At 66.9% G+C, this 55,709-nt stretch carries 58 protein-coding genes and 1 tRNA gene (2 of these 59 cut by a window edge); 16 read left to right on the forward strand and 43 right to left on the reverse strand.

All coding sequences use genetic code 11. The features are described 5' to 3' along the window. Together AC3A6P_RS12285 and AC3A6P_RS12290 are read right to left on the reverse strand one after the other, a co-directional pair. Nucleotides 1-617 carry the 5' end (the start) of a fatty acyl-AMP ligase gene (locus AC3A6P_RS12285; protein WP_487691768.1) on the reverse strand. Its footprint begins 1,018 nt before the window's first position, so 617 of the gene's 1,635 nt are visible here — the first part of the coding sequence; the start codon lies at nt 615-617; its stop codon lies off the left edge, out of view. A 240-nt stretch (nt 618-857) separates the two neighbouring features. Further along, nucleotides 858-1,814, reverse strand: coding sequence for a 4-(cytidine 5'-diphospho)-2-C-methyl-D-erythritol kinase (locus tag AC3A6P_RS12290; RefSeq protein ID WP_487691769.1), 957 nt, complete (start codon nt 1,812-1,814; stop codon nt 858-860). A 265-nt stretch (nt 1,815-2,079) separates the two neighbouring features. Here AC3A6P_RS12290 and AC3A6P_RS12295 point away from each other — a divergent pair, with 265 nt between their 5' ends. Together AC3A6P_RS12295 and AC3A6P_RS12300 are read left to right on the forward strand one after the other, a co-directional pair. After that, the gene (locus AC3A6P_RS12295) at nt 2,080-2,949 is read left to right on the forward strand and encodes a serine/threonine-protein kinase (protein ID WP_487691770.1); all 870 of its coding nucleotides are present in this window, start codon (nt 2,080-2,082) and stop codon (nt 2,947-2,949) included. A gap of 89 nt (nt 2,950-3,038) precedes the next feature. Further along, the gene (locus AC3A6P_RS12300; protein WP_487691771.1) at nt 3,039-4,526 is read left to right on the forward strand and encodes an amino acid permease; all 1,488 of its coding nucleotides are present in this window, start codon (nt 3,039-3,041) and stop codon (nt 4,524-4,526) included. 52 nt (nt 4,527-4,578) lie between these two features. On the opposite strand, the gene rsmA is transcribed toward AC3A6P_RS12300, so the two are convergent. From rsmA to AC3A6P_RS12315, 3 genes are all read right to left on the reverse strand, one after another. Continuing rightward, entirely contained in the window at nt 4,579-5,487 is a 909-nt protein-coding gene (gene rsmA / locus AC3A6P_RS12305) for a 16S rRNA (adenine(1518)-N(6)/adenine(1519)-N(6))-dimethyltransferase RsmA (protein WP_487691772.1), read from the reverse strand. After that, nucleotides 5,484-6,611 carry a resuscitation-promoting factor gene (locus tag AC3A6P_RS12310; protein ID WP_487691773.1) on the reverse strand — a complete coding sequence of 376 codons (1,128 nt, stop codon included), beginning with the start codon at nt 6,609-6,611 and terminating at the stop codon, nt 5,484-5,486. Before AC3A6P_RS12310 ends, rsmA begins: the two co-directional genes overlap by 4 nt. Nucleotides 6,612-6,737: 126 nt before the next feature. Next, nucleotides 6,738-7,571, reverse strand: coding sequence for a TatD family hydrolase (locus AC3A6P_RS12315; RefSeq protein WP_487691774.1), 834 nt, complete (start codon nt 7,569-7,571; stop codon nt 6,738-6,740). Between the two features lie 45 nt (nt 7,572-7,616). Between AC3A6P_RS12315 and metG the strand changes: the two genes are divergently transcribed. The 4 genes from metG (at nt 7,617) to AC3A6P_RS12335 (ending at nt 12,587) form a co-directional block, all read left to right on the forward strand. Beyond that, nucleotides 7,617-9,164 (forward strand): methionine--tRNA ligase, encoded by a 1,548-nt coding sequence (gene metG, locus AC3A6P_RS12320; protein ID WP_487691775.1) that lies wholly within the window; start codon nt 7,617-7,619, stop codon nt 9,162-9,164. 89 nt (nt 9,165-9,253) lie between these two features. After that, nucleotides 9,254-10,432 carry an NAD(P)/FAD-dependent oxidoreductase gene (locus AC3A6P_RS12325; RefSeq protein ID WP_487691777.1) on the forward strand — a complete coding sequence of 393 codons (1,179 nt, stop codon included), beginning with the start codon at nt 9,254-9,256 and terminating at the stop codon, nt 10,430-10,432. Next, the gene (locus AC3A6P_RS12330) at nt 10,432-11,316 is read left to right on the forward strand and encodes an RNA polymerase sigma-70 factor (protein ID WP_487691778.1); all 885 of its coding nucleotides are present in this window, start codon (nt 10,432-10,434) and stop codon (nt 11,314-11,316) included. The genes AC3A6P_RS12325 and AC3A6P_RS12330 overlap by 1 nt, the downstream gene beginning before the upstream one ends. Before the next feature lie 26 nt (nt 11,317-11,342). Continuing rightward, on the forward strand, nt 11,343-12,587 hold the full coding sequence (locus AC3A6P_RS12335) for an aminodeoxychorismate synthase component I (protein WP_487691779.1): 1,245 nt from the start codon (nt 11,343-11,345) through the stop codon (nt 12,585-12,587). On the opposite strand, the gene rsmI is transcribed toward AC3A6P_RS12335, so the two are convergent. After that, a complete protein-coding gene (rsmI, locus tag AC3A6P_RS12340; protein WP_487691780.1) occupies nt 12,557-13,387 on the reverse strand; it encodes a 16S rRNA (cytidine(1402)-2'-O)-methyltransferase in 831 nt (276 codons plus the stop codon). The genes AC3A6P_RS12335 and rsmI overlap by 31 nt on opposite strands. A gap of 35 nt (nt 13,388-13,422) precedes the next feature. Here rsmI and AC3A6P_RS12345 point away from each other — a divergent pair, with 35 nt between their 5' ends. Both AC3A6P_RS12345 and AC3A6P_RS12350 read left to right on the forward strand, forming a co-directional pair. After that, nucleotides 13,423-14,967 (forward strand): dolichyl-phosphate-mannose--protein mannosyltransferase, encoded by a 1,545-nt coding sequence (locus AC3A6P_RS12345; protein WP_487691781.1) that lies wholly within the window; start codon nt 13,423-13,425, stop codon nt 14,965-14,967. A 549-nt stretch (nt 14,968-15,516) separates the two neighbouring features. Beyond that, a complete protein-coding gene (locus tag AC3A6P_RS12350) occupies nt 15,517-16,347 on the forward strand; it encodes a type IV toxin-antitoxin system AbiEi family antitoxin (protein WP_487691782.1) in 831 nt (276 codons plus the stop codon). Between the two features lie 6 nt (nt 16,348-16,353). On the opposite strand, the gene arcA is transcribed toward AC3A6P_RS12350, so the two are convergent. Further along, nucleotides 16,354-17,562, reverse strand: a complete 1,209-nt coding sequence (gene arcA, locus AC3A6P_RS12355; protein WP_487691783.1) for an arginine deiminase — start codon at nt 17,560-17,562, stop codon at nt 16,354-16,356. Nucleotides 17,563-17,609: 47 nt separating this feature from the next. Here arcA and soxR point away from each other — a divergent pair, with 47 nt between their 5' ends. Both soxR and AC3A6P_RS12365 read left to right on the forward strand, forming a co-directional pair. Beyond that, nucleotides 17,610-18,041, forward strand: coding sequence for a redox-sensitive transcriptional activator SoxR (soxR, locus tag AC3A6P_RS12360; protein ID WP_487691784.1), 432 nt, complete (start codon nt 17,610-17,612; stop codon nt 18,039-18,041). 55 nt (nt 18,042-18,096) lie between these two features. Then, nucleotides 18,097-18,702 (forward strand): alpha-ketoglutarate-dependent dioxygenase AlkB, encoded by a 606-nt coding sequence (locus AC3A6P_RS12365; RefSeq protein WP_487691785.1) that lies wholly within the window; start codon nt 18,097-18,099, stop codon nt 18,700-18,702. 7 nt (nt 18,703-18,709) lie between these two features. Here AC3A6P_RS12365 and AC3A6P_RS12370 read toward each other — a convergent pair whose 3' ends face one another. The 3 genes from AC3A6P_RS12370 to AC3A6P_RS12380 are packed head-to-tail and all read right to left on the reverse strand — an operon-like array spanning nt 18,710 to nt 20,586. Next, a complete protein-coding gene (locus tag AC3A6P_RS12370; RefSeq protein ID WP_487691786.1) occupies nt 18,710-19,393 on the reverse strand; it encodes a DUF5642 family protein in 684 nt (227 codons plus the stop codon). An 11-nt stretch (nt 19,394-19,404) separates the two neighbouring features. Continuing rightward, on the reverse strand, nt 19,405-20,082 hold the full coding sequence (locus AC3A6P_RS12375; RefSeq protein WP_487691787.1) for a DUF5642 family protein: 678 nt from the start codon (nt 20,080-20,082) through the stop codon (nt 19,405-19,407). A gap of 27 nt (nt 20,083-20,109) precedes the next feature. After that, on the reverse strand, nt 20,110-20,586 hold the full coding sequence (locus AC3A6P_RS12380; protein ID WP_487691788.1) for a TspO/MBR family protein: 477 nt from the start codon (nt 20,584-20,586) through the stop codon (nt 20,110-20,112). Between the two features lie 93 nt (nt 20,587-20,679). Between AC3A6P_RS12380 and lpqN the strand changes: the two genes are divergently transcribed. Continuing rightward, complete coding sequence (gene lpqN / locus AC3A6P_RS12385; protein WP_487691790.1) at nt 20,680-21,387, forward strand: envelope biogenesis lipoprotein LpqN; 708 nt, start codon at nt 20,680-20,682, stop codon at nt 21,385-21,387. A 4-nt stretch (nt 21,388-21,391) separates the two neighbouring features. Here lpqN and AC3A6P_RS12390 read toward each other — a convergent pair whose 3' ends face one another. From AC3A6P_RS12390 to AC3A6P_RS12490, 21 genes are all read right to left on the reverse strand, one after another. Continuing rightward, nucleotides 21,392-22,213: a shikimate 5-dehydrogenase gene (locus AC3A6P_RS12390; RefSeq protein WP_487691791.1), complete on the reverse strand. Its 822-nt coding sequence runs from the start codon at nt 22,211-22,213 to the stop codon at nt 21,392-21,394. Between the two features lie 13 nt (nt 22,214-22,226). Then, nucleotides 22,227-23,207, reverse strand: a complete 981-nt coding sequence (pat, locus tag AC3A6P_RS12395; protein WP_487691792.1) for an acetyltransferase Pat — start codon at nt 23,205-23,207, stop codon at nt 22,227-22,229. Nucleotides 23,208-23,341: 134 nt separating this feature from the next. Continuing rightward, entirely contained in the window at nt 23,342-24,121 is a 780-nt protein-coding gene (locus AC3A6P_RS12400; protein WP_487691793.1) for an urease accessory protein UreD, read from the reverse strand. Next, on the reverse strand, nt 24,118-24,723 hold the full coding sequence (gene ureG / locus AC3A6P_RS12405) for an urease accessory protein UreG (RefSeq protein WP_487691794.1): 606 nt from the start codon (nt 24,721-24,723) through the stop codon (nt 24,118-24,120). The genes AC3A6P_RS12400 and ureG overlap by 4 nt, the downstream gene beginning before the upstream one ends. Continuing rightward, nucleotides 24,720-26,426: an urease subunit alpha gene (ureC, locus tag AC3A6P_RS12410; protein WP_487691795.1), complete on the reverse strand. Its 1,707-nt coding sequence runs from the start codon at nt 26,424-26,426 to the stop codon at nt 24,720-24,722. Before ureC ends, ureG begins: the two co-directional genes overlap by 4 nt. Beyond that, on the reverse strand, nt 26,423-27,055 hold the full coding sequence (ureB, locus tag AC3A6P_RS12415; RefSeq protein WP_487691796.1) for an urease subunit beta: 633 nt from the start codon (nt 27,053-27,055) through the stop codon (nt 26,423-26,425). The genes ureC and ureB overlap by 4 nt, the downstream gene beginning before the upstream one ends. 8 nt (nt 27,056-27,063) lie before the next feature. After that, complete coding sequence (locus AC3A6P_RS12420; protein WP_487691797.1) at nt 27,064-27,723, reverse strand: urease accessory protein UreF; 660 nt, start codon at nt 27,721-27,723, stop codon at nt 27,064-27,066. Further along, nucleotides 27,716-28,156 (reverse strand): urease accessory protein UreE, encoded by a 441-nt coding sequence (ureE, locus tag AC3A6P_RS12425; RefSeq protein ID WP_487691798.1) that lies wholly within the window; start codon nt 28,154-28,156, stop codon nt 27,716-27,718. Before ureE ends, AC3A6P_RS12420 begins: the two co-directional genes overlap by 8 nt. Next, on the reverse strand, nt 28,156-29,553 hold the full coding sequence (locus AC3A6P_RS12430) for an amidase (protein WP_487691799.1): 1,398 nt from the start codon (nt 29,551-29,553) through the stop codon (nt 28,156-28,158). Before AC3A6P_RS12430 ends, ureE begins: the two co-directional genes overlap by 1 nt. 14 nt (nt 29,554-29,567) lie before the next feature. Next, complete coding sequence (locus AC3A6P_RS12435; RefSeq protein ID WP_487691800.1) at nt 29,568-29,762, reverse strand: hypothetical protein; 195 nt, start codon at nt 29,760-29,762, stop codon at nt 29,568-29,570. Between the two features lie 11 nt (nt 29,763-29,773). Then, complete coding sequence (locus AC3A6P_RS12440) at nt 29,774-31,132, reverse strand: amidase (RefSeq protein ID WP_487691801.1); 1,359 nt, start codon at nt 31,130-31,132, stop codon at nt 29,774-29,776. Nucleotides 31,133-31,142: 10 nt separating this feature from the next. Further along, nucleotides 31,143-31,949, reverse strand: coding sequence for an ATP-binding cassette domain-containing protein (locus AC3A6P_RS12445; protein ID WP_487691802.1), 807 nt, complete (start codon nt 31,947-31,949; stop codon nt 31,143-31,145). Further along, a complete protein-coding gene (locus tag AC3A6P_RS12450; protein WP_487691803.1) occupies nt 31,939-32,817 on the reverse strand; it encodes an ABC transporter ATP-binding protein in 879 nt (292 codons plus the stop codon). Before AC3A6P_RS12450 ends, AC3A6P_RS12445 begins: the two co-directional genes overlap by 11 nt. After that, on the reverse strand, nt 32,817-33,752 hold the full coding sequence (locus AC3A6P_RS12455) for an ABC transporter permease (RefSeq protein ID WP_487691804.1): 936 nt from the start codon (nt 33,750-33,752) through the stop codon (nt 32,817-32,819). Before AC3A6P_RS12455 ends, AC3A6P_RS12450 begins: the two co-directional genes overlap by 1 nt. After that, the gene (locus tag AC3A6P_RS12460; RefSeq protein ID WP_487691805.1) at nt 33,749-34,708 is read right to left on the reverse strand and encodes an ABC transporter permease; all 960 of its coding nucleotides are present in this window, start codon (nt 34,706-34,708) and stop codon (nt 33,749-33,751) included. The genes AC3A6P_RS12455 and AC3A6P_RS12460 overlap by 4 nt, the downstream gene beginning before the upstream one ends. Beyond that, the gene (locus AC3A6P_RS12465; protein ID WP_487691806.1) at nt 34,705-36,309 is read right to left on the reverse strand and encodes an ABC transporter substrate-binding protein; all 1,605 of its coding nucleotides are present in this window, start codon (nt 36,307-36,309) and stop codon (nt 34,705-34,707) included. The genes AC3A6P_RS12460 and AC3A6P_RS12465 overlap by 4 nt, the downstream gene beginning before the upstream one ends. Before the next feature lie 201 nt (nt 36,310-36,510). After that, a complete protein-coding gene (locus AC3A6P_RS12470) occupies nt 36,511-37,209 on the reverse strand; it encodes a response regulator transcription factor (protein ID WP_487691807.1) in 699 nt (232 codons plus the stop codon). Between the two features lie 86 nt (nt 37,210-37,295). Continuing rightward, nucleotides 37,296-38,057: a Rieske (2Fe-2S) protein gene (locus AC3A6P_RS12475; protein WP_487691808.1), complete on the reverse strand. Its 762-nt coding sequence runs from the start codon at nt 38,055-38,057 to the stop codon at nt 37,296-37,298. Continuing rightward, on the reverse strand, nt 38,054-40,471 hold the full coding sequence (locus AC3A6P_RS12480) for a N,N-dimethylformamidase beta subunit family domain-containing protein (protein WP_487691809.1): 2,418 nt from the start codon (nt 40,469-40,471) through the stop codon (nt 38,054-38,056). The genes AC3A6P_RS12475 and AC3A6P_RS12480 overlap by 4 nt, the downstream gene beginning before the upstream one ends. Then, a complete protein-coding gene (locus AC3A6P_RS12485) occupies nt 40,468-40,908 on the reverse strand; it encodes a N,N-dimethylformamidase alpha subunit family protein (protein WP_487691810.1) in 441 nt (146 codons plus the stop codon). Before AC3A6P_RS12485 ends, AC3A6P_RS12480 begins: the two co-directional genes overlap by 4 nt. 160 nt (nt 40,909-41,068) lie before the next feature. Continuing rightward, the gene (locus tag AC3A6P_RS12490) at nt 41,069-42,280 is read right to left on the reverse strand and encodes a cytochrome P450 (RefSeq protein WP_487691811.1); all 1,212 of its coding nucleotides are present in this window, start codon (nt 42,278-42,280) and stop codon (nt 41,069-41,071) included. 192 nt (nt 42,281-42,472) lie between these two features. Here AC3A6P_RS12490 and AC3A6P_RS12495 point away from each other — a divergent pair, with 192 nt between their 5' ends. Then, on the forward strand, nt 42,473-43,114 hold the full coding sequence (locus tag AC3A6P_RS12495) for a TetR/AcrR family transcriptional regulator (protein WP_487691812.1): 642 nt from the start codon (nt 42,473-42,475) through the stop codon (nt 43,112-43,114). Between the two features lie 39 nt (nt 43,115-43,153). Here AC3A6P_RS12495 and AC3A6P_RS12500 read toward each other — a convergent pair. The 5 genes from AC3A6P_RS12500 to AC3A6P_RS12520 all read right to left on the reverse strand — a co-directional run bounded on the left by AC3A6P_RS12500 (nt 43,154) and on the right by AC3A6P_RS12520 (nt 47,390). Next, nucleotides 43,154-43,226, reverse strand: a tRNA-Ala gene (locus tag AC3A6P_RS12500). 45 nt (nt 43,227-43,271) lie between these two features. Continuing rightward, complete coding sequence (gene sepX / locus AC3A6P_RS12505; RefSeq protein ID WP_487691813.1) at nt 43,272-44,336, reverse strand: divisome protein SepX/GlpR; 1,065 nt, start codon at nt 44,334-44,336, stop codon at nt 43,272-43,274. A 155-nt stretch (nt 44,337-44,491) separates the two neighbouring features. Then, a complete protein-coding gene (locus AC3A6P_RS12510; RefSeq protein ID WP_487691814.1) occupies nt 44,492-45,145 on the reverse strand; it encodes a GNAT family N-acetyltransferase in 654 nt (217 codons plus the stop codon). Between the two features lie 5 nt (nt 45,146-45,150). Continuing rightward, on the reverse strand, nt 45,151-46,419 hold the full coding sequence (gene glp / locus AC3A6P_RS12515) for a molybdotransferase-like divisome protein Glp (protein WP_487691815.1): 1,269 nt from the start codon (nt 46,417-46,419) through the stop codon (nt 45,151-45,153). A 59-nt stretch (nt 46,420-46,478) separates the two neighbouring features. After that, the gene (locus AC3A6P_RS12520; protein WP_487691816.1) at nt 46,479-47,390 is read right to left on the reverse strand and encodes a UTP--glucose-1-phosphate uridylyltransferase; all 912 of its coding nucleotides are present in this window, start codon (nt 47,388-47,390) and stop codon (nt 46,479-46,481) included. Nucleotides 47,391-47,473: 83 nt separating this feature from the next. Between AC3A6P_RS12520 and AC3A6P_RS12525 the strand changes: the two genes are divergently transcribed. The 4 genes from AC3A6P_RS12525 to mscL all read left to right on the forward strand — a co-directional run bounded on the left by AC3A6P_RS12525 (nt 47,474) and on the right by mscL (nt 49,767). After that, a complete protein-coding gene (locus tag AC3A6P_RS12525) occupies nt 47,474-48,076 on the forward strand; it encodes a 5-formyltetrahydrofolate cyclo-ligase (RefSeq protein WP_487691818.1) in 603 nt (200 codons plus the stop codon). Between the two features lie 60 nt (nt 48,077-48,136). After that, entirely contained in the window at nt 48,137-48,460 is a 324-nt protein-coding gene (locus AC3A6P_RS12530; protein ID WP_487691819.1) for an FmdB family zinc ribbon protein, read from the forward strand. Between the two features lie 73 nt (nt 48,461-48,533). Beyond that, complete coding sequence (locus tag AC3A6P_RS12535; RefSeq protein WP_487691820.1) at nt 48,534-49,211, forward strand: SAF domain-containing protein; 678 nt, start codon at nt 48,534-48,536, stop codon at nt 49,209-49,211. A 91-nt stretch (nt 49,212-49,302) separates the two neighbouring features. Continuing rightward, the gene (gene mscL / locus AC3A6P_RS12540) at nt 49,303-49,767 is read left to right on the forward strand and encodes a large-conductance mechanosensitive channel protein MscL (protein ID WP_487691821.1); all 465 of its coding nucleotides are present in this window, start codon (nt 49,303-49,305) and stop codon (nt 49,765-49,767) included. An 85-nt stretch (nt 49,768-49,852) separates the two neighbouring features. On the opposite strand, the gene AC3A6P_RS12545 is transcribed toward mscL, so the two are convergent. The 7 genes from AC3A6P_RS12545 to AC3A6P_RS12575 all read right to left on the reverse strand — a co-directional run. Then, a complete protein-coding gene (locus AC3A6P_RS12545) occupies nt 49,853-50,224 on the reverse strand; it encodes a hypothetical protein (protein WP_487691822.1) in 372 nt (123 codons plus the stop codon). 372 nt (nt 50,225-50,596) lie between these two features. Further along, nucleotides 50,597-51,256 carry a porin MspA gene (gene mspA / locus AC3A6P_RS12550; protein ID WP_487691823.1) on the reverse strand — a complete coding sequence of 220 codons (660 nt, stop codon included), beginning with the start codon at nt 51,254-51,256 and terminating at the stop codon, nt 50,597-50,599. Nucleotides 51,257-51,632: 376 nt separating this feature from the next. Beyond that, entirely contained in the window at nt 51,633-51,788 is a 156-nt protein-coding gene (locus AC3A6P_RS12555) for a hypothetical protein (RefSeq protein WP_487691824.1), read from the reverse strand. A gap of 190 nt (nt 51,789-51,978) precedes the next feature. Continuing rightward, complete coding sequence (locus AC3A6P_RS12560; protein ID WP_487691825.1) at nt 51,979-52,515, reverse strand: MogA/MoaB family molybdenum cofactor biosynthesis protein; 537 nt, start codon at nt 52,513-52,515, stop codon at nt 51,979-51,981. 29 nt (nt 52,516-52,544) lie between these two features. Next, nucleotides 52,545-53,939, reverse strand: coding sequence for a S1C family serine protease (locus AC3A6P_RS12565; RefSeq protein ID WP_487691826.1), 1,395 nt, complete (start codon nt 53,937-53,939; stop codon nt 52,545-52,547). A 54-nt stretch (nt 53,940-53,993) separates the two neighbouring features. Continuing rightward, a complete protein-coding gene (locus AC3A6P_RS12570; protein ID WP_487691827.1) occupies nt 53,994-55,565 on the reverse strand; it encodes a HAMP domain-containing sensor histidine kinase in 1,572 nt (523 codons plus the stop codon). Between the two features lie 19 nt (nt 55,566-55,584). After that, nucleotides 55,585-55,709, reverse strand: the end of a protein-coding gene (locus tag AC3A6P_RS12575) for a response regulator transcription factor (protein WP_487691828.1). 562 nt of this gene lie beyond the right edge of the window; only the last 125 of its 687 coding nucleotides appear in the window; its start codon lies beyond the right edge, outside the window — the gene reads right to left on this strand; its stop codon occupies nt 55,585-55,587.

The raw sequence follows: 55,709 nt of genomic DNA on the forward strand, positions 1-55,709 counted from the left end.
TCATGGAAGCAGGGCAGCCAGCTGACCATCACGTCTTTGTCGACTTCGTACTCGGCGCCGATGAACATCGCCTCGGCATTGGAGTAGATGTTGCGGTGCGTGATCTGCACCGCCTTGGGCGAACCCGTCGAACCGGAGGTCAGCTGCATCAGCGCCAGATCGTCTTCGCCGGTCTCCACCGGATCGATCGGCTCCGCCTCGAGCAGGTCACCGATCTTGAGGACCTTGATGCCCTTCTCCTCCAGCACCGGGATGGCCACCAGGAAGGGCTCGGACACCACGACGGCCTTGGCCTCGATCATCTGGATCACCGTCAGGGTGTCCTCGGCCCACACGGCCAGATCGGTGCGCGGCGTCGGCTGGTGCAGCATCGTCAGGCTGGCGCCGCGCATCCACAGCGCCTGCGCCGTCGGCGCGATCTCGACCGGGAAGCCGGCCAGCACGCCGATCGCGTCACCGGGGCCCACGCCGCCGGCGGCCAGGCCACCGGCGATGCGGCGGGCCCGCTCGTGCACCTCACCCCATGTGTGCCGCACGGGCTCGTGCGGTTCACCGGTGACCATGCCCTTCGAGCTGGTCGCGGCGTTGTAATACATCTTCTCGGTGAACCTGCTCACGAGGACCTCCTCGGCTTCCGGAGCGACTCGAACGTAGGGGATGTCTGCTGCGGACCGTAGGAGGCGCGCGCACACAATAGAGCTGCGGTTAGGTCTCGAAATGGGTGAATTCCGCGCTGTGGCTGCTGCCCGTCAAAACGCCCGCCGACGGAGCCGGAGGGCGTTCTAGAGGCAACGCATGTCAAATCGGTACTCACCACCGGGAGCCATCTTAAACTCCTCTTAAGTAACTGCCAAACGTTACGGAGTCGAACGGGTTGGCACCACCCGCGCGCCCTGCACCGGCCCGCTTGCCACCCGCACCGTTCGGCACACGCCGGCGCCGGCCAATTCGGTGCCCACATCCACCGCCGCACCCGCCGACGCGCACAGGAAGGCGCAGGTGGGACCGGAGCCGGAGACGATCCCGGCCAGCGCCCCGGCCTCCATGCCCGCCCGCAACGTGCGTCGCAGTGCAGGGTCGAGGCTCAGCGCCGCGGCCTGCAGCTCGTTGCCCAGCAGCGGCGCCAGCTGCGCCGGGTCGCCGGTTGCCAGCGCGGCCAGCAGCGGCTCGGTGTCCCCCAGCCGCGGCGGCTCGCCCACTTCCCGTAACCGGTCGATCTCGGCGAAAACCTTGGGCGTCGACAGGCCGTTGCGGCCGAACGCCAGGACCCAGTGGAAGGTGTTGCGCGCCAGCACCGTCGCCAGTTCCTCACCGCGGCCGGTGCCCAGCGCAGTGCCGCCGTGCAGGGCGAAGGGGACGTCACTGCCCAGCTCGGCAGCCAGGGCGTGCAGATCTCGGCGGGGCACCCCCTGCTCCCACAGGTGGTTGACGGCCACCAGCACCGCGGCGGCGTCGGCGCTGCCGCCGGCCATCCCACCTGCGACGGGGATGGCCTTTTCGATGGTGATCGCGACGTCGGGTGTGCGGCCCACGTGCTCGGCCAGCAGTTCGGCGGCCTGCCAGGCCAGATTGCGTTCGTCGATCGGCAACGTCTCGGCGCCCTCCCCCACGATGTCGAGCGACATCACGTCGGCGGTGCGCACGGTGATCTCGTCGAACAGTGACACGGCGTGAAAGACGGTGGTCAGCTCGTGGTAGCCGTCGGCGCGGGTGTCACCGACGGCGAGGAACAAGTTGACCTTGCCCGGGACGCGGACCGTCACAGATCCAGTCGGCACCCATTCAGCGGCGGTGCTCCCGTCGGATGCGGACACCGCAAAAGGGTAGCCCGGTCGACGATGCGGGCGAGGAACGAGCCCGAGGAGGAAGGGCCGGGCTCCAGGATTCAGCCCGGTCGACGATGCGGGCGCGGGGGCACCCCCAGCGAAGCGAGGGGGCGAACGAGCCCGAGGAGGAAGGGCCGGGCTCAAAAATCCAGCCCGGTCGACGATGCGGGCGCGGGGGCACCCCCAGCGAAGCGAGGGGGCGAACGAGCCCGAGGAGGGCTGAAAAGATCCAGCCGGAAACTACGATTAAAGGGTGCCGCGTCCAGGTGAGGACTTCCACGGGTACGTCGTAGCCCAGGCGCTCGGCCACGGCGGCAGCGCCACCGTGTATCTGGCCCGTCAACCGTCAGCAGGCAACCGCGCGGTGGCCTTGAAGGTGCTCTCCCCCGGCCATCGGACCGAGAACCGGCTGGAACGGATGTCGCGCGAGTTCGACTTCGCCAAGCGGCTACCGCACCCCCACATCATCGAGGTCTACGACCGCGGGACCGACTGGCTGGCGATGCAGTACATCGACGGCGGCAACGCCACCACCTTGCACAGTCTGGACCTCCGGTTGCAGGCGCTGGCGCAGATCGCCGAGGCCCTGGACTTCGCCCACCGGCAGGGTATCGTGCATTGCGACGTCAAACCCGCGAACATACTGGTGCACAAGGACTTTGCGGCCGGCGGTGCAGTGCTCATCGATTTCGGGGTGGCACATTCACTGGCCGAGGACATGGCAATCCGGTTGTCTCGCGATGCCACCCAACGACTCTCCCTCGACCCGGCCAGACGCATCACCCATCAGCGCACCGAACACCCCGCCACGGTCCAGGCGTCACTGCCCTACGCTGCGCCCGAGCTGCTCGCCGGACGCTCGCCGTGCGCGGCCACCGACGAGTACGCCCTGGCGTGCACCGCTGTGGAATTGATCACCGGCACACCGCCTTTCGTCGCCCAGACGGCAGGCGCACTGATCGACGCACAGCTGCACCAGGTGCCACCGCGGATGTCACGCCAGGTCTCGTGGTTGCCGCACGCCTTCGATTCCATTCTGGCCAAGGCCATGGCAAAAGACCCGGACGCGCGTTATGAGACCTGCTCAGAAATGGTTTCGCTGATTACCCGCCTTTTACGCTGATCAAACGCTGTTTTTGCGACATAGTTCTGTAACCTATGTTTTACCGCCGCCGAGTTGCCGTGTCCGCGTTGCGAACTAGCGTCACAGTGATGGGAACCGCTATCGAATATGACAATTCCGCGCTCGCCCATGAGGAAGAGGGTTACCACAAGGGGTTGAAACCCCGGCAACTACAGATGATCGCCATCGGCGGCGCGATCGGCACCGGGCTGTTCATGGGCGCCGGTGGCCGCATGAACAGCGCCGGGCCGGGACTGTTCATCGTGTACGCGGTGTGCGGTGTCTTCGTCTTCTTCATCCTGCGCGCCCTGGGCGAGCTGGTGTTGCACCGGCCGTCGTCGGGTTCGTTCGTCTCCTACGCGCGCGAATTCCTGGGCGAGAAGGCCGCTTACGTCGCGGGCTGGATGTATTTCTTCAACTGGGCCTGCACCGCCATCGTCGACGTCACTGCCGTCGCCCTGTACATGCACTACTGGGGTGCGTTCGACGCCGTTCCGCAATGGACCATCGCGCTGATCGCACTGGTCATCGTCCTGACCGTCAACATGATCTCGGTCAAGATCTTCGGCGAGATGGAGTTCTGGGCCGCCCTGATCAAGGTGGTGGCGCTGGTGTCGTTCCTCGTCATCGGGATCGTCTTCCTGGCGGGCCGTTTCGAAGTCGAGGGACAGGCCACCGGATTCTCGGTGGTCACCGACAACGGGGGCCTGCTGCCGACCGGCGCGCTGTCGCTGGTGCTGGTCACTTCGGGCGTCATCTTCGCTTATGCCGCAGTGGAATTGGTGGGCACCGCGGCGGGCGAAACCGAGGACCCGCCGAAGGTGATGCCCAAGGCCATCAACTCAGTGGTGTTCCGTATCGCGGTCTTCTACGTCGGTTCGCTGGTGCTGTTGGCGTTGTTGTTGCCGTACACCACATATCAAGAGGGTGAGAGCCCGTTCGTCACCTTCTTCTCCAAGATCGGTGTGCCGGCGGCCGGGGACATCATGAACTTTGTGGTCCTCACCGCGGCGATGTCGAGTCTCAACGCGGGCCTGTATTCCACCGGCCGCATCCTGCGCTCGATGGCGATGAACGGCAGCGCCCCGCAGTTCACCGCGAAGATGAACAAACGCGGTGTGCCGTTCGCGGGTATCGCCCTGACGGCGGCATTCACCGTGCTGGGCGTGTTCCTGAACCTGATCGTTCCGTCGGAGGCGTTCAACATCGCGCTCGATCTGTCGGCGCTGGGCATCATCGCCTCCTGGGCCACGATCGTGATCTGCCAGATCCAGCTGTACCGCTGGTCCAAGAAGGGCATCGTGTCGCGCCCGTCGTTCCGGCTGTGGGGCACGCCGTACACCAGCTACGCCACCCTGGTGTTCCTCGGCGCGGTGCTGGTGTTGATGTGCTACGAGAACTACTGGAATCTGATCGCTCTCCTGGTGATCGTGCCCGCGCTGATCATCGGGTGGTACGCGGTGCGCGGCAAGGTCCTTGCCATGGCACAAGAGCGCGTCGGCTACACCGGTAACTATCCGATCGTCGCGCAGACACCGTTGCAGAACGAGTTCCTGAACAAAGACGCCGAGGACTGACACAACACAAAAGAGCCGGCCCGCGATGGGCCGGCTCTTTTGAAAACGAGGGTCAGAACTGCCGGGCGCTCTGCTGCTGCTCCTCAGCGGTGGGCTCCGCCACGGTGCCCGAGCGCTGCAGCAGCCGGACGAACTCGGCGACGGCCAGGGTCTCGCCGCGACGGGCCGGGTCGATGCTGGCGGCCAGCAGCCGGCTGGCGGACTCGTTGCCGGAACCGGCCCATTCCAGGAAGGCGTTGCGAGACGTCTTGCGCCGCTGCGCGAAGGCGATGTCGACGAGTTCGAACACCTTGTCGCGGAAGCCCTCTTCGGTGGGCCACGGCGATGTCTCATAGCGGTCGATCCGGACCAGACCCGAGTACACCCGGGGAATGGGCCAGAACACCGTCGGCGACACCATGCCGAAGCGCCGGACACGGCCGTAGAAGCGCACTTTCACGCTCGGCACGCCGTAGTCCTTGCTGCCCGGCTCGGCCGCCAGTCGCTCGGCCACCTCGGCCTGCACCATCACCATCACGGTGCGGATGGACGGGAACTCCGCGAGCAGGTGCAGCAGTGCCGGGACGGCGATGTTGTACGGCAGGTTGGCCACCAGTGCGGTCGGCTCTTTCTCCAGCTCCGACTTACGCAGCGTGAGGATGTCCTGGTTCAGGACGGTCAACCGGTGGATCTCGCTGTGCGAGTGCTCGGCGATGGTCTGCGGAAGGCGTTCTGCCAGAACAGGGTCGACCTCGACGGCCGTCACGGTGGCGCCGCGGTCGAGCAGGCCGAGTGTCAGCGACCCGAGTCCGGGTCCCACCTCGATCACCGTGTCGTGTCGATTGACACCGGAGGCGGACACGATCCGGCGCACTGTGTTGGCGTCGTGAACGAAGTTCTGTCCCAGCGACTTACGCGGACGAAAATCGAGCTCTTTCGCCAGGTTCCGGATCTCGGTCCGACCGAGAAGGCGAATCGTCATGAAACCCCTGTTCTACCGCTGCACGTTGGCCATGCGCCCCAGCCCTGGCGGGCTCGAGTGACTTCTGCGATTGCTATCTGTTCTTCACGAGTTGCCAGGTCTGCACGGGAAGCATAGCGCAGGCCACCCTGTCGCTCCCATGTGTTTTGGTCAAATTGGACACCACCGAAATAGCCGTTGCCTGTATTGATGGCCCAATTACCGCCCGATTCACAACGTGCGAGCGCGTCCCAAATCAGACCGTTTGTCACCTCTGGAACCTCGGTCCCGGGCTTTGCGCCGACCCGCAGCACCGACTGGCGAGCCGGCGTGACAACCATGTTCGCGACCGGCAGCCGGCCGGTCTCGGCGCCGTTGACAGTCGCCACGGCAAACGTCACGTCCTGGGTCCCGGGGGCCCCGGGATCCTCCAGCACCTGACGGCTCATGTTCATGGTCGGATCTTCGATTCGTTGTGCGATCGGTTTCAGCGGTAGCCGTTCGGTGACCTTCTCCATGCGGATACGTGTCACCTGGATCTGCATACCCGCGATGACCGGCGATGATGCTGCCGGAACCACCCGGTCGTTCTGTTCGAGCGGCACGCCGGCCTCGGCGAGCAGGCTCGCGACGTTGGGCGCGGCCAAGGTGACGGTGCGGATGGCGCCGGCGTCGTTGATCTGCACGGTCTTGGCGCTCACCACGGGAAGCGACATGCCTTCGAGAGGAACGCGGCTGCCGCGGGATGCCGCTGCCGGAGCGGTATCGGTCATCGCCAACTGGGCCAGCGCCTCGTCCACCGTCGACGCGGTGGTCCACACCTGCTTGGTGTCCTGGCCGTCGAAGGTGATCTCCAGCGGCTTGCTGCGGCGCAGCACGATGTTCTCGGCGTCCTGCACGCGCTGGTCGGCGGCGGGATAGAGATCGTCACGCTCCCCGACGTCGAAGCCGTTCTCGGTCACGACGTCGATGACGCGCGATTTCATGGTGGAAACGGTCATGGGCGCCCCGTCAACCGTCAAGGTCACGGTCTTGTGGGCGGTGACGGCGAAGCCGCCCGCCACGGCGAGGGTGACGAGCAGAGCCGCAACCAGAATCCGCAGTATCGGTGAGCGTGTCTGATGAAGTTCGGTTAGTGCGTTCAACGTGCGAATATCCCGGTTCCACAGTCCACGAGGACCCTGATGGGTCCTCGATTATCACGAGACGGTAACGAACCGAGTGGAGGGGCGGCAACCCAGCGACGACCGCCATGGCGTCTTACCCCCCTGTCAATTAGCGCTTGAATGCAAACCATACACCGTGCGGGCGTTTGCTGCGCTGCGGCTGGCAAGCATTGTTTCCGGTTTGCCGACGATCTCGGCGAGGGCCCGCACGGTGTACGGCAGGCAGTACGGCTCGTTGGGCGCTCCGCGGTAGGGATGCGGGGTCAGAAACGGTGCGTCGGTCTCGACCAGCAGCTGGTCCTCAGGGACAAGCCTGGCGGCTTCGTGCAACGCCTTGGCGTTGCGGAAGCTGACCGTGCCCGACAAACTCAGGTACCAGCCCGCGTCGACGCACGTACGCGCCATCTCGGCGTCAGACGAGAAGCAGTGGAAGATCACCGTCTCGGGGGCGCCCTCGCCGCGCAGCACATCCAGCACCGCGGCGTCGGCGTCGCGGTTGTGGATCATCAACGGCTTGCCGGTTCGCTTGGCCAGGTCGATATGCCAAGCGAAGCCTTCCCGCTGGGTGTCGGGATCCGCGCAGCCCTCCAGTCGGCCCGGCCAGTACAGGTCCATCCCCGTCTCACCGATGGCCACCACCCGCGGATCGGTGGCCAGCTGCTCCAGCTCGGCGCGCGCGGCGTCGTCCAGGGCGTTGGCCCGGGTCGGATGCAGGGCCACCGCGGCGTACACCCGCTGGTCCCAGTGCGCGGCCTGCACCGCCCAGCGAGCCGCGGCCAGATCGTCGGCGATGGTCACCACGGCCTCGACACCGACGGCGCCGGCCCGGTCCAGGATCTCCGTCACACCCGCGGCGTCGGTGGCCCCACAGGCGTCGAGGTGGGTGTGCGCATCGATCAGCGGCGCCAGGGGCGGCGGCGCCGGGGGTGCATCACGCATGGCTGAACGTTTCGAACTCACCGCCACACCATAAAGTGGGGCCTGATGAGCGAGCCTTTCTACGTGACCACCGCGATCGCCTACCCCAACGGCGCACCGCATGTCGGGCACGCCTACGAGTACATCGCCACCGACGCGATCGCCCGCTTCAAGCGGCTCGACGGTTTCGACGTGCGCTTCCTCACCGGCACCGACGAGCACGGCCTCAAGATGGCGCAGACCGCGGCTGCCGAGGGCATCTCGACCGCGGACCTGGCGCGGCGCAATTCCGACGTGTTCCAGCGGCTTCAGGAGAAGCTGGGCGTCACCTTCGACAGGTTCATCCGCACCACCGACGCCGACCACCTCGAGGCCTCCAAAGCCATCTGGAATCGGATGAACGAGGCCGGCGACATCTACCTGGACTCCTACGCCGGCTGGTACTCCGTGCGGGACGAACGCTTCTTCGCCGCCGACGAGACCGAGGAACTGCCCGACGGCACCCGGATCGCCACGGAGACCGGCACCCAGGTCACCTGGACCGAGGAGCAGACGTACTTCTTCCGACTCTCGGCGTACACGGACAAGTTGCTCGAGCTCTACCGGGCACACCCGGAGTTCATTGCTCCCGATGTCCGGCGCAACGAAATCGTGAGTTTCGTCTCGGGCGGCCTGACCGACCTGTCGATCTCGCGCACCACCTTCGACTGGGGCGTCCCGGTCCCCGATCACCCCGACCACGTGATGTACGTCTGGGTGGACGCGTTGACCAACTACCTCACCGGGGTGGGTTTCCCCGATACCGACTCCGCGTCCTACCGCCGGTTCTGGCCCGCTGACCTGCACATGATCGGCAAGGACATCATCCGGTTCCACACCGTCTACTGGCCGGCGTTCCTGATGTCGGCGGGCCTTACGCTGCCGAAACGAGTGTTCGCGCACGGGTTCCTGTTCAACCGCGGCGAGAAGATGAGCAAGTCCATCGGCAACACCGTCGACCCGTTGGCCCTGGTCGACGCCTTCGGCCTCGACGCCGTGCGCTTCTTCCTGCTGCGCGAGGTGCCGTTCGGCCAGGACGGCAGTTACAGCGAGGAAGCCATCATCTCGCGCATCAACACCGATCTGGCCAACGAGCTGGGCAATCTCGCGCAACGCTGCCTGTCGATGGTGGCCAAGAACCTCGACGGTGTGGTGCCCGACCCCGGGTCACTGAACGCCGACGACACCGCGTTGCTCGCCGACGCCGACGCCCTGCTCGGAAAATCCCGCGAGGCGTTCGACCAGCAGGCCATGCACCAGGCCCTGGAAGCCATCTGGCTGACCCTGGGTGCCACCAACCGGTACTTCTCCGCCCAGGAGCCGTGGGTGCTGCGCAAGTCGGAGTCTCCGGCCGACCAGCAGCGATTCCGGTCGGTGTTGTACGTGACGATGGAAGTGGTGCGTATCGCGGCGCTTCTGGTGCAGCCGGTGATGCCCACAGCGGCGGCCAAGCTGCTCGATCTGTTGGGTCAGCCGGCCGAGCAGCGGGATTTCACTGCCATCGCCACCCGCCTGGCCCCCGGCACGGAACTGCCGGCGCCGACGGGAGTCTTCCCCCGCTACCAGACCGAGTGATCTGCGCCACACCCTGTCACATCCGGATAACCGGCGGTGTCTTGAGGTCAGGCGGCTCACCGAGGAGCCCACTGACCGAAGGACGAGAAATGAATGCAGACAAGAGCACCCGTGCCATCGTGATCGGCGGCGGCTATGCCGGAGTGCTGGCAGCCAACCGGCTGACCCAGCAGTGCGCGGTCACGCTGATCAACCCCCGCCCGCAGTTCGTCGAACGGATCCGGCTGCACCAGCTGGTGGCCGGCAACGACGACGCCGTGGAAGGGTATGACAGCCTGCTGCACGGCGATGTCGAGATGGTGGTCGACGCGGCCGCCCGCATCGACGCGCCGGCCCGGCGCGTCATCCTGGCCTCCGGCGCCGAGCTCGGGTACGACTACCTGGTGTACGCGGTCGGCAGCACCGGCTCGGTTCCCGTAGGTGTGCCCGGGGCGGCCGAGTTCGCTTACCCGCTAAGCGAATTCGAGCAGGCCGCGCGGCTGCGTGACCGGCTCGCCGACGTTCCGCTGTCTGCGCCGGTCGTGATCGTGGGCGGTGGGCTGACCGGCGTCGAGGCCGCCTCGGAGTTCGCCGAAGCGGGTCGTCAGGTCACCCTGGTCACGTCGATCCTCGGCCCGTCACTGTCGGCAGCCGGCCGCAAGTCGGTGGCCAAGCGGTTGCGCAAGCTCGGTGTCACGGTGCTCGACGGCGCCGCAGTCACCGCGGTGTCCGCCGCCGAGGTGCAACTCGACGGTGGCCGTTCACTGCCCAGCGCTGTGACCGTGTGGACGGCCGGTTTCGGCGTGCCGGGCCTGGCGGCCGCCAGCGGACTCACCACCGACGCCCTCGGACGCCTGCTCGTCGATGAGACACTGACCAGCGTGGACGACTCGCACATCATCGCCGCCGGCGACGCCGCGTCGCCCTCGGATCTGCCACTGCGGATGAGCTGCCAGGCCGCCTTGCCGATGGGCGCCCAGGCCGCCAACACCGTGCTCGCACGCATCGCCGGCACGGATCCGGCCACCCTCTCACAGGCGATGACGGGTCAGTGCATCAGCCTGGGTCGCGCCGGCGGGACCATCCAGCTGGCACACACCGACGACACCGTGCGCAACCTCTACATCGGTGGTCGCACAGCGGCTTTCATCAAAGAGCAGGTCTGCAAGGGCACGCTGGGTTTCCTGCGCAAGGAAGCCCGCAAGCCGGGCTCGTACTTCTGGCTCAAGGGCGGCAAGCGGGACCGCCGGCTCGCGCACGCCCAGCAGCAACAACGGGTCACCGTCTGATGGACGAGCACGCCGAGCGGTTCACCCACCTGCGACCACTGCTGTTCACCATCGCCTACGAAATCCTGGGTACGGCAACAGAATCCGATGACGTGCTCCAGGAGAGCTATCTGCGGTGGGCGCAGGTGGACCTCGATACGGTGACCGACACCAAGGCCTACCTCGCCCAGCTGGTGACCCGCCAGTCGCTCAATGCTCTTCGGGCACAGTCGCGACGGCGCGAGGAGTACGTCGGGCCGTGGTTGCCGGAGCCACTGTTGGTGCAGACACACGATGCCAGCGCCGATGTGGTGCTGGCCGAGTCGGTGTCGATGGCCATGATGGTGGTGCTCGAGACGCTGACCCCCGACGAGCGCGCCGTCTTCGTCCTGCATGAGGTGTTCGGGTTCGGGCATGACGAAATCGCCTCGGCCATCGGCAAATCGGCGGCAGCGGTGCGTCAGATGGCGCACCGCGCCCGCGAGCACGTGCAGTCCCGCCGCAAGCGGTTCTCGCCCGTCGACCCGCAGGAGTCGGCCGAGCTGACCACCCGGTTCTTCGCCGCAGCGGCCACCGGTGATCTGGAGCAGTTGGTGTCGATGCTGTCGCCGGATGTGGTGTGGACCGCCGACAGCGACGGCAAGGTGAGCGCCGCCCGCCGCCCGGTGGCTGGTGCCGTCAACGTCGCCCGCCTGATCCTGGGCCTGATCCGGATCGCCGGCGACACCGGACGCGTCGAACCCGCGATGTACAACAACACTCCGGCGCTGACGCTGTACCTGGGCGAGCGCCTCGAAGGTGTCATCCTGTTCGACTACACCGACGGCAAGATCACCAATTTCTACGCCATGCGCAACCCGGAGAAGCTCGGCACCGTGCTGGTACCGCGGCAGATCAGCCGGTGAATTCCGGCGTCTGCCAAGCTTGAGGCATGCGCATCGACCGGCTGGGCAGTCTCGGCGGTTCACCCGTCGTGTTGCGCGCTGTCGCCGCTGCCACCACCCGGCTGGGATTGGCCCCACCGGCCGCGTTGTCCGGCGACTGGTTCGGGTCGTCAGCGGTGATCGCGCCGACACTGTGCGCCGAGCCGACGCCGCCGCAGCAGGCCTTCGATGTCGAACCGGGGACCGCCGGCGGTGGCGCGGTGGGCGGTGGCTGGCTCGGTTATCTGTCCTATCCCGACGCCGGCGCCGACGGCACCGCGCACCGCGTCCCGGAGGCGGCGGGCGGCTGGACCGATTGTGTCCTGCGCCGCGATGACGACGGGGTGTGGTGGTTCGAGGATCTGACGGGCGCGCCCATGCCGGACTGGTTGCGCGACGCCCTCGGTGTCGCGGTCGCGGCCAGACCGTGGCGCATCGACTGGTCCGCCCCGGATCGGGCCACCCATGAGGCCGGGGTGCTGGCCTGCCTGGACGCGATCGGCGCCGGCGAGGTGTACCAGGCCTGCGTGTGCACCCAGTTCACCGGCGAGCTGCGCGGCGAGCCGCTGGAATTCTTCGCCGACGCGGTGGGGCGCACCTCCCCGGCCCGCGCGGCGTTCGTCGCCGGGCGGTGGGGCGCGGTGGCGTCGCTGTCACCTGAGCTGTTCCTGCGCCGCCGCGGCCAGACCGTGTGGTCGAGCCCGATCAAGGGCACGTTGCCGTTGCACGCGGATCCGGCCCTGCTGCGCGAGTCGGTCAAGGACGTCGCCGAGAACGTCATGATCGTCGACCTGGTCCGCAACGACCTGGGCCGCGTTGCGGCCACGGGGACGGTGCGGGTGCCGGAACTGCTGGCGGTCCGGCCCGCCCCCGGGGTGTGGCATCTGGTGTCGACCGTCGCCGCCGAGGTGCCCACGACCGTCACCAACCGGGAACTGCTGGAGGTCACCTTCCCGCCGGCGTCCGTCACGGGCACCCCTAAACAGCGTGCGCGCGAACTGCTTTCGGGGTGGGAACCACGTCGTCGCGGTGTCTATTGCGGCACCGTCGGGCTGGCGTCACCGGTGGCGGGCACCGAACTGAACGTCGCCATCCGGACCGTGGAGTTCGACGCGCACTCCCGGGCGGTGCTGGGGGTCGGCGGCGGGATCACCGCCGATTCGGACCCGGCCGCCGAGTGGGCGGAATGCCTGCACAAGGCGGCGCCGACGATCGGCCTGCCTCAGTCGCGCGACTTGAGCACGGCGTCGTAAAGCGCGCGCCGCGATGGCGCGCCGGGGTGTGCGGCCACCACCTGCTGGCACGCGTCCTTGACCCGCACGCCTTGTTCCGTCAGTTCGACGACCTCGGCCACCAAGGTGTCGAGATCCACCTGCGGAACCGCTCCGGCGAGCACAACCGTGATCTCGCCCAGTACGCCGTCGGCAGCCCACTCGGCGAGTTCGGCCAGGGTGCCGCGGACGATGTCCTCGTGGGTTTTGGTCAGCTCGCGACACACCACGGCCCGGCGGTCGCCGCCCAGCACGTCGGCGGCCTCACCAAGCAGGTCGGCCAGACGGCGCGGTGACTCGAAGAACACGCAGGTGCGCTGCTCGGCGGCCAGCATGCCGAGCCACGCCCGGCGGGCCTTCCGCGGCGCGAAGCCCTCGAAGCAGAAGCGGTCCGACGGCAGACCCGACACCGCCAGCGCCGTGGTGACGGCCGACGGACCGGGCAGGCAGCTCACCGGTATCCCGGCCTCGACGCAGCCGGCCACCAGCCGGTAACCGGGGTCACTGATCAACGGCATGCCCGCGTCGGTGACCGCCAGCACCGTCGCGCCGGCTTTCATGTCCTCGATCAGGGCGGGCGCTCGTGCCTGCTCGTTCTGGTCGAACAGGCTGACCACCCGGCCGCCCAGCCGAACCTCCAGCGCGGTGGCCAGCGTCCGGATCCGCCGGGTGTCCTCGGCGGCGACGATATCGGCGGTTGCCAGAGCGTCACGTAGGCGTGCCGACGCGTCGCCAGGTTGCCCCAGGGGCGTGGCGCCCAGCAGCAGACGGCCACCACTCATGGGATGCGAGCCTACGGTCCGTAAAATCGCAGCCGATGACCGCTCCCACCACTGTGCTGCCGGAGCGTGCCGTACCCGTGATCAGCCCCGGCCCGCTCGTCCCCGTCGCCGATTTCGGTCCCGTCGACCGGGCGAACGGCTGGATCATGACCGCGATCGTCACCGCGCTGGCATTGGTGACACGATTCCTGAATCTGCAGTCGCCCACCGACGGCGGCACCCCGGTCTTCGACGAGAAGCATTACGCCCCCCAGGCGTGGCAGGTGCTGCACAACGGCGGGATCGAGGACAACCCCGGTTATGGGCTGGTGGTGCACCCGCCGCTGGGCAAGCAACTGATCGCGATCGGCGAGTGGATCTTCGGCTACAACGGGCTCGGTTGGCGGTTCACCGGAGCGCTGCTCGGCGTGATCATGGTGGCGCTGGCGGCCAGGACGGTCCGGCGGATCAGCCGGTCCACACTGGTCGGCGGGATCGCCGGAGTGCTGTTGGTCGCCGAGAGTGTGTCGTTCGTGACGGCCCGGACGGCGCTGCTGGACGGGTTTCTGGTCTTTTTCGTCGTCGCCGCGTTCGGGGCGCTCATCGTCGACCGCGACCAGGTGCGGATGCGGATGCACAACGCGCTGCTCGACGGCCGCATCAACGAAACGCCGTGGGGCCCTCGACTCGGGGTGCGGTGGTGGCGCTTCGGCGCCGGCGTACTGCTGGGCCTGGCGTGCGCGACGAAGTGGTCGGGCCTGTACTTCGTGTTGTTCTTCGGGCTGATGTCGCTGGCTTTCGATGTGGCCGCCCGTCGTCAGTACCGGGTGCCGCGGCCGTGGCTGGGAACGCTGCGGCGCGATCTCGGCCCCACCGCCTACGTCATGGGTGTGATTCCGCTGGCGGTTTATCTGGCCAGCTTCTGGGGCTGGTTCGCGTCCGAGACCGCGGTGGACCGGCACGCCGCTGGGCAGGAAATCGGTGAACGGCAGTGGTGGCAGCCACCCGATGCCATCCGCTCGCTCTGGTACTACACGGCCAAGGCCTATGAGTTCCATTCCGGGCTGACCAACGCCGCGGGCAACCACCACCCGTGGGAATCCAAACCGTGGACCTGGCCGATGTCGCTGCGGCCCGTGCTCTATGCGATCGATCAGGACAACGTCCCCGGCTGCGGTGTGCAGTCCTGTGTGAAGGCGGTCATGCTCGTCGGCACCCCGGCGATGTGGTGGCTCGCGGTTCCGGTGCTGCTGTACACGGCGTGGCGCACCTTCATCCGCCGGGACTGGCGCTACGCCGTGGTGTTGGTCGGCTACTGCGCCGGCTGGCTGCCGTGGTTCGCCGACATCGACCGGCAGATGTACTTCTTCTACGCCGCCACTATGGCACCGTTCATGGTGATGGCGATCGCGCTCATCTGCGGCGACATCCTCTACAAACGCAATCAGAACGCTGAGCGCCGGACCCTGGGGTTGCTCGTCGTGTGCTTCTACATGGCGCTGGTCGTGACGAACTTCGCGTGGTTGTTCCCGGTGTTGACCGGACTGCCCATCTCCCAGGCCACCTGGAACATGCAGATCTGGCTGCCCAGTTGGCGCTAGCTCCGGGTTCCCCTCCTGGGTGCTACGCCGATCCGCAGTCCACGGTCGCCGGCCGCCGCCCACTGGGACTGCCCAACAACCCCCACCTGCGCCACCAACCCCCAAACACCGCCAACCGCCCCCACCGGCGCAGCCCACGACCGCTACACACCCCACCCCGGCGCCAACCACACGACCCTCAGCTGCACCCGGGCGTAGCACCCGGACAGTCGGGTGGTGCCGCCCCGCACCACCGCGCAGGAACTCCCCCGCGGCCATATCCCACCCCGCACGCTATGCCGATCCGCAGTCCACGGTCGCCGGCCGCCGCCCACTGAACCTGCCCAACAACCCCCACCTGCGCCACCAACCCCCAAACACCGCCAACCGCCCCCACCGGCGCAGCCCACGACCGTCGCACACCCCACCCCGCGCCAACCACACGACCCTCAGCTGCACCCGGGCGTAGCACCCAGGATCCATACACACCTGGTGATTGATCCCCAGTTGACGGCGTCGGCGGTTGGCGTCGCGACAGGGCGCCGTCATCGCGCGTCACGATGACCCGTGATGCGAGCAATCATCGGCAGCGAACTCTTGGCCGCGGGCATCCTGACCCGAGGCCAACTCCGCGCCCGGTACACCCGGGTGCTCACCGACGTGTATCTGCCACGCGATTGCGAACCGACGGTCGTCGACTACGCCGAGTCCGCTTGGCTGTGGTCGGGACGCACAGGCGTCATCACCGGTATCGCGGCCGCAGCGCTTCACGGAGTCACCTGGATTGACGTCGACGCGCCCATCGAAGTGCTCACCAGCAGGAGATCCTCCGACCCCAGACTGATCACCAGGAGAGAACGCCACCACGACGACGAAGTTCGGAGGCTCACATCCGGTGTGTTGATCACCTCGCCGGCGCGCACGGCGCTCGACCTCGCCCGTCACCACCCACGCCTCGTCGCGGTGAAACACCTCGACGCGCTGGCGGCCGTCACCGGCATCTCGCGGACCGAGATCGCCGCGCTGACCCACCGCTACCGGGCGGTCCCCAACATCAGAGAGTGCTGGGATCCGTTGCGACTCATGGACGGTGGCGCCAAGACGCCGCGCGAAACCGAGCTGCGTGTGGCGATGGTTGACGCCGGCCTACCGAAACCCGCCACGCAGATCTGGGTGAACAACGGCGCGCGGTCCGCCATCGTTCCACTGGGTTGGGAACAACAGCGGATCGGGCTCACCCCCGCCCACTTGCTCGACAAAGGCGACCAACTCAGCCGCAGCAACATCCTGCAACTGATGAACTGGATCAACCTCTTCGTCCCGGCGGACGAGAAGCTGACGACCACCGCCCACTGGGTCCGTGAGGCGTTCCATGTCCAAAAGTGCCGGGGCCTGTTCTGAACGGAACTACAGCGGGTCGCGCGCCGCCGGACACGACATACACCGCGGCCCGCCCCGGCCGGTACCCAGTTCGGATGCCGCGATGCGCAGCACCTCGATACCCGAATCCTCCAGTCGCGCATTGGTTTCGGTGTTGCGTTCGTAGGCGACGACGACTCCCGGCGCCAGGGCCAGAGTGTTGTTGCCGTCATCCCACTGCTCCCGCTCGGCCGTGACGGGATCCAGACCGGTGTCGATCACCCGCAGCTTGGCGATTCCCATCGCGTCGGCCGCGGCATCAACAAACGGCGCGGCCCGGTCGATCTTGACCCCGCCGCCGTCGACCCGGTGAATCGTGAACGCCGACAACGAGTCCACGATGTTCGGGTACATCACCACAGCGTCGGTGTCGACCATCGTGCACACCGTGTCGAGGTGCATCTGAGCGCGTTCCTGCGCAATCGGCACGGCCAGCACGGTGTGCGCCAGATCGTCGTCGAACAGGCTGCGCGCCAACGCCTCCGCACCCGCGGGGGTGGTGCGCTCCCCCACCCCGACCGCCACCACACCGGGCGCCAGCAGGAGCACGTCCCCGCCTTCCACCGGTGCCGACCGCGACTCGTATGCCCGTCGCACTCCCAGGAACCGCGGGTGATGGGCATAGATGAGGTCGGTCAGCGAAGTCTCGCGGATCCGGGCCGGCATCGACAGGGAGGTGATGGCCACCCGCGGCCCGATCCAGAACGACGAGTCCCGGGTGAACAGCAGATTGGGCAGCGGGTCGATCACAAAATCGGCGCCATGATGCATACGGCGCACCAGCGACAGTTCCTGCTCGCCGAACGGCAACTCGTCAAAGGTCATGCCCGCCATCAGCACATGAGCCAGCGAATGGGCGTCGAGGGTGCGCAGGTACGCCGCGAGTTCCTGCGACAGCGGTAATCCCAGCCGGCGGGCATCCACCGCCGCGGAGATCCCGTGCATGCGTGCCGCGCCGCTGGCCAGCGCTTCGGACAACAAGTCGGGCAGCAGCAGCACTTCGACACCGCGCGAACGCAACAGCGCGGCGAAGGCGTCGTGCTCCTCCTGCGCACGCGACACCCAGGGCAGGCCGTCGAAGAGCAGCGTGTCGTTGTTGCGGGGAGTCAGCCGCTGCAGCTCGGCGCCCGGCCGATGCAGGATCACCACCCGCAACCTGCCGACCTCGGAATTCGAGCCAAGCTGGGCGACACTCACGTCTAGCACCGTAGCGCGATTCCGTGCCTCAACTATTGTTCAGGTGTATGGAGACCAACGATCTGGCTCCCGGGGAGCTGGCCCACCGGGCCGGCGTCGCGGTCTCCGCGCTGCATTTCTACGAGCGCGAAGGCTTGATCAGCAGCCGTCGCACCTCGGGTAATCAGCGCCGCTACGCCCGCGACACCCTGCGCCGGGTCGCTTTCATCCGGATGTCGCAGCGCCTGGGCATCCCGCTGGCCAGGGTGCGTGAAGCGCTGGCGACGCTGCCCACCGACCGGGTGCCCACCAGCAAGGACTGGGCCAAGTTGTCGGCGGGCTGGCGGCAGGATCTCGACGACCGCATCCTGCACCTGCAGCGCCTGCGCGACAACCTCGCCGACTGCATCGGCTGCGGCTGCCTGAGCTTGAAGACGTGCATGCTCTCCAACCCCGGCGACGTACTCGCCGAGAACGGGCCGGGCGCCGCGCGGCTCTAGATATCCCGTCGCTTCGCTCGCGGTTTTCGAACGCGTGTGCGATACAGTGGAACACGTGTCTGTGGCAGTTCAGGATTCCCTGTTCGACCATGAAGAGCGCCGCACCCTGTCCAACGGCGCGTGGATCGACGTCCGCTCGGGGTGGATCGAGGACGTCGAGTACGCCCGCACGCTGTTCGACGAACTGCGCGAGGCAGTACCGTGGCGCGCCGAGCGCCGCAAAATGTATGACCGCGTGCTCGATGTCCCGCGACTGGTCAGCTTTCACAACCTGCTCGAGGGGCCGGTGCCCCACCCGGCCCTCAAGCAACTCCGCCGGCGACTCAACGACATCTACGCCGGCGAACTGGGCGAACCATTTGTCAGCGCAGGCCTGTGCCTGTATCGCGACGGCAACGACAGTGTGGCCTGGCACGGCGACACCGTCGGCCGCAGCAGCACCGAAGACACCATGGTCGCGATCGTGAGCCTGGGTGCCGCACGCACATTCGCGTTACGGCCCCGCGGCGGCGGGCAGTCGCTGCGCATCCAGCACGGCCATGGCGACCTGCTGGTGATGGGCGGGTCGTGTCAGCGGACGTGGGAACACGCCATCCCGAAAACCAGCAAGCCGACCGGGCCCCGGATCAGCATCCAGTTCCGGCCCCGCGACGTGCGCTAGTGCCGCGTCAGCCCGCGCGGATGGCGGCCACAGCGTCCGACAGCAACTTCTCCGCGCGCGCCGTGTCCACCGGCACCACCGGCTTGTCGGGAACCACCAGGGGATTGGCCGTCACGATCACCTGGTAGTCGCCGAAGTGCGCCAGATAGCTGTAGATCTCCCCGGTTTGCGGTTTGCCGTTGACGGTGGTCTGCAGCACGCGATGCACGCCCTGGGTCTGCACCCCGTCGATCTGGGGTGTCGGGACCACCTCGACGGTGCCGCGCAGTGCTCCGCCGGCGAAATTCACCTTCTGGCAGTTGTCGGGCCGTTCGACCGTCGGGACGGGTTCGCTGGTCTCCATCGCGATGGTGATGAACCGCAGACCTTCCCCTTCAGCCGACACCGCCGCCATGTTGCCCTTGAGGTCGGCGGGCATCTGCTGGCCCGCGGCGAACTGCGCGCAATCGGCCGGTTCGAATTTCAGCCCTTCCGGCAATTTCTGCGCCGCGAGCAGCTTGGGGTCGATGCCGGTGGTGGGCACCTCGGTGACCTTGAACTCCGGTCCGAAAGAACCTTTCAGCTCGGAGACCTTGGCGATATCGGCCGACGAACCCTCGGCCGCCTCGCCCTCACCCGAGGAGCATCCGGCGAGTGCGCCGACGCTCGCGAGGGCAACCGGGATGACGACGATTGCTTTGCGAATCCACATCGAGGGTCAATCTACCCACGCAAAGTGCCGACCGCCGTCACCAGTAGGTCACTGGCGTACTGCGGCGGCAGCGGCACATCGATCGATCCGGGATCCGTCACCAATGTGACGAACACCATGTGCTCACCGACGTACGCCATGAAAGTTTCAGCCCGCGAATCGGTTTCGGTTCCGGATTCCACCACGTTACGGATCACGCTGCTGGCGCCGAGCGTGGCCGCGCCGTCGATCACCGGCGCATCCACCAGGCTCACCTCGGCTGAGGACCCCCCGTAGTTCATCGCCCACCGGCCGCACTCGGCGAGGAGCACGGGGTCCAGCCCCACCAGACCCGTGCCGCCCGACACCACCACGACATGGATGATTCCGCCCGGTCCGGATCCCGACACGCCCTGTGCCGGTCCGTCGGGCATCGGGTCCACCAGCGCGGCGCACTGCGGCGGCTCCGCTGTCCATCCGCGGCCGAACCCCCAGAACGCCACCGGTGACGAGGCGTAACCGCCGACCTCGGCGACCTCGTAGCCCTCGGGCAGTTCCGGCCGTATCCGCCGGATGCGGTCAGGGTCGACGTCGGCGGTGTGCAACTCCGGCGCCGCGGTGGGCGACGGTTCGGTTGCCGGGGGCACGCTCGGCGCTGCGCACGCGGCCAGCACGGTGACAGTCAGGACGCCCAGCGTCAATGACTTCACCGGCCCTTACTACCACAGGCGGATGCGTCAGCGGTTGAGGCGCCAGATATCGGACGACATCACCGTGGCGAATGTGCACCACAGCGGATACGGCGCAAGCGCAAGTCCCGCTTGTGGATTCACCTTTGCCGTGCGCCGCGCCAGGTCCGCACTGCTGAGTGCCAGCGCTCCCGCCGCGATCGCCGAAGGGCCGAGCTTGTGCGCTTTGAAGAACAACCAACTCCAGCTCGCGTTGAGCACCAGGTTGGTGCCCAGCGCGGCGATGTACGCGCGTGCTTCGGCGGGATTCTGGGCGCGCAGCTTGTCGATGGTGCCGGCCGAGGTGATGGCGATATCGCCGTACAGCGTGGTCCAGGCCACCGGGAACACTCCGTTGGGCGGCACGTAGGACGGCTTCTTCAACGTCGGGTACCAGGTTTCGACACCGGCCTTGCTGGCGATGCTTCCGATGACGGCCGCGGCCGCGGTGCCGAGTCCGGTCGCGATCAAGGTGCGTGAGGGCATGGTCTGACGCTACCTGTCGCCTTTTCGTCACCCGCCGGTGCTTTGCTCACCGTAGGCTGCCCGGGGAGAACCATCTCGAAGGAGACCACACCGATGAAGAAGCTCACCTCAGTCGCTGGTGCGGGCATCACCGCGCTCGCCCTCGGCCTCGCCCTCGTGGGCTGCGGCTCGGACTCGTCGACCGAGGCCACCAGCTCGTCGACCACCAGCAGCGTGGAGGAAGAGACCTCGACCACCTCCGCGGAGGCCGCATCCCCGACACCGGCCCAGCCGGCCGGCGCCAACGAGACCATCCAGGACTACATCGTCCAGAACGGCATCCAGGAATCCGGGGTCAAGCGTGGCGATCCCGGCACCCCCACGGTCAACCTCCCGGTCCCCCCCGGTTGGCAGCAGCGCGACGATCTCGCCGAGGCACCGTACGGCGCCATTTTCTTCCCCGGTAGCGCGGTGCCGGGGAACCCGCCCCGGATCCTGGCGCTGATGTCGAAGCTGACCGGTGACGTCGACACCGAGAAGCTGCTCCAGTACGCCCCGGGCGAGTTGCAGAACATGCCCGGCTGGCAGCCGATGAACCCGGGCACCCGCAACCAGCTGAGCGGATTCGAGGCGTTCCAGATCGCCGGCGCTTATGAGATCGATGGCCGCAAAGGCATGATCGCGCAGAAGACTGTCGTCATCCCCGCCGATGACGGAGTGTTCGTGCTGCAGCTCAATGCCTATGCCGACCAGAGCGAAGCCCCTCTCCTCGGCGACGCCACGGCACTCATCGACCAGCAGACGAAGATCACCGCCGCCTGAGTTATCAGGCCCGCGAGATCCTGGACGCTTCGGCGATCTGCTCGGGCGACGGCCGCACCCCGGTGTAGCGCTCGAACTGTTCGGCGGCTTGCAGGGCGATCACCTCGGCTCCGGTGATCACCTGCTTGCCCGCCGAGCGGGCCGCGACGATCAGCGGCGTCTCCGACGGCAACGCCACCACGTCGAACACGGTGTCGGCAGCGGCGATCATGTCGGCGTCAAACGGGCTGTCGTGTTCTTCGGGTCCCCCTGCCATGCCGACCGGGGTCACGTTCACGATGATCGAGGCCGTCGCCCCGCCGACATGGGGACGCCAGTGATAGCCGAGCCGCTCTGCCAGCTCGGGGCCGGCCCTTTCGTTGCGCGCGACCAACGTTCCCTGCTGAAACCCCTTGTCGCGGAACGCTGATCCCACCGCGCTGGCCATGCCGCCACTGCCGTGGACCAGCACCGTCTGCTGCGGGTTCAGGCCGTACTGCGCGATCAGTTTCTCGATCGCGATGTAGTCGGTGTTCGCCGCGGTCAGCACGCCGTTGTCGTTGACGATCGTGTTCACCGAATTGATCACCCGCGCGGAATCCTCCACGTGGTCGACGAGCGCGAGCACATCCTGTTTGAACGGCATCGACACCGAGCAACCGCGAATCCCCAGCGCCCGGACCCCGCCGATGGCCGCCACGATGTCGGTGGTGGTGAACGCCTTGTAGAGGAAGTCCAGTCCGAGTTGGTCGTAGAGGTGGTTGTGGAACCGGGTGCCGATGTTGCTGGGCCGCGCGGCCAGCGAGATGCACAGCGTGGTGTCCTTCGACAGCGGTGGTCGTGTCATCGCCGCTCCTGCCCTACAAGGCCCGGATCATCTGGCGGGCAACATCTTCGATGCGTTTCTCGGTCTTGCTGTCGAACGGCAGCGCGGTGGGCACGTCCACCACGGTGGTGACGATTCCCAGGTCCTCCCGTTCCCAGCGGGCGCCGGCTCTGTTGAAGATGGTGCGCATCGCCAGATTCTCCGACAGCACCCGACCCGAAAAGGTCTTGACCCCGGCCACCCGGGCCGCCACCGCCAACGCACCCATCAAGTAGGTCCCGATCCCCCGGCCCTGATACTCGTCACCCACCGTGAACGCGATCTCGGCGGTGCTGCTGTCACGTTCGTCGCGCACGTAACGCGCGTCGGCCACGACATCGCCGTTCTCGGTGGTGACCACCCAGACGAAGTGGTCGACGTAATCGACTTCGAACAGGTAGCGCATCAGCGCTTCGGTGGGCACCCGCGGCGACTGGAATCGCCGGTAGAGCGTTTCGCTGGAGAACTCGACGGGCCCGTTCGTGGTGCGCGCACTGTCGCCGGGCAGCACCGGCCGCACCAGTAGCCGGGTCCCGTCGGTCGTGGTCATCGGGATCGGCGTGATGAACGCCGCGAGGCGCTGGCGGGCGGTGCGGATGAGCATCGCGAGCACACCCGGCAGTTCGATCAATTCGTCGAACGCCTGGTCCCCGCCGACCCACCCGTCGAGCTCTTCGATCGCCGTGACGGTCGCGGTGCGCGGCGAATGCCGTAGCAACGCGATTTCGCCGACGATGCGCCCGGATGCGACGTGGGTGACAAACGAATAGCCGTCGTCGCTCTCGCGCGAGATCTCGACCCGGCCGTGGTGGATGATCAGGAAGAAGTCGGCGGAATCGCCCTGGGTCATCAGGGTCTCACCCACGCCGGCCTTGATCGGCTTCAGCTCTCTGGCCAGCGGATACAGGTCGGCGCCGAAGCAGTCAGCGAACACCGAGAGGGCTGCGAGGTCGCTGGCACGCTGGACTAAGCTCATCGCCACGTCATCGTCCTTCCGATGGTTCAAACGTTACCGGAGTGCCCCGGCAACTCGGGGCCGATGAGGCGGAGTGAACATGTGAGGGCCGGGCGTGACGGGCTCGCTGAATTCGCAAATCGGGGGGCGCACCACTACGCCGCGGGTACCACCGATTCGGCAAGCGCCAGCACCGCGGTGATCGCTGAGCGCAGCACGCCGCCGTCGGCTGCCGAGATCCGCACAGCCCAACCGCAGTCGTTCGGCAGCGCACTGCCCCCGAGGTACACCGGTCGATCGCCGTTCAGTACGGCAAGGGACTCGACATCGTCGGTGTGCGGTAGGGAACCTGCGCCGATGACGTACACCGTGGCAAATGCTGTGGGGGCACGGCGAACTCGCGGCATCGCCTCCAACAGTTGGGCGTCGCGCGCCAGGAGAACCCCGTCGGGACCGCACACCTGCACCACGGATTCGTAGCTGCCGAACACCTCATCGGTCAGGTCGGGATGCAGCACCACCGCGTCGCACAGGACCGCCCGGCCGCCAGGTTCCACGCTCACCCGGGTGCACTGCCGGTAGCGGGCATGCGGGGTCAGGATGCGCGGTGCGGGATCGAACACCAGGTCACTGTGTCCGTCGACCCCCAGCTCGGTGTCCTCCACTGTGACGGCGCCATCGGGAATCCCGCTCACCGTGGTGGCACCCTGGCCCCGCACCACCGCTGATCCGCGGTCCACCGCACGGATACGTTGCACCACCACATCGCCGGGTATCAGCGTGCCCGCGGCATTCTGGATGGTCACCGCTCCGACACAGGGCCGGGCGGGATCACTGAACACCCGGCCGACCAACAACGGCCAGCGATAACGGCGGCGGGTCAACGCAGTGCGCCCGCCGACCGCGGCGAAGGTCAGGTCCAGGGCGGCGCTCACACGAAGAGCACTTCCCGTTCCAGCACATCCATCAGCGCGTCCACGCCGTCGCCGCCGCGGGCGCTGATCGCGACCACCGGACGGCCATTGCGGACGTCATCGGCTTCTTTGAGCATCAGCGGCAGGTCCACCCCGACGTGTGGGGCCAGGTCGACCTTGTTGACCACCAACAGGTCACAGCGCAGCACACCGGGCCCCCGCTTGCGCGGGATGTCGTCACCGCCGGCGACGTCGATCACGAACAGCCAGTAGTCCACCAGGTCGCGCGAGAAGGTCGAGGCCAGATTGTCCCCGCCGGATTCCAGCAGGATCATCTCGGTATCCGGGAACTCGGCCTCCAGGGCGTCCGCAGCCGCCACATTCAGCGACGGGTCCTCCCGGATCACGGTGTGCGGGCAGCCGCCCGCCTCGACGGCCCGCACCCGCCGCGGGTCGATCAGCCCGGAGCGCCGCACCCGCTCGGCATCCTCGGCGGTCACCAGGTCGTTGGTGATCACCGACAGCACCCGCCCCCGGGCAGCGAACCCGGCCAGCAGAGCCTCGACGAGCGCGGTCTTACCGGAACCGACCGGTCCGCCGATACCGACGCGCGCAGCTTTCATCGCAGCATGTACTTTCTCGAAAAGGGCACGGAAACCGGCGCTTCCGCGGTGAGCAGCTGTCCATCGGCGTACACGTCGAAGGTGCGCGGATCCACCTCGACGTGCGGCAGCGCGCTGTTGCGCACCATGTCCTTCTTGCGCAGACTCCGCACCGAGGTGATGGGCAGGACGTTCTTGCGTAACCCCAGTCGCTCCGGCACGCCGGCATCGACGGCGAGTGAGGACATGAACACAAATCCGAGTTCGGCGGCGGCGTCACCGAGGGCACCCCAGTTCGGGCGCTGGATCACCGGCTCGGATGAGGAGATGGACCCGGCGGCATCCCCCAGTGCGGCCCAGGCCACAAAACCGTTCTTGAGCACCTGACGCGGCTTCACGCCGAAGAACGCCGGCTGCCAGATCACCAGGTCGGCCACCTTGCCCACCTCGACCGAGCCGATGTGTGCATCGACGCCTACCGAAATGGCTGGATTGATGGTCAGTTTCGCGATATAGCGCTTCACCCGCTCGTTGTCGGCGGCCACGGTCTTCTCCTCCGGAAGCCGGCCCACCCGCTGCTTCATCACCGCGGCCAATTGCCAGCAGTTGGCGATGTTCTCCGCCACCCGGCCCATCCCCTGGGTATCGCTGCCGAAGATGGAGATGGCCCCCATGTCGTGCAGGAAGTCTTCGGCGATCATGGTCTGCGGCCGGATGCGCGCCTCGGCGAACGCGATGTCCTCGGGCGCTTCCCAGTTCATCAGGTGCGCCAGCATGGTCATCGGCACCCCTTCGTCGAGTCCGCCCAGGGTGTACGGGTTGGTGGGGTTGGTGGTGCCCGGGATGACGTTGTCGTAGCTGACGCACCGGATCAGGTCGGGCGCGTGCCCACCGCCGGCGCCTTCGATGTGGTACAGGTGGATGGTGCGGTCGCCGATGGTCGACATCGTGGTCTCGGAGAAGCCGAACTCGTTGATCGAATCGGTGTGCAGATGCACCGCGAAGTCAGCGGAATCCGCTGCTGTCAGCGTCTTGTCGATGATCGAGGGTGACGCACCGAAATCCTCGTGGATCTTCACCGCACCCGCGCCTGCGGCCACCATCTCCAGCACCGCGGCAGGATCCGACGAACCGCGACCGAACGGAACATAGTTCATCGGCGAGTACTCCCCCGCCTTGAGGAACAACCCGAGATTGCGGGGACCGCCGGTGGCCACCTCGAACGTCGGCCCCAGGGAGCCGCCGATCAATGTGGTGGTGCCCGTGGACAGGGCATGTTCGGTCTGCTGCGGTGAGATCAGATGCGCATGGGTTTCGATGGCGCCGGCGGTGACGATCATGCCTTCGGCGGGAATGGGCGTGGTGGCCGTGCCCACCACCATGCCCTCGGTGATCCCAGGCATGACATCCGGATTGCCCGCCTTACCGATACCCACAATCCGGCCGTCGCGAATACCGATGTCGGCCTTGACGATTCCGGCCACCGCATCGACGATCAAGGCGTTCATGATCACGTAGTCCAGCGCGCCGTCGGCCACCGTCGTCGACGGCCGGTAGCCTTCCCCGTCACGCACGGATTTGCCTGCGCCGCTCAGGAGTTCGTAACCCGCAACGGTGTAGTCGTGTTCCACTTCGACGAAGAGGTCGGAGTCGGCCAAGCGCACCCGGTCCCCCGTCGTGGGCCCGAACACCCGCGCATAGGCCGCGCGATCGATACTCGTCACCGCACCGCCTCCAGCGGTCCGTCACACGCGCCCGAGAAGCCGTGGATCACCCGGTCCCCCGCCATGGGCACCAATCGCACATCCACCGGGATTCCGGGTTCGAAGCGCACCCCGGCGCCCGAGGCGACGTCCAGTTTGTACCCCCACGCTGCGCGCCGGTCGAACTCCAGAGCGGCGTTGGTCTCGAAGAAGTGGGTTTGGCTGCGTACCTGGATATCCCGATCGCCGCGGTTGACGACGGTCAGCGAGACCCGCTCCACGCCGGGGAACAGTTCGACCGGTTGCTCGCCGACGATGATCTCGCCGGGCTGGATATCGTTGCGCCCCGGGATGATCGGGTCGATCAGCGTCACCAGTTTGGTGCCGTCGGGAAACGGAGCGTCCATCGTCACGATGCGCACCATGTCCGGCACCCCCGGCTCGCACTGATCGGCGCGCAACAGCGCCGCGGCGCGGTCGATCACCTCGTCGTAGGCCAGGTTCTTGCGGGCCGCCAGCATCACCTCGTCGACCAGCAGCGCCACCGCTTCCGGATGGCTCAGCAGTACTCCCTCGCGGAGATTGCGTCGCGCCAGTTCGGCGGCACTGAACAGCGTGAGCCGCTCGATCTCGGTGGGCGTCAGATTCACAGATGCTCCTAACTGGCGAAAAGCCGGATGCCGTCGCCGCGGCGTTGGGCGGCGATATCGGCGTAGGCGGTGAAGGCGGCGGGGGTGTCACGGGGTTCACGCCGCAGCAGGTCGAGAAACACAGGGGTGCACGCCGAGTTAACCCGTTGCCCACCGAGATGTCCGATGATGCCGAGGCGGATGGCGGCACCGACTATTCCGGAGAGCACCTGCCACGCCGCGATGGTTTCGGCCGTCTCCAAGGTGACACCGGCCGCCCGGAGGCAAACGGCTTGCGCCACCGGCAAGTGCCCGGGCACGGTTCCCGCGACGACACGGCTGCGGTACTCGGTGACACCGCCGTCGACGATCATCGAGAAGGTACTCAACGTGGCGGCACCGGCGCGCCGGGAGGCCTCCCGCAGCACCGACATGGTGGCGACCGCTTCGGCGAGGCCGTCCACCCCCGCAGGGTCACGCTGCGCCCAGGCCTGCCTCATGAGCACCCGGTCGCAGTGATGCCAACGACCCTCCAGCTGTTCGGAGGCGAATGCGGTGACGTCATCCTCATCGTGAACCAGGCCGTCGCGGTAGGAGCCCTCCAGACCCGACGAGAACGCGAACCCGCCGGAAGGAAACGCGCTGTCGCCGAACCGGATTGCGGCCAGCAACTGTCCCAGCTCAGACACGCCGGACCTGTCCGCTCTCGAGGAGGTCGGCGATCCGCGCGGTGTAGTCCGGCTCCGGCCCCTGCAGGTGCACCACCAGCGTGTCGGTGTGCTGATCGACCTTCCAGTGCAGATGACCGGCCAGGAACCCCAGCCGCAGTGCCGCCGCCGCGTCGACGGCCCGCAGGGTCAGCGTCTGCGGCGCCCCGGCGCGCACCACCACGGCCCGGTCCGTCTCCAGGAGCAGCACCGCCCCGTCGGCCAGTGCACTGTCCCGTGGCAGCACCACCGCGTAGTCGACACCTGCATCAGAGGTCACCCGCAGGCGCTTGCGATCCAGGTCGTGGACATCGAGATGGACGTACTCGACCGCATGCTGGTGTTGCAGGTCGTGCAACCGGCCGGCGACGGCATCGTCGGAGGTCCACCCGACGATGCGCTCGAGGAGTTGCATCAGGCGGCGACCGGCGCGATCTTGCCGACCACGTCGGTGTTCTGCTCCAGCGCGTAGCCCACTTGCAGGATCTCGGGCTCCGCGAACGGCTTTCCGAGGATCTGTACGCCCAGCGGCAGCCCTTCGGCGGTGAAGCCGGCGGGTACCGACAGAGAGGGCAAGCCGGTGACGTTGGCCGGCGCCGAGTACCGCACGTACGCGGCCGTGGCCGCTTCGACGCTGCCGTCCGGCCAGGTGATGAACGGGTCGGAGCGCAGTGTGGCCGGCCCCACCAGGGTGGGCGCCAACAGCACATCGATATCGCTGAACATCTCTTTCCATGCTGCTTGGATCAACGTCCGCAGGCGCAACGCGTTGACGTAATCGGTGGCCAGTTCGGCGGCACCGGTTTCCAGCAGGGTACGCACCTCGTCGGTGAACTTCTCCGGCGAATCCCGCAGGTGGTCCTGATGGTAGGCGGCGGCCTCGGGCATCATGATCGCCCATTCGGTGGGAATGATGTGCTCGGCCAACGGGATCGTGACCTCCACCAGTTCGGCGCCCAGACCTTGCAGGGTGGTGGCGGCAGCCTGGGCCGCCGCGGCCGCTTCGGGGTCCAGTTGCTGGTTGTAGTAGTTGGCCGGGATCCCGATCTTCTTGCCCGCCACCCCGGCACCGATACCGCTGACCATATCCGGCACCGGCACATCCACGGTGGCGGGATCCCGGCGGTCGTAACCGGACATGGCCGCCATCACCAGCGCGGAGTCGATCACGTTGCGGCTCAGGGGCCCGACGTGATCGAGCGACCAGGACAACGAAGCGACGCCGACGCGGGATGCGCGACCGAAGGTCGGTTTCAGGCCGACGGTCCCACACAGCGAGGCCGGGATGCGGATCGAACCGCCGGTGTCACTTCCGAGGGCGACGTGGACGACGCCCGCACCCACCGCGGCACCTGAACCGCCGCTGGAACCGCCCGGTGTGCGGTCCGGCGCCCAGGGGTTACCCGTGGTGGGAGTGGTGGCCCCGTAGGCGAATTCATGGGTGTGGGTCTTGCCGATCAGCACCATCCCGGCGTCGTACAACTTGGTCACCGATGCGCAGTCGGTGTCGGGCACGTGTTCCTCGCGCTGCGCCGAGCTGGAGGTGGTCTTCACCCCGGCGGTGTCGTACAGATCCTTGACGCCGAGCGGAATGCCGTGCAGCGGTCCACGGTAGTTTCCGTCGGCGATCTCCTTCTCGGCCAGTTTGGCCTGCTCCAGCGCCAGTTCGGGGGTGACGGTGACGAAGGCGGTGAGCAGCGGCTCCGTTTCGGCGAGCCGGTCCAGTGACGACTGCGCCACCTCGACCGGCGAGACCTCCTTGGCCTGGATCTTGGCGGCGACCTCGATGAGCGGGAGTTCGTACAGTTCCATGACGTACCTTTCGTTCAGTCCCAGCTGGCTTTGAACCCGACGGCGGGCACGGTTTCACCCAAACCGGGTGTGGATGCCTTGCGGATCAGCGCGAGCGTCGACGAGTACGTCTCGTAGTGCTCGGCCAACCGTTCCGCGGACACCGTCACGCCGGCGAAGTCGAAGACCGCCGCGATGGCTTCCTCGGATGGAATGTCACTGTCAGACATGGCTTCTCCTCTCAGATGGGTAGGGGTACGTCAACACAGCCTGCGAGCTTCTCGAACGCTCGCCCGGCGCCCAGCACGCCTGCATCGGCGCCGGGCCGGCCCATCAGCTGCAATCCGATCGGCAGTCCGTCCCCACCGAATCCGGCGGGCACGGTCAGGGCGGGCATCCCGGTGACGTTCGCCGGAACGGTCAGAGCGTTGATCGCCCACAGGATCGGGGTGACCTGACCGCCGAACGGTACTTCCGTCGAGCCGTACGGCGGTGCGGTCATCGGGATGGTCGCCGAGGCCAACAGATCGATACCGGAGGCGAACATGGTGTCCATGCCGGCGATGACGGCGGCTCTGGCCCGCAGTCCGTCCAGATAGTCCACCCCGGTGTAGGCGGCACCGGCGGCCAGAGCCTCCTGGACATCAGCGCCGAACTTGCCGGGACTCATCCCGGTCTGCCTGGCGTGCCAGGCGGCGGCCTCGACACCGCACACCACTTTCACCACGTCCGAACTCAGCTCGACGTCGGGGAATGTGACGGGGCGGATGGTGGCCCCGGCGCGTTCCAGCGTCCGCAGGGCCGCCTCGAATGTCGTCGCGACGTCCGCGTCGAGCCGGTCGCAGAAGTAGTCCTCGGCGATCCCGATGGTCAAACCCTGTGTCCCACGCCCGAATTCACCGCGGAAGTCGGGAACGGCGGCGTTGCTGCTGAACGGGTCAGCCGGGTCGTGTCCGGCGATCACCTCCAGCAGCGCCACCACGTCGTCGACGGTGCGCCCCAGCGGGCCGGTGTGATCCAGCGTCGAGCTGAGCGCACTGACCCCTCGGCGGCTCACCGTGCCGAAGGTGGGTTTGTGTCCGGTGACCCCGCACAGGGCGGCCGGAATGCGGATCGAGCCACCGGTGTCGGTGCCCAGCCCGGCGGTGGTCACGCCCGCGGCGATGGCCGCGCCGGTACCGCCGCTGGAGCCGCCGGGGATGCGGTCCAGCGACCACGGGTTGCGGGTGGGTGGGGTGTTCACGCCGTAGGCGTACTCGTGCGTGGTGGTCTTGCCGAGGATGATCGCGCCGGCCGCCCGCAGCCGCCGCACCGCCGCGGAATCCTCGAGCGCCAGATGCTCAGGCGCACCCAGGGATCCGTTGCCCGTACGGTATCCGCCGACGTCGTAGATGTCCTTGACCACCACCGGGACTCCGGCCAGCGGGCCGGTGGCGCCGGTGTCGCGTTGCTGCTGCGCCACGGCCAGCGCCTCATCGGCGAAGACGGCGGCGAACGCGTGGATCTTGTCCTCGGTGTGGGAGATCTGCGCCAGGGCGGCGCGCACCGCGCCCACCGGGTCCAGATCGCCGACGGTGGTGTCGGTCAGTGTGTCGGTCATGGTGTTGTCCTCAATTCGCGACTGCCAGTTCGGGTTCGAGCACAGCGTCGACCAGCTTGCGGGTGATCTCGGTTTTCGGTTCGGTGAGCAGTTGATCCACCGGTCCCACTTCCACGAGCTTGCCGTGGTCGAGCACGCCGGCGTTCTCACACATGTGCTCGACGAGCGCCAGGTTGTGGGTGATCAGCATCATCGTCAGATTGCGTTCACGCTGAAGGTCTTTGAGCAGATTCAGGATCTGGGCCTGCACCGAGACGTCCAGCGCGGCCGTCGGCTCGTCCAGGACGACGAAATCCGGGTCGGTGACCAGGGCGCGCGCGATACCCAGACGCTGCCGTTGCCCACCGGAGAACTCATGGATGTAGCGGTCATAGTGCGACGGCAACATCCCCACCCGGTCCAGCAGATCCAGTGTCTTCGCGCGTGCTTCCGCCGCTGACGCGGTGCGGTACAGCGTGAGCGGGTAGGAGATCTGCGCGCCCACACTGCGTCGTGGGTTGAAGGCCGATCCGGAGTCCTGGAATACCATCTGGATCTGCCTGCGGTAGCGCCGCATGTCGAGGTCGGACAGTCCGACCAGTTCATTGCCGTCGAAGGTGACCGACCCCGAGGTCGCCTTCTCCAGCCCCATCACCATGCGGCCGGTGGTGGTCTTACCGGAGCCGGATTCGCCGATCAGGCCGAATGTCTGGCCCCGGGTGATGGTGAAACTCACCGCGTCGACGGCGACGAATTCGGCCCGCTTGCCGTCTTCTCCGCGTATGGAGAACACCTTCTTGAGCTCGTTGACGCGGACCAACCGGGTGTCAAGCGACATGTTGCTCCTTTTCGGTGTTGCCGTGGAATTCGAACAGCCGCCGCTGCGCGCGGGGCACCGCGCGGGCGGCGTCGTCGAGATGCAGTCGTGGCACCGCGCGCATGAGGCCCTGGGTGTAGGGGTGCTGCGGTGAGTTCAGCACCTGGTCCGCGGTCCCGGTTTCGAGTACGTCGCCGCGGCGCATCACGGTGACATCGGTGCACACGTGCGCCACCACACCGAAGTCGTGGGTCACCAACAGGATCGAGGTGCCGAGCTCGCGGTTGATGTCCAGCAGCAGATCCAGGATCTGCTTCTGCACGGTGGCGTCCAGCGCCGTGGTGGGCTCGTCGGCCAGCAGCAGCTCCGGCCGGCACGACAGTGCGATGGCGATCACCACACGCTGGCGCTGGCCGCCGGAGAGCTCATGCGGGTAGGCCTTCATCCGTCGCTTCGGTTCAGGCAGCGCCACCAGCTCCAGCGCCTCGAGCGCCTTGGTCCTGGCGGTGGCCTTGTCGACGCCTTGATGCAGCCGGATCACTTCCATGAGCTGCGCCCCGACCGTGAACGACGGGTCCAGGGCCGACAACGCGTTCTGTGACACCAGGCCGATGTGCGGGCCACGGATCGCCCGCATCTGCTTGTCGGTTTTGTCCAGCAGGTTCTCGCCGCGGAACAGGATCTCGCCGCTGGTGATCTCGGCCCGGTTGGTACCCAGCAGCCGTAGTACGGCCAGCGAGGTCACCGACTTGCCGGAACCCGATTCGCCCACCAGGCCGAGGATCCCGCCTTCGCGCACGGCAATGTCGGCATTCTTCACCGCATGCACCACGCCGCCGTCGGTGTGGAAGTCGACGGACAGGTTCCTGACGTCCAGGATGTCACTCATCAGCTGGTCTGCTTTCTGGGATCCAGGGCGTCGCGCACCCCGTCGCCGATCAGGTTGAACGCCAGGGAGACCACGAGGATCAGCAGACCGGGAATGGTGGCGACGTGATAGATGCCTTCGAGCAGCACGTTCTTCCCGTCGGCGGTCATGATTCCCCAGTCCGGGGTAGGCGGGATGACACCGACACCGAGGAAGCTCAGCCCGGAGGCGACGACGATCATCAATCCGCACAACGTGGTGGCGTACACCAGAAGCTGCACCACCACGTTGGGCATCAGTTCGCGGAACATCAACAGCAGCGGATTGGCGCCGTAGGCCCGCGCCGCTTCCACGTAATCCTTGCTCGATTCCTGCACGGTGGCGGTGTAGGCGACTCGAGCCATGTAGGGGATCAACGTGATTCCGATGGCCAGCATCACGTTGCCCAGGCCCGCACCCAGCACGGCCGACAACGCAATCGCCAGCAGTACCAACGGGAACGCGAACAGTACGTCCAGTACCCGCATCAGGGTCTCCCCGGCCCGGCTGCGTTGGAAGCCGGCGAACAGGCCGATCAACAGTGCCAGCGGGAACACCACCAGCACCGGAACCACGGCCACCATCAGCGAGTTGCGGCCGCCGTAGAGCAGCCGGGTCCAGATGTCGCGGCCCTGGCCGTCCAGACCCAGCAGGTGCCCGTCGGTGCCGATACCCGCGAGTCGATTGACGGGGTCACCGGCCACCGGGCTGTAGGGAGTGAGCAGCGGGGCGAAGATGGCCGCCAGCGCCACGAGAACCAGCACGATCAGCGACGCGACGGCCCACTTGTCGCGGCTGAATGCGCGAACCGCCAGGCGCCACGGGGGTTTCGGTTTCGCCGCGCCGGCTGCCCCGCCCGCCGGTGCAGGTTCTGTGGTGGCCGGTACGGTGCCGACAGCTTCTGCAAGGGAACTCATGGGGTGACCTTCCTTCGGGTCCGCGGATCGAGGAGGCCGACCGCCATGTCGGCGACGAGGTTGATGATCACGAAGGCCAGCGCGATGAACAGCACCCCGGCCTGCACCACCGGGATGTCGCGCTGGGTGATCGAGGTGTAGAGCTGCTGCCCCAGGCCCGGCCACCCGAACACCACTTCGACGAACACCACACCACCGAGCAGATACCCGACCTGCAGGCCGACGATGTTGACGATGGGCGGCAGCGCATTACGCAGACCGTGGCGCCACAGCACCGACGTGGTGGACAGGCCGGACGCCCGCAGAGTCCGGATGTAGTCCTGTTGCAGGATGTCGACCATCACGCTGCGGGTCATCCGCGCGATCACCGCCAGCGGCACCAGTGCCGCCGCGATGGCCGGAAGAACCAGATGCGCCAACAGATCCGGGAACCCGCCGGGGAACCGGGGGTTGTACATTCCCGAGGTCGGCAGCCAGCCCAGGGTGATGGCGAAGCCGCCGATGAGCAGCAGACCGAACCAGTACACGGGCACACTGGCGCCGGCCAAGGAGATCACCATCGACGCACGGTCGAAGATGCTGTACTGCTTGTGCGCGGCGATCACACCCAGCGGGACCGCGATCACGATGCACAACACCAGCGCGGCGCCGGTGAGGATCAGGGTGTTGGCGAAGCGGGGCACCATGATGTCGGTGACGGGCGCGTTGACCGTCAGCGAGCGGCCCAGATCGCCCTGCAGCAGGCCACCGAGGTAGTCGAAGAACTGCACGGGCAGCGAGCGGTCCAGGCCGAGTTCGGTCCGCAGCGCCGCCACCGCCTCGGCGGTGGCGCCCGAGCCCAGGATGGTCACGGCGGGGTCGCCGGGCACCATCTGCAGCAGCAGGAAGACCACGAGGCTGACGCCGAACAACACCAGAAGTGTTGACAGCAGCCGCGATCCGATGACTCGGGTCATTGTTCGAGCCTCACTTCCGTCAGGTCGTACCACTCTTCGCTGGCCGAGACGAACCCGGTGACGTAGGGCGCGAGCATGTACGGGGCCTTGTCGTTGACGATCGGAACCAACGCCGCGTCGTCGCTGACGATGTTGTTGGCCAGTTGCCAGAACTTCTCCGCCTCGGCCGGGTCCAGTGCGGTGATGGCGTTGTTCATCGCCTCGTCCAGAGCCGGGTTGTCGTAGTAGCCGACATTCGGGCCGTTGGGTGCCTGCAGCTCCGAGGAGGTGACGATGTAGAGCCAGTACGGGCTCGTCATCCCCCACGACATCTGCGCCATTCCGACGCCGTCCTGCATACCGCGGGCCCACACGCCGAGGTACGAGATCCATTCCTGTGTCTGGATGTTGACGTCGACGCCGATCTCGGCGAGGTTCTGCTGGATGAACTCGGCCATCTGGGCGGGCATGATCTGCCCGGAACCGTCGGTCGAGGTGATCAGGGTGGTCTGGAAGCCGTTCTCCAGCCCGACGGACGCCAGCAGCTGCCGGGCCTTGTCGAGATTGCGCTCATAGGCGTCGCGCCGCTCGACGTAACCGCCGGCCGACATGGCCTGCACGCCGTAGGCCGGATTGACCGAACCGCGCAGCAGGTCGCGTGCCATACCTTCGCGGTCGACTGCGAGATTGATTGCCTGACGCACCTCGGGGATGGAGGTGTACTGGTCTTTCATGTTGAACGACAGGTACCAGGTGTGCGGCGGAATGCCCTCGGACAGTTGATAACCCTCGTTGACGAGGTTGTCGATGCTGTCGGGGTTGGGTACCGCGATCATGTCGACGTCCCCGGACCGCAGCGCCGCGGTGCGGGCGGACGGGTCGGGCAGCGGCCGGAACACCACACCGTCGATGTAGGGGACCTTGCCCCAGTAGTCGTCGTTGCGGACCAGGTCGATGCGTTCGCCTCGGATGCGCTCCTTGAACTCGAAGGGTCCGGTGCCCACCGGGTGATCAGCGATGTCGTCGCCGTACTTCTGCAGAGCGGTGGGGCTCATGATCGCGGTGGACCCGTTCCCGCCCTGGGTCAGCATCCGCAGGAACTCCGAGAAGGGTTGTGTCAGGCGGATGTTGAGGGTTTGGTCATCGGTGGACCGGACCGACTCCACGAACTTCCACACGAAGCTGGTCTGCCCGGCTGCCCTGGCCGAGTACTGCGGGGCCGCTTTGTCCCACATGCGGCGGATGTTGTATTCCACGGCTTGCGCGTTCAGCGGTGTCCCGTCGTGGAACTGGACGCCGGGGCGAATGTGGAAGGTGTAGTCCAGACCGTCGGCGGAAACCTCCCACGACTCGGCCAGCGCCGGCTTGAGCGGCGGGATGGTGGCCTCGCTGGACGGAATGGTCAGGTCCTGGTCGACCAGCGGCTCGAAGATCTGCCGGTTGATCCGCCACGAGACCCAGCCGCCGGCCACCTGCGGGTCGAGGATGTCGGCTTCGGACTCGATGGCGATCACCATGATGTTGCCGGTCTCAACGGGCCCCCTTGAACAGCCCACCATGGCGACGGCCGCGAGCAGCGCGACGACGCAGGACGTGAAGAGCCGGTTTACGCGGTGCCGCATGAACGTTCGGATTCTGGTGTCATCCGTGGAACCTCCGGGTAGTCGAGTGGACTGCGCTGTCGAGGGACTGTGTTCCACGGTAGGCGCGCTCACCCACCGAGAACATCCGTCAGACGACGTATTTGATTGGTAGATAAGAGATTCCGGAGACATGCCGATGGGCCGGGTGACGCAGAGGTCACCCGGGCGGTTGATCGGAACTCAGACCGCGAGCTCCGTGGCGTGTACCGCGGCCGCCACCCGGTTGGCCACCCCGAGCTTGCGCAACACCCGTTCGACGTGGGTGCTCACCGTGCGTGGTGACAGGAAAAGCCGTTCACTGATCTCGGTGTTGGAGAGCCCACATCGCAGCAACGCGAGGATCTCCTGCTCACGCGGTGTCAACCTGGCGCGCGCCTTGGCGCGCAACCGGGTGACGTACTTGGTGAACAGCGGCCGTGCGGTCTCCACCATGCACCGACTACGAGCCGAGAAATCGGGGTGCTCCATGTTGGCCTGGCACATACCGACAACCTCGCCGGCGCCGTCGTGGAGAATCATCATGAACCCGTTGGTGAAACCCTCCGGCCGCAACACCTTGGCTCCGCTGTAGGACTCGGGGAACTCGGGTACGTCACGCCAGTCCATCACCCGCGTGGGATCGGCGAATTGCCTGGTGAACTCCGGCATCGACTGGATGTCCGAGCTGAGGTGAGCCGCTACCGCCTCGGAGTAGCCGATCGAGTTGACCAGATGGAAACCTTTGTGCCCCGGAGTCTTGTACGCGAGCAGGAAAGTGTCACAACTCGTCTCGACCCGAACGAAGTCGATGGCCCCGCGAATCCGCACCTCGGTATCGGTCGAGGCCATGGAAGCCGCGATCGAGGCGAAGTCTGGTGTCTCGTGTGCCGCCCGAGTCATGCATACAAGTGCACTACGGACCGACGACAACGAGGTTCAGGTCCTGTTTCCGTACCGTTAAGGCCTGGGTGAGATAACCCACATCATCAGAAGGTCAGCCCCACCATCACGCGCTGTGCCGCCTCGGTGGAACGGGTGTCCTGATCGCCGAACACCGCCCACACCACAGTGCTGCGGGTGTGACCGGCAGGGCGGCTGAGGGCGACGAATGTGCCTGCGCCACTTCCCGAAACGCCACCTGCCGAAACGCCGGGGACCACGACGACGTTCGGTGACACGGCCAGCACTTCGCGCCCGCCCAGCGCCGCGGTGACTGCGAGCGCCGCGCGTTCCGGGGTGGTCAACCAGTTTCCGGACACCAACTGCGAGCCGTCCGCCACCAAGGTTCCCCGCGGCGCCGCAGCGGGGAGGGAGAGCGCATCGGGAGCGGTCAGGGTGATGTTGACGAACAGCAGCGATCCCCACTGCGTCAGAGGCACTTCGACAACCCTGCGGCCGTCGCCCAGGAATTCGGCGCGGGCGTGCCCTCCGGGATCGTTGCTGCTGTCCAGGACTTCACCGTGCGCGCTGAATGCGCACGCCAGATGCGGGCAGCGAACGTTCTGTGTGCTGCCGCAGTGCACCGGCACGGACATGCAGCCGCCGAACGGCCTGGCGTTGATCGCCGCCCTCAGCCCGCCGGATGTGCGGACCACGTGGGCGGCGTGGTAGCCGATGGTGGCGGGAAGTACCGCCCCCACCTCGGTCAGTTGTTCGCTGAATCCGACACACACCCAGGTGTTGGTCCAGTCGCTGCCGTCGGCCGACGGGTGCCTGCCACCCGATGCCGGCCGCAGCAGCAGATTCACCGGGCCAGCTCCTCGGGCAGGTGGAAATTCAGCGCCGGGGTCGAGGTGAACCGGCCGCGGGCATGGATCTGTGAGGCATCGGGCTCGGGTAGCGGGCCGTCCTGGGAGAAGTGATTCAGCACATTCGAGGTCAGCGTGGAGATGTTGTTGTCGTAGTTGTTGTGAGAGAGGCTGCCGCAGTAGGAGATCGAGCTGAACGCCCAGACCGCTCCCCCGTTGGGTGTCTCGTGGAACGCCATATCGGCGCGGATCCGCGGGTTCTGTGTACCGGTGTGCCCGGGTGCGTTCGTCAGGATCAGCTCGGTCACGGTCAGGTAGGCGTCGGTGTGCAGACCGGCCGACGTCGCCACGAGCAGAGTGTGCGGCGGAGAGCCCAGCGTGGTGTCCACGGTGTCGAGCTCCGCCCCGGCCGCCCCACCGCCGACAAGGCCGAAGTCGCCGAGCCGCTCGTCGTAGTCGATCCCCTCGAAGGCCCACGCCACCCGCGGGTCGACGCTCTCCGGGGTGCGTTTGAAGTAGGTCGAGATGTCGAAACCCTGTGCCACCATGGAGGTTCCGCTGACGGCGGCCATGTCACGCCCCAGGAACCGCCACATCCCGCCCAGTTTGCCGTCGCTCTGGTGGTAGTACTCGCCGGGCTGCGCCTGCCAGGGCCGGATACCGGATTCACACCGGCGCAGTTCGGTCACCTCGCCGCGGCCGTAAGCGGGATGGAAGGTGTGGCGCCAGTAGAACCCGTCGCCACCCATGTACATGAGCCGGCCGCCCCGTTCCTTGTACGCGTGGATGGCGTCCAGGTAATGGCCGTCTTTGTGCTCGGGGTGCGAACCGGTGAGCAGGACGTTGTAACCCTCGATGCGTTCCAGGCCGTCGTAGCTGATGTCCTCATCGGTGATCACGTCGAACTGGTAACCCAGTTCGGTCAGCCAGTCGATCAGGTGCAGGTCGGCGTTGAACTGCCACGGCGACTGGGTGAGCCAGGAGTCGTACTTGGGCCGCACGTTGAGCACCGGGCGCAGCCGCGACGAAATGTGCACCCCTGATCCGTCGCTGTGAGTGTCATAGAGCGAGTAACCGTACTCCCGGTGCACGGACAGAAAGATGTTCTCGCGCGCCATGATCGGCGTGCGGTAGAGCAGCGCCTCGACGCTGCCGAAATTGCTGGCCTGGTGCTCGTTGGCATAGGCCATGTAGTCGATGGTCGACATGATGACGGCGATCTTGGCCTGCGGACGGCCCACCGGGGTGCGGACCGTGAACGGGAGGTAGTCCTCGTCGCCGTCGGCGGTGGTGAGTTTGATGGCGTACACCGCGCTCGGCAGGTCGTGCGGCACCGCGAGGGTGAAGTCGACATCCCACCGGGCGTCGTCCAGGTCGTCGTCGTGGAAGTGAATGGCGCCGTATTCGCGGTGATCAACGCTCCAGGCGACCTGCGCACCACTCCAGTTGTGGCCTGTCATCCCGCGGGCGGGCATGCCTACCAGCTCTCCGTCGAGCCGGTAGGGACCACAGTCCACGATCGTGCGAGTGGGGATCTGCAGGCCGAAATCCCACGCCGCCACCACGGCGGAACCCAGTTCCGGGCTGGGTCCCAACCCGCGGCGCTCGTCCATACCGGGTGCCGCACCGAGCTTCATCGTTTCGATCTCGAGCCGGCTCAACACGCGACCGCACAGCCGGGCGGAGTCGATCTTGCCGTTGTAGTGACCGGTCATCGTCCACCCGTGCGGCTGCCGCGACTGCGCGTCGGCGGTCGTGGCGGTGGGATGCGCGGCGAAGGTGAACGGCACCGAGGTGTGGGTGATCGGCTCGGCGAAAACGCCTCTGACCGGTGCCGGCACGGGATCCAGCGCATAGCGGATCTGCGGTTCGTGATGCAGCACTGCCTCTTTGGTGACGGCGTCGAAGGTCGCGGCCACGAAATGCCAGGCCCGGTCACGCACCGGCTCGGCAGCTGTGAGCGTCTGGCCGTCCACCCGTAGACAGATCCGGCCGTCGAGATCCAGGAACAGCCCGTAACCGCTGCCGTCGGCCCACTTGCCCATGATCATCTGCTCGCCGGGCGCCCAGTAACCGTCGACCTTGGTGGGCATGGTCGGCCAGATCCAGCACTGCATGGTGAAGCTGTCCACGCGCAGGGGACGGCGGTCGGCGACCATGCCGTACGACCCGGCGTGGATGGCCTGCGGCCGGCCCGGATAGTCGCCGTTGACCGGTGATTCGATGAGCTGTTCTTTGAAACCCGGCCCGCTCGGGTGGGTGTCGCCGTGGATCAGCTTGACCAGCTCGGCGCGGTAGGAGGCCGGTCCGTCGCAGTTGACGTGGAAGTCGACGGTGTCGCCCTGCTCCACCGACCACTTACTGCCATAACCGGTGAGCCGCAGCATCTCCGGATACATGTCGGTGTCGGTCATGCCCAGTTCTCCCCGCGGGCTTTCCAGGCCGGCGTGTAGTGCTCGGGCATGCCGTCCTCGGCCGGGTACTGCTCGAGGCGCAATGTGAAGATCTCGGCCTGCGCGGCCTGCTCGTCGGTGAACACGCGGTCGTCGATGAACTTCGGCGGCACGCCGCGCACACCCGAGAGACGGGCGATACGCCATTCCCGTTCAGGTTTGGTGCAGACGATGACGAACTTGCCGCCGAATGCGCCCGCGGGCTGCATCCGCAACCGGGTGAGCACGCGGTCGAGTTGCATGTCGTCCTGGATTCCGCCGTGCGCGCCGATGGCGCTGCCCGGCTTTTCGGTGCGGACCACCGAGAATCCCGGCACTCCCTGGAAGTCGCCGACACTCGCCTCGATCGCCTGACGGATCTTTCGCCGGGTCTCGTCATCCTGGGGGATCGGGATCATGCGAGTCCACGTTATGGATCCGCGGCCCGGGAAACCATCGGGCAAATGACGGATATTGTCCCGACCTGACCGGCTGTCCTCACAGGTCGGACGCGCCGCCGTCCACCAGCAGCTCCGTGCCCGTGGTGTACGTAGCATCGAAGGCGCGGTTGCTGCTTGGTCATCTGAACGCCAATCTCAGGTGGTCGAGTCGGCGAACGAGGATGCTGGGTAGCCATCGGCCGACGTCGGCCGCCTCGATCCAGGTGGTCTGTTCCAGCAGCATCCGTAAGACGATCTGGGCCTCCAGCCGGGCCAGTGCGGCCCCGACGCAGAAATGTGCACCCTTGCCGAACGAGATGTGCCCTTTGGCGCCTCTGCGGTCGAGCCGGAATTCATTGGGTTGGTCGAACTGTCGGGGATCGCGGTTGGCGGCCCCCCACATCAGCAGCAGGCGCGAATCGGCCGGCACATCGACCCCGGCCAGCGTGGTGTCTCTGACCACGTGGCGGTAGTGACCGCGAAACGGCGACTCGTAGCGCAGCGTCTCCTCGATGAACGCACCCAGCAGTTCAGGATGGGCGCGGAGCTGTTCCTGAATGTCGGTGTGACTCACAAGAATCCACGCGGCGCTGCCCAGCAACGAAGCGGTGGATTCGCCTGCGGCGCTGAACAAGGTGAGCATGATGGCCAGTGCCGGTAGGTGCTCCACCTCACCGCAGGTGTAGCGGGCGGCGAGGTCGCCGATGAGTCCCGGCGTCGGGTTTTGGTCAGCCTTAGCGAAGTGCTCCATGACGTAACCGGACAGCTCCATCGCGGCCCGGCCTGCGGCGTCCAGTTGGGCCGAACTGACCACGCCGTCAAGCAGGGTGGTGGTGGCGTAGCCGAGCCGGATCAGCGTGTCGACATCTTCCTGGGGCAGCCCGAGCAGGCGGGCGACCACCATCATCGGGAGCCGGTTGGCCACTGCACTCATCCACTCGATCTGCCCATCTGCCACGCCTTCGGACCACAGCTGGACCGCAGTCGCTCCGGCGAACTCTTCGATCACGCGTATCCGCTTGGCGGTCAGGTGGGGCACCAGCAGCTTGCGGTGCGCATCGTGCAGTGGGTCGTCGGCAGTGGCCAGCGCGTGCTGCGGGCCGCCCAGCGGCCCCATGTCGAAAGGGGTGACAGTCCCGTCCCGATACACCATCGTCGCGGTCAAGTTGGACGAGAAGTCCTCGACGCGACTGACGGCCTCTGTCACGGCGTCCCAACCGCACACCGCGTAGAAGAAGGAGCCACCGATGCGCAGCACCGGTGCTTGGCCGCGCATCCGGTCATAAAGGGGGTAGGGGTTCTTTAAGGCATCTGTGCCGAAGAATTCGGTAGCGTCCGCCAATAGGGTCATGCGCTCAGGGTGAGCTCGACGTATACCGGCGTCAACGGTGTAAGCCGAACATGAAAACCGACTCGACACGGACACGGCTGCGGGATTCTCGAGCCACTCAACCGACCAGCGCGTTCGCTGAGAAATCGGCCGGCATTCTTCTCACGGTGATAAAACGGCGTCATGGGGTTGCGGCGAGGGAACACGTGACCGATGGCGACTGACGACTGGCTGGTCGGGCGGGACCGCCACAGCGAGGCCGCCGAGCGGATCTACGCCGCAGCCGCGGACCTGATGTCCCGCCACGGATACGACGCCTTCAGCATCGACGCTTTGGCCGCCACCGTTCACTGCTCACCGGCCACCGTCTACCGCCACGCCGGGGGCAAGGCCGCGATCCGCGACGCCGTGCTGGGCCGGCAAGCCGAGCGCATCCTCGACTCGGTTCGCGAAGCCATCGCAGAGCTGACCGGTCCAGATCGCATCGTCACCGCCACCACGGTCGCCTTACAACGCCTGCGAGCCGATCCGCTCGCAAAGATCATGCGCTCGATGGTCACACTCCCCGGCGAGGAGTGGCTGACGGATTCCCCTGTCGTCAACCGCTTGGCCACCGAGATGGTCGGCATGACGACGCCCGATCCCGTTGCCGCACAATGGCTGATCCGTGCATTCCTTGCGCTGTGGTACTGGCCGATCAAGGACGCCGACACCGAGGATCACATGGTGCGGCGGTTCCTCGGGCCGCCCTACGCGGTCGACACCGACTCGGTAAGGGCTGAGAGTTCGGTGTTCGCCGACCGCCTCGATGCGGCAATCACATCTGCTGCGGACGGACCGCGGACGGCCCAATGAGAAAGCCGCAGATCAAGTCTCTGATCTGCGGCTTCACTGTGGAGCTAAGGGGAATCGAACCCCTGACCTTCTCGATGCGAACGAGACGCGCTACCAACTGCGCTATAGCCCCTTGGTCGGTAGCACAGGCTACCAGTCGGGGCGGGTCAAGCAGAAATCACTGCCCCGCGGCCCGCGGGAGGTCGTACTCCCGGGAGAACGGCACGTAGTCGAGATGCTCGAAGGCCGGGTCCTCGTCGTCGATCTCCAGCACGGCGGCACCCGGGCGGCGCAACCGGGCCGGGACCACATTGAGCTCGTGGTCGACGGTGTTCTCCACCCCGAGGCGGGAACGGGCCATGCGTTGCATACGGCGGCGCCGCAGCCGCTCCTCGATGCGGGTCTGACGACGCAAGTAGGCCAGATAGAGCAGCGTGATGAGGCCCACCGCGGCGGTGGCGTACCACATCGTCGTGGACCACAGATAGGCCGCGCCCGCGGTGACGAGCAGCAGCACCGCCATCGACATCAGCATCCGCTTGCGGAACCGGTACTTGCGCGCGCTGACCGCGGCGGCGGTCTTGGACTCGAAGCGACGGGCTCGCGACGCCGCGGGCATGGCGGTGGTGGGCGGGTCGGCCTCGGCTTCCAGGCCTGAGGTGTCGTCGATGTATTCGTACTCGTCGGCGGTGCCGTCATCCGGTTCGGCAGCCTGCGCCGCCGGCTCCTGTGCCGGTGTCTCCGTGGCGCTTTCGGCGGGTTCCTCGACGGCCGACTCCTGGTCACCGAAGTCCAGCGGCAATTCCTCGCCGTGTTCGGGAGCCTGTTCCGCGGCCGGCGTGCTCGCCGTCTCCGATTTCGCGACGGGCAGCGCACCCGAGTCCATTTCGACCACGTCGACGTCGAGGTAGCCCTCGTCCTCTTCGGCGATGGACGTCACGACGGCGACTGTGCGCCCCCGCGACGGTTTGCCGGTGACGACGACGGGGCCGGTTTCGTCCTCGTCGTAGTCGTCGAGTTCTTCTTCGGGGCGCCACTCGGGATCGCTGCGGTGGCCGGCGGCCGGCTTTCCGCGCCGGATCAACCGCGCGGCGCGGCCGCCGCCGTTGAGCACGCGGGTGGCCAGGGCGACGTCGCTGGTCCGTTTGACGGTGTCACGCTTGTTGATGAGCATGGGCACCAGCACGAACAGCCAGAGCACGACGAGTGAGATCCAGAGCAACGACTGGGGGATGCTTGGCATGGTGGCCTGCTCCTTTCCCCTCCAGGCTAGGTCGGCTGACCTGCGCAACCAGGGCGGCGCGCCGAGGTCAATTACACACCTGTAATTCCTCGGATACAAGCACCATTAGTCACAGATGTCACATCTGCAACAGCAGCCTCGCCTGTGAACGCGCTTCAGACCCACTGCGCACGACCGGTCCGTACCAACGTCGAGGTCACCGAACCGTTCACCTCTTCCACCGTCAGGCCCACCAGGAGGTGATCGCGCCAGCCGCCGTCGACATCGAGGTAACGCCGCAGCAGCCCCTCCTCACGGAAGCCCGCTTTGGCGAGCACCTGGCGGCTGGCCGCGTTCTCGGGCCGCACGGTGGCCTCCACCCGGTGCAACATCACCGCGCCGAAACAGTGATCCAGGCCCAGCGCCAGGGCACCCGTGGCCACCCCGCCCCCGGTGACCTCGCTGTGCACCCAGTAGCCGATCCACGCCGAACGCAACGCACCGTGTGTCACATTGCCGATCGTCAACTGCCCGGCGAACTGCCCGTCCAATTCGATGATGTAGGGCAGCATCCGCCCTCGGCGCGCCTCGGCCCGCAAGCCGGAGCACACCGACGGCCACGCCGAAACAGCATGTCGCGCAGGCCAATCCAGCTCCGCGGTGGGTTCCCACGGCTCGAGGAACTGGCGGTCGGCGATCCGGATCCGGCTCCACTGGGCGGCGTCGCGCATACGGACCGGACGCAGCCGCACCACACCGGCGCGCACCCGTAGCGGTCCGACCGCCGAGGGCCACCCCGGGTGCACGGAGTTGGACCGCCAGAAGTTCACGTCGGTCAGCCGCGCTGGGCCAGGAACGCGACGTCCACGGTTTCCCCGGTGCGCAGCTGTTCCACATCGCTGGGCACCACCACCAGACAGTTGGCTTCGGCGAGGGTGGCCAGCAGATGCGACGACGAACCAGGGGCGCCGCCCAGCGCCTGCACCAGATACTCACCGGTGTCCTGATCACGCATCAGCTGCCCGCGCAGATAACCCTTGCGGCCGGCCACCGACGAGATGGGTGACAGCGTGCGCGCCTGGACGACACGCCGCAGCGGCTGCCGCTTGCCCAGCGACAGCCGGATCAGCGGCCGCACCATCACCTCGAACACCACCAGGGCACTCACCGGGTTGGCAGGCAGCAAGAACACCGGCACCCCGTCGCGGCCCAGCTGCCCGAAACCCTGCACAGAGCCAGGATGCATCGCGATCCGGGTGACTTCCATCTCACCGAGTTCGGACAGCACCGAGCGCACCCCTTCGGCCGCCGCGCCTCCCACCGCACCGGCGATGACGACGATCTCCGCGCGGCTGAGCTGCCCTTCGACCACTTCCCGCAGTTTCGCCGGATCGCTGTCGACGATCCCCACGCGGTTGACCTCGGCGCCGGCATCCCGTCCCGCCGCCGCCAGCGCGTAGGAGTTGACGTCATAGACCTGCCCGGTTCCCGGCGAGCGGGAGACGTCGACCAGTTCGCCGCCGACGGAGAGCACCGACAGCCGCGGCCGGGGGTGCACCAGCACCCGGTCGCGTCCCACGGCTGCCAACAAACCCACCTGAGCGGCACCGACGATGGTGCCCGCGCGCACGGCCACGTCACCGGGCTGGACGTCATCACCGGTCCGACGCACGTAGGCACCCGACCTGACGCCGCGCAGTACCCGAACCCGGGACTGCCCGCCGTCGGTCCAGCGCAGCGGCAGTACCGCATCGGCGAGCGTGGGCATCGGCGCCCCGGTCTGCACGCGCGCTGCCTGGCGCGGCTGCAGCCGGCTCGGGGTCTTGGTCCCGGCCTCGATCACCCCCATCACCGGGAGGCTGATCTGGCCCGAGGCGGCCCCGCCGTCTTCGTCCCAGCCGTCCGCACCATCGATACCCAGGACGTCGACGCTGCGCACGGCGTACCCGTCGATCGCAGCCTGGTCGAACCCGGGCAGGGGGCGTTCGGTCACCACCTCTTCGGCGCACATCAACCCCTGCGCCTCAGCGATCGCCACCCGAACGGGTCGCGGCGCCACCGCCGCGGCCTGTACCCGGGCCTGCTGTTCCTCCACCGAACGCACAGTGCGCCTTTCTGTATCGGCCCCGGCTGGGTCTGTCTCGGGCCCGGGCCGACGCAGCGCTACTGCTCGCTCAACCCCAATCGCGAAACCAGCCAGCTGCGTAGTTCCGGGCCGTAATCGTCACGGTCCAAGGCAAAGTCAACCGCAGCCTTAAGGTAGCCGCCGGGATTTCCCAGGTCGTGTCGAGACCCCCGGTGCACCACCACGTGCACGGGATGGCCCTCTTCGATCAGCAGCGCGATGGCGTCGGTCAGCTGGATTTCCCCGCCCACGCCCTTGTCGACCCGCCGCAGCGCATCGAAGATGGCGCGGTCCAGGACGTACCGGCCGGCTGCGGCGAACAGCGACGGCGCGTCCTCGGCCTTCGGCTTCTCCACCATGCCCTTGACCCTGAGCACATTCGGGTTCGCCGCGTCCGGGACGGTTTCCACGTCGAACACGCCGTACGCACTGATCTCGTCTTCGGGAACCTCGATGGCGCACAACACGGTGCCGCCGCGCTTGGCCCGCACCTTGGACATGGTCTCCAGGACACCGGTGGGAAGCACCAGGTCATCCGGCAGCAGCACGGCCACGGCATCCTCGTCGGGCAACAAGGTGGACTCGACACAGCCGACGGCGTGGCCCAGCCCCAACGGCTTCTCCTGCACCACGGACTCGACCTTGATCAACGCGGGCGCACGGCGGACCTTCTCCAGCATGGCCTTCTTGCCGCGGGCTTCCAGCGTGCCCTCGAGCACCAGGTCCTCGACGAAGTGCGCGACCACGCCGTCCTTGCCCTCGGAGGTGATGATGACCAGTCGTTCGGCGCCGGCTTCGGCCGCTTCGGCGGCAACCAGTTCGATACCCGGCGTGTCGACGACGGGCAGCAACTCCTTGGGCACGGTCTTGGTGGCGGGCAGGAACCGGGTTCCCAGACCGGCTGCGGGCACGATTGCCGTGCGCGGAATGGGTACCTGAGGTGCGTTCATCGTTCACACCCTAACTGCAATGCCGAGGTCTTACAGGCTGGCCGTCGGGTCCGGCGGCTGCTAGTTCTGTACCCGTGAATGCGATGTCAAAAGCCTTGTTGCGCGAGCAACTGATCGCCTCGCGACGAGCGGTGCCCGAGGCTGTTCGCCAGGCTGAGGCCGCGGCGCTGAAAGCACACGTGGCATCGATCGCGCGGTTGGCCGAGACCGTTTGCGCCTATGTACCGGTACGCACGGAACCGGGGACGCCAGCGTTGTTGGACGCGCTCGCGGCGGCCGGCGCCCGGGTGCTGCTGCCGATCAGCCGCGTCGATTCCGCGGGCACCCCGCAGCCGCTGCGGTGGGGCCGATACTCCCATGGACAACTCGTCCCCGCCGGATTCGGCCTCCTGGAACCGTCCGGTGAGGCGCTGCCACCGGAGGCTGTCGCCGAGGCGGGCGTCGTGCTGGTCCCCGCGCTCGCCGTCGACCGCCGTGGTGTCCGGCTCGGCCGCGGCGCCGGCTTCTACGACCGATCGCTGCCGCTGCGCGACCCGACGGCCAGGCTCATCGCGGTGGTTCGCGACGACGAACTGCGCGACGAACTCCCCGGTGAACCTCATGACGTCCGCATGACGGATGCGCTGACCCCGGGGCACGGGTTGGTGCCGCTGGGGGGCGCGCCGGGAATGCACCCGACCGAATAGCGGTTCTAGCACTTGGCACGGTAGAGTGCTAAGGAAATTCTGATCTTCCCGGAGGTTCGTGTGCCGACCTACAGCTACGCATGCACCGAGTGCGGCGACCGCTTCGACGCAGTGCAGGCCTTCTCCGATGACGCGCTGACCACGTGCACCAAGTGCGAGGGCCGGCTGCGCAAACTGTTCAATTCCGTCGGCGTGGTGTTCAAGGGCAGTGGCTTCTACCGCACCGACAGCCGCGAGAGCAGCAAGAGCTCGTCCACGGCATCCTCCTCCAGCACGGGCTCGGACTCCGGTTCCGGCTCCAGCGAGAAGTCGTCCAGCTCCAGCGACAAGAGCTCCAGCGACACCAAGAGTTCTTCTCCCGCGCCTGCAGCGGCATCAAGCTAGCCGCTCCCCGGTTATCCACAGGCGGCCCGCCCGGTGAGTGCGGGCCGCTTGTTGTGCTGTCTACGCTGTCGCCATGAGACTGGGCCGCACCAGTAGCCTCGATCCCACCCTGTTCACCCGCTTTCGCCAAGCGCTGCAACCGGATTGGGTGCACTCGGTGCGCGCGCGCCGGGTGGCGGCGGGCGCGCTGGTGGTCCTGGCCGCGGCGGCGGCGCTGCGGTCCGAGCCTGGCGGCGCCCACGCCGACGCCGTTGTCGCGATCAGGGACCTGAGCCCCGGTGTGGTCGTGACCGCAGACGATGTTCGTATCGAGAGTCGTTCTGCTGCAACACTTCCCGACGGAACGCTGGCCGACCCCACTGCGGTGGTCGGCGCGGCCCCCGCCGGCCCGGTACGTCGCGGAGAGGTCATCACCGATGTGCGCCTGCTCGGCACCCGGCTGACCGAGGCGGCGGCGGGACCCGACGCCCGTGTGGTGCCGCTGCAGCTGGCCCAAGACGCGATTCTCGACGTGCTCCGCGAGGGTGACGTGGTGGATGTCATCGCCGCACCCCCGTCGGCGCCCGGGCCCGATGCGGGCCCCACCGGCCGCACCGTGGCCACCGACGCCGTGGTGGTGTTGGTCTCACCCGATCCCGGCGGGCTCGCCGGCGCCGGGGACCGTGTGGTCCTGGTGGCGCTGCCGGCTGCGGCGGCCACCGCCGTCGCGGCGGCCAGCCTTGGCCACACCATGACGTTGACTCTTCACTGACGTCCCCACCGTTGACCTGACCCTGGGCCACCGGGCGACTAACGTCTCAAGATCTGGACAACATGTCACCCGATGACAGGAGAAATCACCCATGTTGAAGGGGTTCAAGGAATTCATCGCGCGCGGCAACATCGTCGACCTGTCGGTCGCGGTGGTGATCGGTACCGCGTTCACGGGTTTGGTCACGGCATTCACTCAGAACGTCGTGCAGCCGCTGATCGACCGGATCGGCGCAGGCCCCGAAAAGGAGTACGGAATCCTGAAGATTCCGCTCGGCGGTGATCAGTTCGTCGATCTCAACGCGGTGCTGTCCGCCGGAATCAATTTCATCCTGGTGGCCGCTGTCGTGTACTTCGTCATCGTGCTGCCGTACAAGAAGTTGCGCGAGCGCGGCGAGGTGGAACAGGCGCAGGACACCGAGTTGAGCATCCTCACCGAGATCCGCAACATCCTGCACAGCGCGAACAACGGCACCGGCCCCGACGAGCATGTCACCGGCCCGGGCACCGGACCGAGCCCCGACACCGCGCGACACACGAGCGCGGACAAGAACTGAACTGCCTCACCACGATTCGGGTCCACCGACAAAACCGCCCCCGGCTGGGAAGCCGGGGGCGGTTTTGTTTGCGATCGTCAGAGGGTCACCAGTCACCGATGGGCGGCGAGAACTCGAAGGCGCCGTTGGACTCCAGGTTGAACGGAGCGGCGGTGGTGCCGACGACGGCCTTCACACTGTCGCGGGTCTCACCCTGGGCGTGCACGATGCCCGCGTCGCCCGAGCGGGTGGACAGGAAGCCGCGAGCTTCACCGATGGCGGTGGCGCGCAGCGAGTTGTCGTCGATGACGAGAGCCTGACGGCTGGTCACCTGCGGGGTGGGGGCCACCTCCTCGACGTCCGCGCTGGCCGTTCCGCTGCCGAGGCTCATGAACGCTGCGGCTACGGCGAACGAACCGAGACCAAGAGCACCCAGCTTCTTGGAGCTACGGATGAGGCCACTGGCGTTTTCGGCCATCGGCGCTTCCCTTCATTAGTGAGGACCCGAAGGACCCATTGGTTTAAGTCGTAGAGCTTCCTGAACAATACCAGTCAAAGTCCCTGTGCGGGCGCTGAGACCGGAAAATAGAACTTGAACTCACGGTGATTTGTTTTTCGGCGTCGGGAATCTCCGCCCGCACCCGAAACTTCCTGGCAGACAACCGAATCCGGCCCTCCGATGCGAGGCTGCCGGCCGCGGTGAAACAGCGCCGCATCGGCAATTGACAGGAAATCACAGGGTTTCGCCATTCTTGCGAAATGCACGGCCGCGAACGCCGGTTCCACCCAACAAAACGACCCCCGGCAAGGCCGGGGGTCGCTTTGTCAACGAACTAGCTGAGTCGAAAACTCAGTTCATGTTCCAGGGCTCGCCGTAGGTGGTCACGCTGTCACCGGCCGAGGAGATCAGTCGAGCGTAGGGGCGCAGCAGCACGCCACCGGCCGCACCGGTCACGGTGCCGTGCGCGTTGGAGACCGCAACCGCACCGTTGGCGCCGGCGACGTCCACGGAGAAGGTGGCGACTTCCTGGATGCCGGGTCCGTTGCCCAGGTCAGCCGAGATCGAGACGCCGGGGAACAGCGGCGGGGTAACGACGGCGGGGATCAGGTCCAGGCCGAGTCCACCGGTGATCGGGTTGAATTCGCCATAGTCCTGACCGTCGAACGCGATGTTCGGGGTGGTGTAGCTGAAGTTAATGCCCACACCCAGCGACCACGGGAAGCCAACCTGGTAGCCCAGCTCGAGCACGCCCTCGAAGTCGTCAGCGCCCTCACCGGTCACTGCGTAGACGGCCTTGCCGGAGTGGAACCACTCACGGGTGAGACGGTTGCGGTCCAGCGGGAAGACACCGTTGAGGAACGTGTCCCACTGCTGGATGGTCAGGGTGCGGCCCTGGCCGTCGACGAGGCTCAGTTCATTGTCCAAGCCAGCATGCGAGGTGCCCGTGCTCGCGAACAGAGCCGCGATGGAGGCGATCAACGCCACCAGCACCCGACTGATTACCTTCATGTTCTCCCCAGCTGTGTTGGCGGTGATCCCGGGGCGGTTTCACCGAGTTGGTGGTTTTTCGTGGTTGGCATGTTCACACCGCACACGAAGCAAGAGGTCACAAATGAGAGGCCTCACATGCTGCTCTTACGTTTTGCTCATCGTTGATGACGGGAGAAACATAACGGCAGGGCATACGGGCGGCAACGCGGGGCCCCTACGCGCCGCTCCTGGAATCCCGCTGGAAGAAGTTTGCTGAACGGCTGTGTCGGCTTGACACAACAACCCCGTGCGCATCAGGGGCATCCACTGCCGCATCCCCCACTATCACGTGTCCGCGCGATCCGCGCGAGAATGGAAAAACCGCAGATCAGGCGGGTTGAATCCAAACGTTATGTCAGCCGTGATGAGGGGGAATGTTGTCCCGCCACCAACGCTCCCGGTCGGCGTCACCGCGGCCGGCGTCCGGATCACGCTCGTCGGAGGATTCCTGGGGAATTTCCGAACCGAAGATCTTGTTAACTGAATCCCTGTCCCGCGGAGATAACGTCATCACAAATCTTTCCTGGTGTGAGCAAGATCACATTCTGCAGGTTTGTTCTGTTCACTTACACGAAACATTGCGGCAGCATTAGAGAACGGTTGGAGAGTTCCGAGCCCGAAGATGGCGCGCACATTAAAAACGCCGTCTGAGTGCTCCCCCAGAGTTGGGTGAGCGCTCAGACGGCACATGGACGTCGGAGTCAGATTTCCAGGCTCGAGAGCTGGCCGATGATCTGCGCCGCCAGCGGGCTCAACGTAGCCATCCCGTCGCGCACGGCGGGGCGTGACCCGGCGAGATTCACCACCAGGGTGCTCCCGGAGATACCTGCCAGTCCCCGTGACATTCCGGCGTCGATGATGCCGGCAGACAGCCCGGACGCACGTAACGCCTCGGAGATCCCCAGCAGCTCGCGATCGAGGATGTCGACCGTCGCCTCAGGGGTGACGTCGCGGGGTGTCACCCCGGTTCCGCCCACGGACACCACCAGGTCCACACCGCCGATCACCGCGGTGTTCAGCGCGTTCCGGATCTCCACCTCGTCGGAGGCGACGACCACCACACCGTCGACCACGAATCCCGCTTCATTGAGCAGCTCGGTGACCAACGGACCGCTGTGGTCCTCTTCGTCACCGTGCGCGGTCCGATCGTCGACGACGACGACGAGAGCCCTACCCACCAGGTCATGAGGCTGTTCCATGGAAGCAACCGTATATGTGGAAGCAGACTTCGTCCGCATCGTTTGCGGAGGAGCCGTCCGAATCACCATCACTGGTCGGCCTTCCCCAGCGTCACCTGCAGGGTCTGCGGGTCATTGCCGTCGGCATCGACGTAGGTCAACGTCACCTTCTCCCCTGGCGCCTTGGACCGCACCGCGGCCACCAGGGCGCCGGCTCCCGAGATGGGCCGGTCGTTCACCTTGGTGACCACCACACCGTTGGGCAGGCCGGCCCCGGCGGCCGCCCCACCCCGGGTGATCTCCACGATCTTGGCGCCGTTGATGGCGGTGTCGTTGCTGACCTGGACGCCCAGCGACGCGTGCGAGGCCGATCCCGTGCTGATCAGCTCATCGGCGATGCGCTTGGCCTGGTCCACCGGGATCGCGAACCCCAGCCCGATCGAGCCCGACTGCGGCTGATCCTCGCCGCCACCCAGTGTGGCGATTGCCGAGTTCATCCCGACCAGCTCGCCGTTCATGTTGACCAGCGCACCGCCGGAGTTGCCCGGATTGATCGCGGCATCGGTCTGGATGGCATCCAGCACGGTGTTCTGGTTCTTCGCATCACCGGCGGTGGACACCGGCCGGTTGAGTGCGCTGACGATACCGGTGGTGACCGTGCCTTCCAGGCCCAGCGGCGAACCGATCGCCACCACATCCTGGCCCACCCGCAGGTCCGCTGATGAGCCCAGCGTGATCGGGGTGAGCCCCGAGACACCTTCGGCGCGGATCACGGCGACGTCGCTGGCCGGGTCGGCACCCACCACCTTGAAGGGCGCGGTGTTGCCGTTGGAGAAGGTCACCGTCGTGGTGGGAGCGGCCCCGCGCGTACCCGGGCCCAGGGGAAGGCCCGGACTCGCTTCCGGCCCGGCGGCAGACGGTGCCCCGGCGGCCGACACCACGTGGGCATTGGTCAGGATCAGCCCGTCCGGCGACAGAATGATCCCGGAGCCCTCCTCATGCGCCCGGCCGAGGTTGAGCTCCAGCTTGACCACGCTGGGCACCACCTTCGCCGCGACCTGCTCCACCGAGCCGGCGGGCGCGTTCGCCGCCGGCATCCCCGGAGCGGCACCGGTGGCCGTGGTGAAGGTGTTGACCGGCCTGTCGTCGGGATGTGCCACCATCGCCACCCCACCGCCAATTCCGGCCGACACCACGGCAATAGCCATGGCCCCCGCGAAAAGCTTGGTGCGCGAACGCTTCTGGTACTGCTGATGCGGCGGTTGGCCGGGCACCGGGTAAGCGCGGTAGCCGGCGGACTGGCGCGGGTCGTGCTGCTGGTGACCACCCTGCGGCTGCGTGGCATACCGCCAGTCGTATTGAGGCACTGGCCCCTGTTGAGAACCCGGAGCGTAGTGACCGTGATAACCCGGACCCGCAGGCGAAGTGGGGTGGTGCTGTCCCGAGTGCTGCGGGTGGGGCGAATACCTCGGGTGGTTGGTCATCGGGGTCTGATCACCGGTCCTTCGACAGTCGGCCGCGACCGGTGGCTCAGGCGGTCACGGCAGGGGAACGTCTCTCGTTGACAACCACCTTGCCTCCGTCGACTGAGAATCGACTGAGACAACACCCTGTTGTGATCGTGTCGTTGCCTTATCTGTGACCTGCGGCACCGAATCGGCGTCGTCGGCCCCCACGGCGCCGTCGCCGGCGTCGTCGTTCGGATACGGCGCGGGTGATCCGGGCCGGCCCGGCAGCAGGACGAAGAACGAGGTTCCCGGCGGCTGCCCCCCGGGCACGGTGTCTTCCACACGCAGCGCACCACCGTGTTTGAGCACCACCTGCTTGACGATGGCCAGACCCAGCCCGGAGCCGGGCATCGCGCGCGCGGCGGTGGCCCGGTAGAACCGTTCGAACACCAGGTGCCGTTCCTGCAGCGGGATACCGGGACCATGGTCGGAGACAACGAGTTCGGCGTGTGACGGGTCCACCTGCTTCAGCCGCAGCCCCACCCGGCCGCCCGACGGGCTCCACTTGGCGGCGTTGTCCAACAGGTTGAGCACCGCGCGCGACAGACCGGCGGCGTCGCCGTAGACCTGCCACGGCGTGACCTCGACGTCGAACTCGATGTCGCTGCGGCGCCGCCGCACCCGTTCGAGGCTGCGGTCGACGACCTCGGTCATGTCGACGGGTTCGTAGATGACGCCGCCGGCTTCGTCACGCGTCAGATCGACGAGATCGCCGACCAGCGTGGACAATTCCTCGATCTGGCCGATCACGTCGGAGCGCAGATCGTCCATCTCGGCTTCCGGGATGCTCGCCGCGCCCGGTCGGGTCGAGGCCATCAGCAGCTCGACATTGGTGCGCAACGACGTCAACGGTGTGCGCAGCTCGTGACCGGCGTCGGTCACCAGACGGGCCTGGCGTTCCCGCGACTCGGCCAGGGCCCGCAACATCATGTTGAACGCTTCGGTGAGCCGGGCCAGTTCGTCGCTGCCGAACACCGGAATGGGCCGCAGGTCGTCGGTGCGGGCCACCCGCTCGGCGGCTTCGGTGAGCTTGGCGACCGGCCGTAGCCCGGTCCTGGTGACCGCGGCCCCCGCGATCGCAGCGACCGCCACCCCGACACCGCCCACGATCAGCAGCACCCAGCGCAGCTTCATCATCACCGCATCGGTGGGGGCCAGGCTCTTGGAGATCAGCAGCGTGCTGCCGTTGGGCAGGTGCACCGCCAGCACCCGTTGATCGGCTGCGGTACGTCGCGACATGAAGAGCTCACCGGCGATCACGGCTTTCTCCGTCGCCCCGATCGGCAGCGTCTGGCCTTCTTGGTTGGCCGTGTAGATGGACCGGCCGGGGTTGATCAGCATCGCGTTGACATCGGAGTACGCCGTGCCCTCGATGGCCTTGCCGGGATCCGAGGCCAGCGAGCCACTGGCGATCAGCAGCTGGGCCCGGCTCTGCAGCTGGTTGTCGATGTCGTCGTAGAGCGCCGCGGACACCACCGCATACACCGCGAACGAGATCAGCACCACCACCATGGCCACCATGGACATCGCGAGCAACATCACCCGCCATCGCAGTGACAACGATGTCGTGGCTCTGGATTCGCGCCGGTTGGACCGTGCCATCTCTGTCAGGCCCGGCGTCTCAGGGCGGCGTCTCGCGAAGCACGTAACCCACTCCGCGGACGGTGTGGATCAGTCGCGGCTCGCCCTCCGCTTCGGTCTTCCTGCGCAGATATCCGACATACACCTCGAGCGCGTTACCCGAGG

The organism is Mycobacterium sp. Soil_C_30 (assembly GCF_057656995.1).

What these genes read in the sequence shown, in the direction of transcription:
- AC3A6P_RS12300 (WP_487691771.1), top strand. Translation starts at nt 3,039, where the DNA reads ATGGGAACCGCTATCGAATATGACAATTCCGCGCTCGCCCATGAGGAA.
- rsmA (WP_487691772.1), bottom strand. Translation starts at nt 5,487, where the DNA reads ATGACGATTCGCCTTCTCGGTCGGACCGAGATCCGGAACCTGGCGAAA.
- AC3A6P_RS12315 (WP_487691774.1), bottom strand. Translation starts at nt 7,571, where the DNA reads ATGCGTGATGCACCCCCGGCGCCGCCGCCCCTGGCGCCGCTGATCGAT.
- metG (WP_487691775.1), top strand. Translation starts at nt 7,617, where the DNA reads ATGAGCGAGCCTTTCTACGTGACCACCGCGATCGCCTACCCCAACGGC.
- AC3A6P_RS12325 (WP_487691777.1), top strand. Translation starts at nt 9,254, where the DNA reads ATGAATGCAGACAAGAGCACCCGTGCCATCGTGATCGGCGGCGGCTAT.
- AC3A6P_RS12330 (WP_487691778.1), top strand. Translation starts at nt 10,432, where the DNA reads ATGGACGAGCACGCCGAGCGGTTCACCCACCTGCGACCACTGCTGTTC.
- AC3A6P_RS12335 (WP_487691779.1), top strand. Translation starts at nt 11,343, where the DNA reads ATGCGCATCGACCGGCTGGGCAGTCTCGGCGGTTCACCCGTCGTGTTG.
- rsmI (WP_487691780.1), bottom strand. Translation starts at nt 13,387, where the DNA reads ATGAGTGGTGGCCGTCTGCTGCTGGGCGCCACGCCCCTGGGGCAACCT.
- AC3A6P_RS12345 (WP_487691781.1), top strand. Translation starts at nt 13,423, where the DNA reads ATGACCGCTCCCACCACTGTGCTGCCGGAGCGTGCCGTACCCGTGATC.
- AC3A6P_RS12350 (WP_487691782.1), top strand. Translation starts at nt 15,517, where the DNA reads ATGCGAGCAATCATCGGCAGCGAACTCTTGGCCGCGGGCATCCTGACC.
- soxR (WP_487691784.1), top strand. Translation starts at nt 17,610, where the DNA reads ATGGAGACCAACGATCTGGCTCCCGGGGAGCTGGCCCACCGGGCCGGC.
- AC3A6P_RS12370 (WP_487691786.1), bottom strand. Translation starts at nt 19,393, where the DNA reads ATGTGGATTCGCAAAGCAATCGTCGTCATCCCGGTTGCCCTCGCGAGC.
- AC3A6P_RS12380 (WP_487691788.1), bottom strand. Translation starts at nt 20,586, where the DNA reads ATGCCCTCACGCACCTTGATCGCGACCGGACTCGGCACCGCGGCCGCG.
- lpqN (WP_487691790.1), top strand. Translation starts at nt 20,680, where the DNA reads ATGAAGAAGCTCACCTCAGTCGCTGGTGCGGGCATCACCGCGCTCGCC.
- AC3A6P_RS12390 (WP_487691791.1), bottom strand. Translation starts at nt 22,213, where the DNA reads ATGACACGACCACCGCTGTCGAAGGACACCACGCTGTGCATCTCGCTG.
- pat (WP_487691792.1), bottom strand. Translation starts at nt 23,207, where the DNA reads ATGAGCTTAGTCCAGCGTGCCAGCGACCTCGCAGCCCTCTCGGTGTTC.
- ureG (WP_487691794.1), bottom strand. Translation starts at nt 24,723, where the DNA reads ATGAAAGCTGCGCGCGTCGGTATCGGCGGACCGGTCGGTTCCGGTAAG.
- ureE (WP_487691798.1), bottom strand. Translation starts at nt 28,156, where the DNA reads ATGCAACTCCTCGAGCGCATCGTCGGGTGGACCTCCGACGATGCCGTC.
- AC3A6P_RS12430 (WP_487691799.1), bottom strand. Translation starts at nt 29,553, where the DNA reads ATGGAACTGTACGAACTCCCGCTCATCGAGGTCGCCGCCAAGATCCAG.
- AC3A6P_RS12435 (WP_487691800.1), bottom strand. Translation starts at nt 29,762, where the DNA reads ATGTCTGACAGTGACATTCCATCCGAGGAAGCCATCGCGGCGGTCTTC.
- AC3A6P_RS12440 (WP_487691801.1), bottom strand. Translation starts at nt 31,132, where the DNA reads ATGACCGACACACTGACCGACACCACCGTCGGCGATCTGGACCCGGTG.
- AC3A6P_RS12445 (WP_487691802.1), bottom strand. Translation starts at nt 31,949, where the DNA reads ATGTCGCTTGACACCCGGTTGGTCCGCGTCAACGAGCTCAAGAAGGTG.
- AC3A6P_RS12450 (WP_487691803.1), bottom strand. Translation starts at nt 32,817, where the DNA reads ATGAGTGACATCCTGGACGTCAGGAACCTGTCCGTCGACTTCCACACC.
- AC3A6P_RS12455 (WP_487691804.1), bottom strand. Translation starts at nt 33,752, where the DNA reads ATGAGTTCCCTTGCAGAAGCTGTCGGCACCGTACCGGCCACCACAGAA.
- AC3A6P_RS12460 (WP_487691805.1), bottom strand. Translation starts at nt 34,708, where the DNA reads ATGACCCGAGTCATCGGATCGCGGCTGCTGTCAACACTTCTGGTGTTG.
- AC3A6P_RS12465 (WP_487691806.1), bottom strand. Translation starts at nt 36,309, where the DNA reads ATGCGGCACCGCGTAAACCGGCTCTTCACGTCCTGCGTCGTCGCGCTG.
- AC3A6P_RS12470 (WP_487691807.1), bottom strand. Translation starts at nt 37,209, where the DNA reads ATGACTCGGGCGGCACACGAGACACCAGACTTCGCCTCGATCGCGGCT.
- AC3A6P_RS12480 (WP_487691809.1), bottom strand. Translation starts at nt 40,471, where the DNA reads ATGACCGACACCGACATGTATCCGGAGATGCTGCGGCTCACCGGTTAT.
- AC3A6P_RS12485 (WP_487691810.1), bottom strand. Translation starts at nt 40,908, where the DNA reads ATGATCCCGATCCCCCAGGATGACGAGACCCGGCGAAAGATCCGTCAG.
- AC3A6P_RS12490 (WP_487691811.1), bottom strand. Translation starts at nt 42,280, where the DNA reads ATGACCCTATTGGCGGACGCTACCGAATTCTTCGGCACAGATGCCTTA.
- AC3A6P_RS12495 (WP_487691812.1), top strand. Translation starts at nt 42,473, where the DNA reads ATGGCGACTGACGACTGGCTGGTCGGGCGGGACCGCCACAGCGAGGCC.
- sepX (WP_487691813.1), bottom strand. Translation starts at nt 44,336, where the DNA reads ATGCCAAGCATCCCCCAGTCGTTGCTCTGGATCTCACTCGTCGTGCTC.
- AC3A6P_RS12520 (WP_487691816.1), bottom strand. Translation starts at nt 47,390, where the DNA reads ATGAACGCACCTCAGGTACCCATTCCGCGCACGGCAATCGTGCCCGCA.
- AC3A6P_RS12525 (WP_487691818.1), top strand. Translation starts at nt 47,474, where the DNA reads ATGTCAAAAGCCTTGTTGCGCGAGCAACTGATCGCCTCGCGACGAGCG.
- AC3A6P_RS12535 (WP_487691820.1), top strand. Translation starts at nt 48,534, where the DNA reads ATGAGACTGGGCCGCACCAGTAGCCTCGATCCCACCCTGTTCACCCGC.
- mscL (WP_487691821.1), top strand. Translation starts at nt 49,303, where the DNA reads ATGTTGAAGGGGTTCAAGGAATTCATCGCGCGCGGCAACATCGTCGAC.
- AC3A6P_RS12545 (WP_487691822.1), bottom strand. Translation starts at nt 50,224, where the DNA reads ATGGCCGAAAACGCCAGTGGCCTCATCCGTAGCTCCAAGAAGCTGGGT.
- mspA (WP_487691823.1), bottom strand. Translation starts at nt 51,256, where the DNA reads ATGAAGGTAATCAGTCGGGTGCTGGTGGCGTTGATCGCCTCCATCGCG.
- AC3A6P_RS12555 (WP_487691824.1), bottom strand. Translation starts at nt 51,788, where the DNA reads ATGACGTTATCTCCGCGGGACAGGGATTCAGTTAACAAGATCTTCGGT.
- AC3A6P_RS12560 (WP_487691825.1), bottom strand. Translation starts at nt 52,515, where the DNA reads ATGCGGACGAAGTCTGCTTCCACATATACGGTTGCTTCCATGGAACAG.
- AC3A6P_RS12565 (WP_487691826.1), bottom strand. Translation starts at nt 53,939, where the DNA reads ATGACCAACCACCCGAGGTATTCGCCCCACCCGCAGCACTCGGGACAG.
- AC3A6P_RS12570 (WP_487691827.1), bottom strand. Translation starts at nt 55,565, where the DNA reads ATGGCACGGTCCAACCGGCGCGAATCCAGAGCCACGACATCGTTGTCA.